Annotated in this window: 57 protein-coding genes and 1 pseudogene (1 of these 58 running past the window's edge); 30 read left to right on the forward strand and 28 right to left on the reverse strand. The window is 72.3% G+C overall.

Annotated elements, in window-relative coordinates:
• Nucleotides 1–135: 135 nt before the first annotated feature.
• The gene (locus ACFY2A_RS16085; RefSeq protein WP_387172308.1) at nucleotides 136–972 is read right to left on the reverse strand and encodes an undecaprenyl-diphosphate phosphatase; all 837 of its coding nucleotides are present in this window, start codon (nucleotides 970–972) and stop codon (nucleotides 136–138) included.
• Nucleotides 969–2,021 carry an LLM class F420-dependent oxidoreductase gene (locus ACFY2A_RS16090; protein WP_387172310.1) on the reverse strand — a complete coding sequence of 351 codons (1,053 nt, stop codon included), beginning with the start codon at nucleotides 2,019–2,021 and terminating at the stop codon, nucleotides 969–971. The genes ACFY2A_RS16085 and ACFY2A_RS16090 overlap by 4 nt, the downstream gene beginning before the upstream one ends.
• Nucleotides 2,022–2,160: 139 nt before the next feature.
• Here ACFY2A_RS16090 and ACFY2A_RS16095 point away from each other — a divergent pair, with 139 nt between their 5' ends.
• Nucleotides 2,161–3,132 (forward strand): aldo/keto reductase, encoded by a 972-nt coding sequence (locus ACFY2A_RS16095; protein WP_363925720.1) that lies wholly within the window; start codon nucleotides 2,161–2,163, stop codon nucleotides 3,130–3,132.
• Between the two features lie 55 nt (nucleotides 3,133–3,187).
• Nucleotides 3,188–3,379, forward strand: coding sequence for a DUF5703 family protein (locus tag ACFY2A_RS16100; RefSeq protein WP_053655860.1), 192 nt, complete (start codon nucleotides 3,188–3,190; stop codon nucleotides 3,377–3,379).
• Nucleotides 3,380–3,616: 237 nt separating this feature from the next.
• Here ACFY2A_RS16100 and ACFY2A_RS16105 read toward each other — a convergent pair whose 3' ends face one another.
• Nucleotides 3,617–4,270 carry a hypothetical protein gene (locus tag ACFY2A_RS16105; RefSeq protein WP_363925719.1) on the reverse strand — a complete coding sequence of 218 codons (654 nt, stop codon included), beginning with the start codon at nucleotides 4,268–4,270 and terminating at the stop codon, nucleotides 3,617–3,619.
• A gap of 34 nt (nucleotides 4,271–4,304) precedes the next feature.
• Nucleotides 4,305–5,633 carry a M20/M25/M40 family metallo-hydrolase gene (locus ACFY2A_RS16110; protein WP_387172313.1) on the reverse strand — a complete coding sequence of 443 codons (1,329 nt, stop codon included), beginning with the start codon at nucleotides 5,631–5,633 and terminating at the stop codon, nucleotides 4,305–4,307.
• A 114-nt stretch (nucleotides 5,634–5,747) separates the two neighbouring features.
• Here ACFY2A_RS16110 and ACFY2A_RS16115 point away from each other — a divergent pair, with 114 nt between their 5' ends.
• The 3 genes from ACFY2A_RS16115 to ACFY2A_RS16125 all read left to right on the forward strand — a co-directional run bounded on the left by ACFY2A_RS16115 (nucleotide 5,748) and on the right by ACFY2A_RS16125 (nucleotide 7,679).
• Nucleotides 5,748–6,347 (forward strand): hemerythrin domain-containing protein, encoded by a 600-nt coding sequence (locus tag ACFY2A_RS16115; protein ID WP_387172315.1) that lies wholly within the window; start codon nucleotides 5,748–5,750, stop codon nucleotides 6,345–6,347.
• Nucleotides 6,348–6,424: 77 nt separating this feature from the next.
• Nucleotides 6,425–7,423, forward strand: a complete 999-nt coding sequence (locus ACFY2A_RS16120) for a LysR family transcriptional regulator (RefSeq protein WP_363919504.1) — start codon at nucleotides 6,425–6,427, stop codon at nucleotides 7,421–7,423.
• Between the two features lie 19 nt (nucleotides 7,424–7,442).
• Nucleotides 7,443–7,679 carry a hypothetical protein gene (locus ACFY2A_RS16125; RefSeq protein WP_387172317.1) on the forward strand — a complete coding sequence of 79 codons (237 nt, stop codon included), beginning with the start codon at nucleotides 7,443–7,445 and terminating at the stop codon, nucleotides 7,677–7,679.
• Between the two features lie 62 nt (nucleotides 7,680–7,741).
• On the opposite strand, the gene ACFY2A_RS16130 is transcribed toward ACFY2A_RS16125, so the two are convergent.
• From ACFY2A_RS16130 to ACFY2A_RS16140, 3 genes are read right to left on the reverse strand one after another with little or no spacing between them, the layout of a single operon-like run.
• Nucleotides 7,742–8,092 (reverse strand): DUF3140 domain-containing protein, encoded by a 351-nt coding sequence (locus tag ACFY2A_RS16130; RefSeq protein ID WP_363919508.1) that lies wholly within the window; start codon nucleotides 8,090–8,092, stop codon nucleotides 7,742–7,744.
• Nucleotides 8,092–8,256 (reverse strand): hypothetical protein, encoded by a 165-nt coding sequence (locus tag ACFY2A_RS16135; protein WP_363919510.1) that lies wholly within the window; start codon nucleotides 8,254–8,256, stop codon nucleotides 8,092–8,094. The genes ACFY2A_RS16130 and ACFY2A_RS16135 overlap by 1 nt, the downstream gene beginning before the upstream one ends.
• A 14-nt stretch (nucleotides 8,257–8,270) precedes the next feature.
• Complete coding sequence (locus ACFY2A_RS16140; protein ID WP_387172320.1) at nucleotides 8,271–10,823, reverse strand: ATP-dependent Clp protease ATP-binding subunit; 2,553 nt, start codon at nucleotides 10,821–10,823, stop codon at nucleotides 8,271–8,273.
• Between the two features lie 116 nt (nucleotides 10,824–10,939).
• Between ACFY2A_RS16140 and ACFY2A_RS16145 the strand changes: the two genes are divergently transcribed.
• The 5 genes from ACFY2A_RS16145 (at nucleotide 10,940) to ACFY2A_RS16165 (ending at nucleotide 16,128) form a co-directional block, all read left to right on the forward strand.
• Complete coding sequence (locus ACFY2A_RS16145; RefSeq protein WP_363919514.1) at nucleotides 10,940–11,329, forward strand: hypothetical protein; 390 nt, start codon at nucleotides 10,940–10,942, stop codon at nucleotides 11,327–11,329.
• A gap of 147 nt (nucleotides 11,330–11,476) precedes the next feature.
• Nucleotides 11,477–11,737, forward strand: a complete 261-nt coding sequence (locus tag ACFY2A_RS16150; protein WP_092379879.1) for a hypothetical protein — start codon at nucleotides 11,477–11,479, stop codon at nucleotides 11,735–11,737.
• A gap of 8 nt (nucleotides 11,738–11,745) precedes the next feature.
• On the forward strand, nucleotides 11,746–12,801 hold the full coding sequence (locus tag ACFY2A_RS16155; protein WP_387172323.1) for a hypothetical protein: 1,056 nt from the start codon (nucleotides 11,746–11,748) through the stop codon (nucleotides 12,799–12,801).
• A complete protein-coding gene (locus ACFY2A_RS16160) occupies nucleotides 12,794–15,463 on the forward strand; it encodes an FtsK/SpoIIIE domain-containing protein (protein ID WP_387172325.1) in 2,670 nt (889 codons plus the stop codon). Before ACFY2A_RS16155 ends, ACFY2A_RS16160 begins: the two co-directional genes overlap by 8 nt.
• A complete protein-coding gene (locus tag ACFY2A_RS16165; protein ID WP_363919520.1) occupies nucleotides 15,460–16,128 on the forward strand; it encodes a hypothetical protein in 669 nt (222 codons plus the stop codon). The genes ACFY2A_RS16160 and ACFY2A_RS16165 overlap by 4 nt, the downstream gene beginning before the upstream one ends.
• Nucleotides 16,129–16,228: 100 nt before the next feature.
• Here ACFY2A_RS16165 and ACFY2A_RS16170 read toward each other — a convergent pair whose 3' ends face one another.
• A complete protein-coding gene (locus tag ACFY2A_RS16170; RefSeq protein WP_387172327.1) occupies nucleotides 16,229–17,539 on the reverse strand; it encodes a cupin domain-containing protein in 1,311 nt (436 codons plus the stop codon).
• 9 nt (nucleotides 17,540–17,548) lie between these two features.
• Nucleotides 17,549–17,791: a hypothetical protein gene (locus ACFY2A_RS16175; RefSeq protein ID WP_093402782.1), complete on the reverse strand. Its 243-nt coding sequence runs from the start codon at nucleotides 17,789–17,791 to the stop codon at nucleotides 17,549–17,551.
• A gap of 200 nt (nucleotides 17,792–17,991) precedes the next feature.
• On the opposite strand from ACFY2A_RS16175, the gene ACFY2A_RS16180 reads away from it, so the two are divergent.
• Both ACFY2A_RS16180 and ACFY2A_RS16185 read left to right on the forward strand, forming a co-directional pair.
• Nucleotides 17,992–18,729 (forward strand): PIG-L deacetylase family protein, encoded by a 738-nt coding sequence (locus tag ACFY2A_RS16180; RefSeq protein WP_387172330.1) that lies wholly within the window; start codon nucleotides 17,992–17,994, stop codon nucleotides 18,727–18,729.
• A gap of 8 nt (nucleotides 18,730–18,737) precedes the next feature.
• The gene (locus ACFY2A_RS16185; protein WP_387172332.1) at nucleotides 18,738–19,502 is read left to right on the forward strand and encodes a DUF72 domain-containing protein; all 765 of its coding nucleotides are present in this window, start codon (nucleotides 18,738–18,740) and stop codon (nucleotides 19,500–19,502) included.
• A gap of 51 nt (nucleotides 19,503–19,553) precedes the next feature.
• Here the strand turns inward: ACFY2A_RS16185 and ACFY2A_RS16190 are convergent, their stop codons facing one another.
• The 5 genes from ACFY2A_RS16190 to ACFY2A_RS16210 form a co-directional block, all read right to left on the reverse strand.
• Nucleotides 19,554–19,982 carry a DUF2267 domain-containing protein gene (locus tag ACFY2A_RS16190; protein WP_363919526.1) on the reverse strand — a complete coding sequence of 143 codons (429 nt, stop codon included), beginning with the start codon at nucleotides 19,980–19,982 and terminating at the stop codon, nucleotides 19,554–19,556.
• Nucleotides 19,983–20,378: 396 nt separating this feature from the next.
• Nucleotides 20,379–21,254: a DUF72 domain-containing protein gene (locus ACFY2A_RS16195; RefSeq protein ID WP_387172334.1), complete on the reverse strand. Its 876-nt coding sequence runs from the start codon at nucleotides 21,252–21,254 to the stop codon at nucleotides 20,379–20,381.
• A 45-nt stretch (nucleotides 21,255–21,299) separates the two neighbouring features.
• The gene (locus ACFY2A_RS16200) at nucleotides 21,300–21,698 is read right to left on the reverse strand and encodes a TraR/DksA C4-type zinc finger protein (RefSeq protein ID WP_363919530.1); all 399 of its coding nucleotides are present in this window, start codon (nucleotides 21,696–21,698) and stop codon (nucleotides 21,300–21,302) included.
• Between the two features lie 122 nt (nucleotides 21,699–21,820).
• The gene (locus tag ACFY2A_RS16205; protein ID WP_387172336.1) at nucleotides 21,821–22,462 is read right to left on the reverse strand and encodes a uridine kinase; all 642 of its coding nucleotides are present in this window, start codon (nucleotides 22,460–22,462) and stop codon (nucleotides 21,821–21,823) included.
• Nucleotides 22,463–22,589: 127 nt separating this feature from the next.
• Nucleotides 22,590–23,201, reverse strand: a complete 612-nt coding sequence (locus ACFY2A_RS16210) for a winged helix-turn-helix domain-containing protein (RefSeq protein ID WP_363919534.1) — start codon at nucleotides 23,199–23,201, stop codon at nucleotides 22,590–22,592.
• A gap of 370 nt (nucleotides 23,202–23,571) precedes the next feature.
• Here ACFY2A_RS16210 and ACFY2A_RS16215 point away from each other — a divergent pair, with 370 nt between their 5' ends.
• Nucleotides 23,572–23,964, forward strand: a complete 393-nt coding sequence (locus ACFY2A_RS16215) for an ankyrin repeat domain-containing protein (protein ID WP_363919536.1) — start codon at nucleotides 23,572–23,574, stop codon at nucleotides 23,962–23,964.
• 28 nt (nucleotides 23,965–23,992) lie between these two features.
• On the opposite strand, the gene ACFY2A_RS16220 is transcribed toward ACFY2A_RS16215, so the two are convergent.
• The 4 genes from ACFY2A_RS16220 to secA2 form a co-directional block, all read right to left on the reverse strand.
• Nucleotides 23,993–24,748: a class I SAM-dependent methyltransferase gene (locus ACFY2A_RS16220; protein WP_387172339.1), complete on the reverse strand. Its 756-nt coding sequence runs from the start codon at nucleotides 24,746–24,748 to the stop codon at nucleotides 23,993–23,995.
• Between the two features lie 114 nt (nucleotides 24,749–24,862).
• Nucleotides 24,863–25,363 carry a DUF2231 domain-containing protein gene (locus tag ACFY2A_RS16225; protein WP_387172341.1) on the reverse strand — a complete coding sequence of 167 codons (501 nt, stop codon included), beginning with the start codon at nucleotides 25,361–25,363 and terminating at the stop codon, nucleotides 24,863–24,865.
• 78 nt (nucleotides 25,364–25,441) lie between these two features.
• A complete protein-coding gene (locus tag ACFY2A_RS16230) occupies nucleotides 25,442–26,182 on the reverse strand; it encodes a GAF and ANTAR domain-containing protein (RefSeq protein WP_387172343.1) in 741 nt (246 codons plus the stop codon).
• Nucleotides 26,183–26,371: 189 nt separating this feature from the next.
• Nucleotides 26,372–28,666, reverse strand: a complete 2,295-nt coding sequence (gene secA2 / locus ACFY2A_RS16235; protein WP_387172345.1) for an accessory Sec system translocase SecA2 — start codon at nucleotides 28,664–28,666, stop codon at nucleotides 26,372–26,374.
• Nucleotides 28,667–28,985: 319 nt separating this feature from the next.
• Here secA2 and ACFY2A_RS16240 point away from each other — a divergent pair, with 319 nt between their 5' ends.
• The 3 genes from ACFY2A_RS16240 to ctaD all read left to right on the forward strand — a co-directional run bounded on the left by ACFY2A_RS16240 (nucleotide 28,986) and on the right by ctaD (nucleotide 32,875).
• The gene (locus ACFY2A_RS16240) at nucleotides 28,986–29,969 is read left to right on the forward strand and encodes a glucosyl-3-phosphoglycerate synthase (RefSeq protein ID WP_363920221.1); all 984 of its coding nucleotides are present in this window, start codon (nucleotides 28,986–28,988) and stop codon (nucleotides 29,967–29,969) included.
• Between the two features lie 85 nt (nucleotides 29,970–30,054).
• A complete protein-coding gene (locus tag ACFY2A_RS16245) occupies nucleotides 30,055–30,783 on the forward strand; it encodes an ATP-binding protein (protein ID WP_387172347.1) in 729 nt (242 codons plus the stop codon).
• 88 nt (nucleotides 30,784–30,871) lie between these two features.
• Complete coding sequence (ctaD, locus tag ACFY2A_RS16250; RefSeq protein WP_387172349.1) at nucleotides 30,872–32,875, forward strand: cytochrome c oxidase subunit I; 2,004 nt, start codon at nucleotides 30,872–30,874, stop codon at nucleotides 32,873–32,875.
• 64 nt (nucleotides 32,876–32,939) lie between these two features.
• Here ctaD and ACFY2A_RS16255 read toward each other — a convergent pair whose 3' ends face one another.
• The 4 genes from ACFY2A_RS16255 to ACFY2A_RS16270 all read right to left on the reverse strand — a co-directional run bounded on the left by ACFY2A_RS16255 (nucleotide 32,940) and on the right by ACFY2A_RS16270 (nucleotide 37,967).
• On the reverse strand, nucleotides 32,940–33,815 hold the full coding sequence (locus ACFY2A_RS16255; protein WP_363919549.1) for a SigB/SigF/SigG family RNA polymerase sigma factor: 876 nt from the start codon (nucleotides 33,813–33,815) through the stop codon (nucleotides 32,940–32,942).
• Nucleotides 33,816–34,034: 219 nt separating this feature from the next.
• Complete coding sequence (locus ACFY2A_RS16260; RefSeq protein WP_387172756.1) at nucleotides 34,035–35,405, reverse strand: hypothetical protein; 1,371 nt, start codon at nucleotides 35,403–35,405, stop codon at nucleotides 34,035–34,037.
• A 302-nt stretch (nucleotides 35,406–35,707) separates the two neighbouring features.
• Entirely contained in the window at nucleotides 35,708–36,856 is a 1,149-nt protein-coding gene (locus ACFY2A_RS16265; protein ID WP_387172352.1) for a thiamine pyrophosphate-binding protein, read from the reverse strand.
• Nucleotides 36,849–37,967 carry a Vms1/Ankzf1 family peptidyl-tRNA hydrolase gene (locus ACFY2A_RS16270; protein WP_387172353.1) on the reverse strand — a complete coding sequence of 373 codons (1,119 nt, stop codon included), beginning with the start codon at nucleotides 37,965–37,967 and terminating at the stop codon, nucleotides 36,849–36,851. Before ACFY2A_RS16270 ends, ACFY2A_RS16265 begins: the two co-directional genes overlap by 8 nt.
• A gap of 147 nt (nucleotides 37,968–38,114) precedes the next feature.
• Between ACFY2A_RS16270 and ACFY2A_RS16275 the strand changes: the two genes are divergently transcribed.
• Entirely contained in the window at nucleotides 38,115–38,654 is a 540-nt protein-coding gene (locus ACFY2A_RS16275; protein ID WP_363919555.1) for a hypothetical protein, read from the forward strand.
• A gap of 77 nt (nucleotides 38,655–38,731) precedes the next feature.
• Here the strand turns inward: ACFY2A_RS16275 and ACFY2A_RS16280 are convergent, their stop codons facing one another.
• Entirely contained in the window at nucleotides 38,732–39,076 is a 345-nt protein-coding gene (locus ACFY2A_RS16280) for a DUF3817 domain-containing protein (RefSeq protein ID WP_387172355.1), read from the reverse strand.
• An 87-nt stretch (nucleotides 39,077–39,163) separates the two neighbouring features.
• Between ACFY2A_RS16280 and ACFY2A_RS16285 the strand changes: the two genes are divergently transcribed.
• Both ACFY2A_RS16285 and ACFY2A_RS16290 read left to right on the forward strand, forming a co-directional pair.
• Nucleotides 39,164–40,642 (forward strand): glutamate--cysteine ligase, encoded by a 1,479-nt coding sequence (locus ACFY2A_RS16285; protein WP_387172357.1) that lies wholly within the window; start codon nucleotides 39,164–39,166, stop codon nucleotides 40,640–40,642.
• Nucleotides 40,643–40,727: 85 nt separating this feature from the next.
• A complete protein-coding gene (locus ACFY2A_RS16290; protein WP_387172359.1) occupies nucleotides 40,728–41,861 on the forward strand; it encodes a hypothetical protein in 1,134 nt (377 codons plus the stop codon).
• A 142-nt stretch (nucleotides 41,862–42,003) separates the two neighbouring features.
• Here ACFY2A_RS16290 and bla read toward each other — a convergent pair whose 3' ends face one another.
• Nucleotides 42,004–42,918: a class A beta-lactamase gene (gene bla / locus ACFY2A_RS16295; RefSeq protein WP_387172361.1), complete on the reverse strand. Its 915-nt coding sequence runs from the start codon at nucleotides 42,916–42,918 to the stop codon at nucleotides 42,004–42,006.
• Nucleotides 42,919–43,052: 134 nt separating this feature from the next.
• On the opposite strand from bla, the gene ACFY2A_RS16300 reads away from it, so the two are divergent.
• The 5 genes from ACFY2A_RS16300 (at nucleotide 43,053) to ACFY2A_RS16320 (ending at nucleotide 46,592) form a co-directional block, all read left to right on the forward strand.
• On the forward strand, nucleotides 43,053–43,934 hold the full coding sequence (locus ACFY2A_RS16300) for a LysR family transcriptional regulator (RefSeq protein ID WP_363919565.1): 882 nt from the start codon (nucleotides 43,053–43,055) through the stop codon (nucleotides 43,932–43,934).
• Nucleotides 43,931–44,836: a serine hydrolase gene (locus ACFY2A_RS16305; protein ID WP_387172363.1), complete on the forward strand. Its 906-nt coding sequence runs from the start codon at nucleotides 43,931–43,933 to the stop codon at nucleotides 44,834–44,836. Before ACFY2A_RS16300 ends, ACFY2A_RS16305 begins: the two co-directional genes overlap by 4 nt.
• A 120-nt stretch (nucleotides 44,837–44,956) precedes the next feature.
• Entirely contained in the window at nucleotides 44,957–45,385 is a 429-nt protein-coding gene (locus tag ACFY2A_RS16310; RefSeq protein WP_363919569.1) for a hypothetical protein, read from the forward strand.
• Entirely contained in the window at nucleotides 45,379–45,603 is a 225-nt protein-coding gene (locus ACFY2A_RS16315; RefSeq protein WP_387172365.1) for a helix-turn-helix transcriptional regulator, read from the forward strand. Before ACFY2A_RS16310 ends, ACFY2A_RS16315 begins: the two co-directional genes overlap by 7 nt.
• Nucleotides 45,600–46,592 (forward strand): NAD(P)-dependent alcohol dehydrogenase, encoded by a 993-nt coding sequence (locus tag ACFY2A_RS16320; protein WP_387172367.1) that lies wholly within the window; start codon nucleotides 45,600–45,602, stop codon nucleotides 46,590–46,592. Before ACFY2A_RS16315 ends, ACFY2A_RS16320 begins: the two co-directional genes overlap by 4 nt.
• Before the next feature lie 26 nt (nucleotides 46,593–46,618).
• Here ACFY2A_RS16320 and ACFY2A_RS16325 read toward each other — a convergent pair whose 3' ends face one another.
• The 3 genes and pseudogenes from ACFY2A_RS16325 to argG all read right to left on the reverse strand — a co-directional run bounded on the left by ACFY2A_RS16325 (nucleotide 46,619) and on the right by argG (nucleotide 48,981).
• Complete coding sequence (locus tag ACFY2A_RS16325; RefSeq protein WP_387172369.1) at nucleotides 46,619–46,993, reverse strand: hypothetical protein; 375 nt, start codon at nucleotides 46,991–46,993, stop codon at nucleotides 46,619–46,621.
• 49 nt (nucleotides 46,994–47,042) lie between these two features.
• Nucleotides 47,043–47,267, reverse strand: a pseudogene (locus ACFY2A_RS16330) (hypothetical protein); the annotation flags it as partial.
• Between the two features lie 265 nt (nucleotides 47,268–47,532).
• Nucleotides 47,533–48,981 carry an argininosuccinate synthase gene (argG, locus tag ACFY2A_RS16335; protein ID WP_363919575.1) on the reverse strand — a complete coding sequence of 483 codons (1,449 nt, stop codon included), beginning with the start codon at nucleotides 48,979–48,981 and terminating at the stop codon, nucleotides 47,533–47,535.
• Nucleotides 48,982–49,247: 266 nt separating this feature from the next.
• Between argG and ACFY2A_RS16340 the strand changes: the two genes are divergently transcribed.
• From ACFY2A_RS16340 to ACFY2A_RS16360, 5 genes are all read left to right on the forward strand, one after another.
• Nucleotides 49,248–50,246, forward strand: a complete 999-nt coding sequence (locus ACFY2A_RS16340) for a hypothetical protein (protein WP_387172371.1) — start codon at nucleotides 49,248–49,250, stop codon at nucleotides 50,244–50,246.
• The gene (locus ACFY2A_RS16345; RefSeq protein WP_363919579.1) at nucleotides 50,243–50,437 is read left to right on the forward strand and encodes a hypothetical protein; all 195 of its coding nucleotides are present in this window, start codon (nucleotides 50,243–50,245) and stop codon (nucleotides 50,435–50,437) included. The genes ACFY2A_RS16340 and ACFY2A_RS16345 overlap by 4 nt, the downstream gene beginning before the upstream one ends.
• A 109-nt stretch (nucleotides 50,438–50,546) precedes the next feature.
• On the forward strand, nucleotides 50,547–51,035 hold the full coding sequence (locus ACFY2A_RS16350) for a nitroreductase/quinone reductase family protein (protein ID WP_363919581.1): 489 nt from the start codon (nucleotides 50,547–50,549) through the stop codon (nucleotides 51,033–51,035).
• Between the two features lie 109 nt (nucleotides 51,036–51,144).
• Complete coding sequence (locus ACFY2A_RS16355) at nucleotides 51,145–51,759, forward strand: GNAT family N-acetyltransferase (protein ID WP_363919583.1); 615 nt, start codon at nucleotides 51,145–51,147, stop codon at nucleotides 51,757–51,759.
• 213 nt (nucleotides 51,760–51,972) lie between these two features.
• On the forward strand, nucleotides 51,973–52,509 hold the full coding sequence (locus ACFY2A_RS16360) for a hypothetical protein (protein WP_387172375.1): 537 nt from the start codon (nucleotides 51,973–51,975) through the stop codon (nucleotides 52,507–52,509).
• Nucleotides 52,510–52,520: 11 nt separating this feature from the next.
• On the opposite strand, the gene ACFY2A_RS16365 is transcribed toward ACFY2A_RS16360, so the two are convergent.
• Complete coding sequence (locus tag ACFY2A_RS16365) at nucleotides 52,521–53,429, reverse strand: LysR family transcriptional regulator (RefSeq protein ID WP_363919587.1); 909 nt, start codon at nucleotides 53,427–53,429, stop codon at nucleotides 52,521–52,523.
• A gap of 81 nt (nucleotides 53,430–53,510) precedes the next feature.
• On the opposite strand from ACFY2A_RS16365, the gene ACFY2A_RS16370 reads away from it, so the two are divergent.
• Nucleotides 53,511–54,305: the 5' portion of a DMT family transporter gene (locus ACFY2A_RS16370; protein WP_387172378.1), read on the forward strand. 192 nt of this gene lie beyond the right edge of the window; only the first 795 of its 987 coding nucleotides appear in the window; the start codon lies at nucleotides 53,511–53,513; its stop codon lies off the right edge, out of view.

The following is a 54,305-nucleotide window of genomic DNA, read 5'->3' on the forward strand; positions in this document are numbered from 1 at the left end:
GGCCCGCCTCGGCGGGGGGGGGGGCCCGCGGCCGGGGGGGGGGCAACACCCCCCCCCCCCCCCCCCGGCCCCCGCCCCCCCCCAGCCCGAACCGCAACCACCCAGCAAGCCAACCCGCCCCGGAACAACCAGGACTCAGGTGGCGCTGATGGTGCCGGTGAGCAGCAGGGCCAGGACGAGCGTGCCGATCGCGACCCGGTAGAGCACGAAGATGTACAGGGTGTGATGCGCGACGTAGCGCAGCAGCCAGGCGATGGCCGCGTAGCCGACACCGAACGCGATGAGCGTGGCGACGACCATCTGCGCGACGGTGGGCACCGAGGTGCCGGGTGCCGCCGGTTCGAAGACGTCCCCCAGGCTGAAGATCCCGGACATCACCACCGCCGGGATGGCCAGCAGGAACGAGTAGCGGGCCGCGGTCTCCCGGGTCAGGCTCAGGAAGAGACCGAAGGTGAGCGTCGCGCCGGAGCGTGACACACCGGGGATGAGCGCCAGCGCCTGGGCGAAGCCCATCACCACGCCGTCCCGCATCCGGAAGTCCCGCAGGGTACGGGTCTGCCGTCCCCAGTACTCGGCGAACGCGAGCACGAAGGCGAACACGATCAGGGTGGTGGCCACCACCCACAGGTTGCGGGCGGTCTCGCGGATCTGGTCCTTGAACAGGAAGCCGAAGAGGCCGATCGGGATGGAACCGACGATCACGTACCAGCCCATGCGGTAGTCCAGGCTGGAACGGACGGACTTGTCCCAGATGCCGACCACCCAGGTTCGGCCGATGCGCCAGATGTCCTTGGCGAAGTACAGCAGCACCGCCGCCTCGGTGCCCAGCTGGGTGACCGCGGTGAAGGACGCTCCGGCGTCCTGTTCGAAGAAGATCGCCGAGGTGATCCGCAGGTGCCCCGACGAGCTGACCGGAAGGAACTCGGTCAGGCCCTGGACGATGCCCAGGACGATGGCTTCGATCCAGGTCACTCCCCGGCTCCCGAGAGGTCCAGCGCCTCGGCCACGGTCCGCAGGGTCTGCACACCGGTGTCGCGGTCGGCGACGAAGAGGGTCACCGACAGGGTGGTGACGCCGGCCTCGGCGTACTCGCGCATCCGCTCGGCGATGCGTTCCTTCGGCCCGAGCAGCGAGGTCCGGTCGATGAACTCCATCGGCACGGCGGCCGCAGCGTCACGCTGCCGCTTGGCCAGGTAGAGCTCCTGCACCTCGCGGGCGGCGTCGCCGTAGCCCATCCGGGTGGCCAGTTGGTTGTAGAAGTTCTGCTGGCGGCTGCCCATGCCACCGACGTACAGCGCCGCGTACCAGCGGACCAGCTCGGCGCAGGAGTTCAGATCGTCGCCGACCACGACCGGCACGGACGGCACCACGTCGAAGCCGGCCAGCTCCTTGCCGGCCTTGGCCCGACCGGCGCGCACCGCCGCGAGCTGCTCCTGCGCGAACTCGGGCGCGTAGAAGACGGCCAACCAGCCGTCGGCGATCTCGCCGGCCAGTTCCAGGTTCTTCGGCCCCACCGCGGCCAGGTAGATCGGGATGTGCTCGCGCGGCGGGTGGAAGCCCAGCCGCAGCGCCTTGCCGGGGCCGTCGGGCAGCGGCAGCGTGTAGAACTCGCCGTCGTAGGCGACCTCCTTACGGCCCACCGCCAGCTTGACGATGTCCACGTACTCGCGGGTGCGGGCCAGCGGCTTGCCGAACCGTACGCCGTGCCAGCCCTCGGAGACCTGCGGGCCGGACACCCCCAGGCCGAGCCGGAACCGCCCCCCGGAGAGCGAGTCGATCGTGGCTGCGGTCATCGCGGTCATCGCCGGCGTCCGCGCGGGAATCTGCATCACCGCGCTGCCGATGTCGATTCGCTCGGTCTGCCCGGCCATCCAGGCCAGCATGCTCGGCGAATCGGAGCCGTATGCCTCGGCCGCCCACACCACCGAGTAGCCGAGCCGGTCCGCCTCCTGAGCCAGGGCCAGGTGATCGGCCGGCGTGCTCCACGCTGTCTGGTATCCGAGGCTTAGCCCGAGTCGCACAGAGTCCTCCCCCATCCGCAGTCGCATCAGGTTACGCGGTGTGGGTGGCCGGGACGATCACCGGCTCACCCCGATTCGCGGGCAGACTCGACGGGAGCGAGGATATCCGTCCGGCCCCGGTTCGAAATAAGGTTCACCCATGCAGCAGCGACCGCTCGGCCGCAGCGGGCTGGCGGTTTCCCGGCTCGCGCTCGGCACCATGACCTGGGGCCGGGACACCGACGCCGACGACGCGGCCGCGCAGTTGAAGAGTTTCCTCGACGCCGGTGGCAACCTGATCGACACCGCCGACGTGTACGGCGACGGCGACGCCGAGTCGGTAATCGGCTCGCTGCTGGGCAGCCTGGTGCCCCGCGAGGAGTTGTTGATCGCGACGAAGGCGGGGCTTCGGCCGGGCGGCGGCCGGCGCCGGGACGGCTCCCGTGGGCACCTGCTGCGCACGCTGGACGCTTCGCTGCGACGGCTCGGCACCGACCATGTCGACCTGTTCCAGGTGCACGGCTACGATCCGCAGACCCCGCTGGAGGAGACCCTCGCGGCACTTGATCACGCGGTGGCCAGCGGCCGGGTGCGCTACGTGGGCGTGTCGAACTTCTCCGGCTGGCAGACCGCCCGGGCGGCAGCCTGGCAGGCGGCCTGGCCCGGGCGGGCCCCGGTGGTGGCCGCCCAGGTGGAGTACTCCCTGCTGGAGCGGGGGGTGGAGCGGGAGGTGCTGCCCGCCTGCGAGGCGCTCGGGTTGGGAGTGCTGCCCTGGTCCCCGCTTGGTCGTGGCGTGCTGACCGGCAAGTACCGACACGGCCGGCCGGCGGACTCCCGGGCAGTGTCGCCGCATTTCGAGCGGTTTGTCGCCACCTACCTGGAACCGCGCTGCTCCAGCATCGTGGAGGCGGTGGCCACGGCCGCGAGTGGCCTCGGCGTCTCCCCGCTGGAGGTGGCGCTCGCCTGGATCCGGGATCGGCCGGGCGTCACCGCCCCGATCCTCGGCGCGCGTACCTCGGGGCAGTTGCTCGGGGCGCTTCAGGTGGAACGGATGACCCTGCCCGACGAGATCACCACGGCGCTGGACGACGTTTCGGCGCTGGAGGTCGGCTATCCGGAGCGCGATGGTTGAGCATCACCCGGTGAAGGGTGGCGCGCCAGGGGTCGGGCTGGGCAGCATAGGCCCCATGGACTACGAGTACGCGCCGCTGCGGTTACCGCCGAACGTCGACCGGTTGACCGCCGCGGCGCAGCTGGCGATTCAAGCGGAGTTCTCCGGCTGGGAGCTGGCCCGGGTGCGGCTGTTCCGCGACGGTACGCGGCAGGTGGTGCTGCGCCGCCGACGGGTCAACCAGCCGCAGCCGGGCCTGTCGTACTGACCGTCGGCGGCGCGCCGGGCAGCCGGCCGCCCCATAGGTGGCCCGCCCGGAGACGGGCGCCGGCCCGGGACACCATGTCTCCCTCGCGCGCTGTCGAGCTGAGTCGTCTCGCTCTCATCCCGACCGATCCGGCCGCGCCTGACCGATCCGGCCGCGCCGTCAGGTCGACAGCACGCAGACGGCGATCACCGGGCCGACCGTTGCGGCCGGCCCGGTGACCGATGGGCGCCTAAGCTGTCAGTGCACGTGGTCGTGCTCGTCGTCCAGTTCCAGGAACGGGTGCTCGTCGAGGCGGCCGACCAGACGGTCGTCGGCGCCGGGCTGGAACGGACCGACCGGGTCGTCGTCGGCGAACGACTCCAGGTCGACCGGGGTACCGACCTCGCTGACCATCACCACACCGTCGAGTGGCTCCAACTCCGGCACGTCGAGCGCGCCGAGTGAGCCGTCGCCGCTCTGCAGCAGTTCCAGCACCGCCTCGCCGACGCCCTCCACCGGCGGCACCTCCTCGTCGCCGGGTACACCCTCCCGGCGGGCCGCCTCGGCAATCCGGATCAGCGCGGAGACGCTCGGCACCCGGTAGTCGCGCCGCTGGCGTACGGAGATCACCTGCGGGTGCGGGTCGGTCGACTCGACGCCCTCGCCGCCGGCGAAACGCTGATCGGCCTCGTCCGGGTCGATGGACTCGACGTCCCACGGGGTGACCTCGCCGAAGGCGTCCATGAGTTGCTCGTCGTAGGCGAACGACGCATTGTTCAGCGCGACGTACGCCTGCCAGACGTCGTCGTCGTCGATCCGGCCCTGCGCGGCCCGGACGGCGGCCAGATGGTGGCGGGCCGCTTCGATCACGCGCTCGAGAGCGGCGTCCAGCTCACCGTGCTGGTCGGTCATGTGAGGCGTCCCCTTCACGAAGAATCCAGGATGTCTAACAGGTACGCAGGAACCGGTCGAGAACCCGCACGCCGAACTGTAGTCCGTCCACCGGTACCCGCTCGTCGATGCCGTGGAACAGCGCCGAGAAGTTCAGGTCGGCCGGCAGCCGCAGCGGCGCGAAACCGAAGCAGCGGATGCCCAGCTGCGAGAAGGCCTTGGCGTCGGTGCCGCCGGAGAGCATGTACGGCACGGGCCGCGCCCCCGGATCCTCGGCCCGCAGCGCGGCGCCCATGGCCGCGACCAGCTCGCCGTCGAAGGTGGTCTCCAGCGCCGGCTGCCGTTGGACGTACTCGATGGCGATGTCCGGGCCGACCAGCTCGCGCAACTGGCGCTCCAGCAGCTCCGACTGGCCGGGCAGGCTGCGGCAGTCGATGGTGGCGCTGGCCCGGCCGGGGATGACGTTGTCCTTGTAACCGGCAGCGAGCCGGGTCGGATTCGCGGTGTTGCGGATGGTGGCGCCGACGATGTTGGCGATCGGGCCTAGCTTGGCGATGGCGGCCTCCGGGTCGTCCGGGTCCAGCTCGATTCCGAGGACCTCGGAGACCTCCTCCAGGAAGGCGCGTACGGTTTCGGTGACCACCACCGGGAAGCGGTGCCGGCCGATCCGGGCCACCGCCTCGGCCAGCGCGGTGACCGCGTTGTCGTCGTGCAGCATCGAGCCGTGCCCGGGCCGGCCCTTGGCGTGCAGCCGCAGCCAGTCGATGCCCTTCTGGGCGGTCTCGATAAGGTAGAGCCGCCGCGACGGGTCCACCGTGTACGAGAAGCCGCCGACCTCACCGATGCCCTCGGTGCAGCCGTCGAAGAGCTCGCGGTGCCGGGTGGTCAGAAAGTGCGCTCCGTACTCGCTGCCCGCCTCCTCGTCGGCGGTGAACGCGAGCACGACGTCCCGTGGTGGTCGCACCCCGGTACGCTGCCAGTGCCGCACCACCGCCAGGACCATCGCGTCGAAGTCCTTCATGTCGATGGCGCCGCGACCCCACAGGTAGCCGTCGCGCAGCTCGCCCGATAACGGGTGCACCGACCATTCGTCGGCGTCGGCCGGCACGACGTCCAGGTGCCCGTGCACGAGCAACGCGCCGCGGCTGGGATCGGTGCCGGGTATCCGGGCGACCACGTTTGCCCGGCCGGGCGCGGACTCGTGGATGACCGGGGTGATGCCGACGTCGGCGAGCTTTTCCGCGACGTACTCGGCCGCGCCTCGTTCGCCGATGCTGGTGGCGTTGTCGCCGGTGTTCGTGGTGTCGATGCGCAGCAGGTCCCGGCACAGCTCGACGACCTCGTCGGTCGGCGCGGGAGGGGCGGCGTGGGCGTCGCTCGTCATCGTGCCTTCATATCAGCCTAGAGTTTCGGTTCGGGCGGCTGCGGGTACTGCCGCGCCTGCCCGATGCCCGCCGAAGCCACCTCGTCGCTCCGCCCGCCCGCCCAGGAGGCGACCATGTCCGTCCACCTGCCGCCCCTGCCACCCACTCCCGGGGACGACTACCAGCCCACCGGGCGCAGCATCGCCGACCTGGTCGCCGAGGAGCACCGGCAGCTGCTGCAGTTGACCCGGCGGCTGATCGAGCCCGGTCCGGACCCGGAGCACGGCCGCGACGTCCTGGTCGCCGCCCTGTCGCGGCATCTCTCCGGGGAGGAGCAGTACCTGCTGCCCGCCGTCCGGCACGCCGTCGAGGGCGCGAACCCGCTTGTCGACGAGGTGTTGACCGGCGACGTCGAGCTGCTGCGGGCCCTGCAGGGGCTGACCGACGACGGCCTGCCCGACGTGGCCGCCCGGGTCGAGGCACACGCCCGTGCGGTCGATCCGTTGATGCAGCGCCTCTGCGCCGCCGCCACCGAGGAGGAGCTGATCCGGCTCGGCAACCGGTTGGAGATCGCCGAGGAGGCGGCACCGACCCGCCCGCATCCGGCGGTGCCGCACAACCCACCGTGGAACCGGATCGTCGAGCCGGCGGTCGGGGTGGTCGACAAGGTTCGGGACGTCCTCGCCGGCCGGCACACCCAGTTGGGTGAGCTGACCGAGCCGCCACCTCGGTGAGAGACCCACGACACGTTCATGGTCGTTGATCCGTCCAGGCACTACCGCCAGCTCCGCCGTGGCCCTACCGTCACGCTATGAATCTGGAGTTGCGCCACCTGCGGGTGGTCTGCGCCATCGCGGAGACGGGGAGCGTGACCAAGGCGGCCTCGACGCTCGGCCTGGCCCAGCCGGCGCTGACCGCCCAGCTCCAGCGGATCGAACGTACCCTCGGCGGGCCGCTGTTCGAACGGGACCGGCGCGGCGCGCGGCCCACCGCCCTCGGCGAGCTGGTTCTCGCCCGGGCCCGGGTGCTGCTGCCGGCGATGAAGGGTCTGCAGGACGAGGCGGCCCGGTTGGCCGGCGCGGGCGACGCCCCCCGCCGGTACCGGTTCGGCGGGGTGAACAGCCCGATCCTGGGTCGGCTGGTGCACCGGCTGGCGGCCGAGCAGCCGCAGGCGCAGATCAGCACGCACGCCTCCTGGTCGGTCGACGAGCTGGCCCAGCTGGTCGCCGGCGGACGGCTGGACTACGCGCTGACCGGGGTGTGCGGTGACTCGACACCGTCGGCGGACTACGGGCTGAGTTGGCGGGAGGTCGCCGTCGACCCGGTCATGGTGTTGCTGCCGGAGACCCACCCGCTGGCCGGGCGCGACGAGGTGGACCTGGCCGACCTGCGGCACGAGCAGTGGGTGGCGGCACCGGGGGACGGCTGCTTCGGCGACTGCTTCGCCGCCGCCTGCGCCCGGGCCGGGTTCACCCCCCGCAAGGTGTACGAGGCCGACGTACGCAGCTGCATCGACCTGGTGGACGCCGGTGAGGCGGTGGCGCTGTGCCAGGCCACGTTCCGGCCGGTCGCCGGTCTGGTGACCCGCCGGCTGGTCGACACGCCGCTGCGCTGGCGGCTGATGCTGGGCTGGCACCCGGAGTCCGCCGCCGCCCGCACGGCCGACCTGGTGCTGGAGACCGCCCTGGTCGCGTACACCGACGCCCTCGCGCCACATCCGGCGTACCTGGCCTGGCTGCTGCGCAACCCGGCGTTCGGCGTCCGGCGACCGGCACCGGTGGTGGCGGCTCACCGGGTGCGAACCGCCTGAGCGCGGGTAAGGGGCGGGTATGACCGACCTCTATCCCGCCGCCGACGACCGCGAACTGCTTCGTCGGGCGGCCGCCGCGCACACCGCCGCCGTCCGCGAGTGCGAAGCGTTCCTGCGCCGGTTGCCGGAGGTGCCCGACCCGGCCGACCTGGCCGAGTACGCCAATCTGCTGACCCGCGAGGAGCAGACCCGCGCCGAACGGCAGGCCGCCGCCGACACCGCCGGGCTGGCCATCGCCAGCCTCGAAGCCGAGTAGCCGGGTCGGACGTACGGTCGTCCCCGGCGCGATGCGGCGGCGCCGGGGAGGACCGTGGCGGGTCAGCGTTCGACGAGCACGTCGTGACCCAGGTCGAGCAGGCTGTGCCGCCACTCGTCGTCGGCGTTGCCCCGGCCGGGCTTGGCGGCGGTAAGCGATCGGATCCGCTCGACGGCGTCGCGCATCACGTCGATGTCCTCCGGCGTCAGGTCGACCTTGCGTTTACGCAGCACGGCGAGGATCTGCCGGCCCGGCTCCGGCAGGTTCAGGTCCGGGTCGGGGCCGAACGCGCTCTCGCCGGAGCCGCGGGTCAGCAGCCACTGTCGCAGTTGCTCGGACGGCACGTTGACCTCGGCGTGGAAGTCCTCCCAGAGCACTTCCACCTCTGGGTCGAGTCGCTGTTCGCGTACCATCAGCCCTCCTCTGCCGGCGGCGACCCGGACTCCTCCGGGTGCCCCTCGTCGGTCTGCCCGCCCGGCCCTTCCGGCGGCACCTGCACCCGGGCGGGGTTGGCCGTCGGTGGTGCCAGGATCACCTCGGTCCGCTCGTCTTCGCGGGCCTCGTCCGGTTCGGTCATCAGTGCCCTTCCGGTCAGCGGGGATGCGAGGTCGTCGCCCTGGCGTGGCCCCGGCCAGCCGACACGTCGAAGGCCAGCCGGTCGTCCCGGGCGTCGACGGTGACCCGCTGACCGGGTGAGATCTGCTGCTCCAGCAGCATCCGGGACAGGTGGTTGTCGACCTCCCGCTGGATCACCCGGCGCAGTGGCCGGGCACCGAACTCCGGCTGGTAGCCGTGCTCGGCGAGCCAGTCGATGCCGGCGGTGGTGAAGTCCACCTCGATGTCCTGGGCGTGCAGCCGGCGACGGGTCTCCTCCAGCAGCAGTTCCGTGATCTGACGCAGCTGCTCGGCCTCCAGCCGACGGAAGATGATCACCTCGTCGATCCGGTTGAGGAACTCGGGGCGGAAGTTCTCCTGCAACCGGCGCATCAGCCGCTCCCGCAGCTCGTCGCTCTCCTGGGCGCTGCCCGGCTCGCCGGCGCCGAAGCCGACCGCCCGCTGCGCGCCGGTGATCAGTTCGGAGCCGATGTTGCTCGTCATGATCAGCACGGTGTTCTTGAAGTTGACGGTGCGGCCCTGGCTGTCGGTCAGCCGCCCGTCGTCGAGCACCTGCAACAGGACGTTGAACACGTCCGCGTGGGCCTTCTCGATCTCGTCGAGCAGCACCACCGCGTACGGGCGGCGGCGGACCGCCTCGGTGAGCTGGCCGGCCTCCTCGTACCCGACGTAGCCGGGCGGAGCACCGACCAGTCGACTGACCGTGTGCCGTTCCTGGAACTCGCTCATGTCGACCCGGACCATCCGGTCCGCCTCACCGAACAGCGCCTCGGCCAACGCACGCGCCAGTTCGGTCTTGCCGACGCCGGTGGGGCCGAGGAACAGGAAGCTGCCCATCGGCCGGTTCGGGTCGGCCAGGCCGGTACGGGAGCGACGGACCGCCTCGGCGACCGCGGTGACCGCGTCGTCCTGCCCGACGACCTTCTCGTGCAGCTGGCCCTCCAGCCGCAGCAGCCGGTCGCGTTCCTCCTCGGTGAGCTGGCTGGCCGGGATGCCGGTGGCCCGGGACACCACCTCGGCGATCTCCTCCGGCCCGACCTCCGGCACCTGGCTGCCGCTGCCGTCGTCGCCCCGGGCCCGGTTCACCTGGCTCTCCAGTTCGGCGACCCGGTCGCGCAGCGCGGAGGCGCGCTCGTACTGTTCGTCGGCGACGGCCTGCTCCTTGTCCCGCCGTACCTCCTCAAGCTCCTGTTCCAGGTCACGCACGTCGGCGTCCGGGGTCCGGGTGCGCAGCCGAACCCGGGCACCGGCCTGGTCGATCAGATCGATTGCCTTGTCGGGGAGGAAGCGGTCGGTGATGTAGCGGTCGGACAGGTCGACGGCGGTGACCAACGCCTCGTCGGTGAAGCGGACCTGGTGGTGTGCCTCGTAGCGGTCCCGCAGCCCACGCAGGATGGCCACGGTGTCCTCGGCGGTGGGTTCGGGTACGAACACCGGCTGGAAACGCCGGGCCAGCGCGGCGTCCTTCTCGATGGTGCGCCGGTACTCGTCGAGGGTCGTCGCGCCGATCACCCGTAGTTCGCCGCGAGCCAGCGCCGGCTTGAGCATGTTGGACGCGTCCATGCCGCCCTCGCTGCCCGCGCCGCCCGCCCCCACCAGGGTGTGGATCTCGTCCAGGAAGATGATCAGCTCCTCCCGGTGGGCCCGGATCTCGTCGATCACCTTCTTCAGTCGTTCCTCGAAGTCGCCCCGGTACCGGGTGCCGGCGACCAGGCCGGCCAGGTCGAGCTGGATCACCCGCTTGCCGAGCAGCGTCTGCGGCACGTCGCCGTCGCAGATCTTCTCCGCCAGGCCCTCCACGATCGCGGTCTTGCCGACGCCGGCCTCGCCGATGAGCACCGGGTTGTTCTTGGTACGCCGAGAAAGGATCTCCACCGCCTGTTCGATCTCGTCGGCGCGCCCGATCACCGGGTCGATCTGGTCGTTGCGGGCCAGGTCGGTGAGGTCCTGGCCGTACTGGTCGAGCGTGGGCGTGCCCCGGTCCGGTCGGGGGCCGCCGGCCGGGCCGCGTTCGGCGTTGGCGGCCTGCAACGACTCCGGCTGGATGCGTCCGGCGGCGAGCATCCGGCCGGCGGGCGACTCGGGGTTCAGCGGCAGGGCCATCAGGATGTGTTCGGGCCCGATGTAGTTGGCGCCCATCGCCCGGGACAACTGGTGTGCGTCGAGCAGCGCCCGCTTGGCCGCCGGGGTCAGCGACAGGTTCGGCGGCACCTCGCCGTGCGGGGCACCGTCGCCGCGCCCGCCCAGGGCGTTGACCAGGGTGTCCGGGTCCGCCCCCGCCCGCCGGACCAGGTCGCGCAGCGGCTCGCGTTGCAACGCCGCCCAGAGCAGGTGGTCGGTGTCCAGGTCGTTGCTCTGTTTCTGCGCGGCTCGACGCGCCGCGTCGGCCAGCATCTCCCGCGCGTCCGCGGTCATCAGTCGGGTGATGTCGACCCGATGCGCCGGACGTCGCCCGCCCTCGCCCCGACCGAAGTACCGCGCCAGGAACTCGTCCCACGGGTCGGAGCCGAAGTCACCGGGTCCAATCATGTCTGTCCTCCGCGGTCGGGCGCGAGACGGTCGGCACGGGCTACCCAGGCACCGGCCGGACAAACGCCACGAAGGGTCAACCAGCCGTTGCCGCCGCCGGATGGCAGGCTGAGCGGATGGAACCGACACCGCTGCTGATCGTGGACGCGGCTAACGTGGTCGGCTCGCGCCCGAACGGCTGGTGGCGCGACCGGGCCGGCGCCACCGCCCGACTACGGGACACGCTCGTTTCGCTGGGTGGGCGGGGTCTGCCACCGGACCTGCCACCACCCGTCGAGGTGGTGCTGGTGGTGGAGGGTGCGGCCCGGGACGTGCCGGGCGTCGACGGGGTACGCGTGGTGTCCGCCGCCGGTTCCGGCGACGATGCCGTGGTCGACCTGGTGGCGCACGCCGGGCAGCGGCGACGGGTGGTGGTGACGGCCGACCGGGAGCTGCGGGAGCGGGTCATCGCGTACGGCGCCGAGGTGCGCGGGCCACGTTGGCTGACCGGCGGTGGCGGTGGGTGAGCGGCCGCCCACCGGTCCCACGAATCGGACCCGGGGTGTCTGTGGTCGACAACCGGTCAGCGGGGCAGGAACACTGACAGGGCACTTGTTCTGTCCCCTACCGGAATAGGCTCTAATGGAGTCCTCCCCGCCCCCAGGAGGTTCCGCGTGGCGAGCGTCGCCGAGCTCAAGGCAGCCATCGATGTCGCACTCCAGCAGATCGGTGACGGTCAGAGCGCCGTGCAGGCCGCCGGCGAGAAACTGGCCGAGGCGCAGCAGACCCTCGCCGGAGCGTTGGAGGGCAGCGGTCACACCACGGTGGAGGCGGCGCAGGCGTCGCTGACCCAGGCCAGCCAGGAGCTGGAGGAGTGCCTCGCCGCGACACTCGTCGCGGTCGAGCAGGCCCAGCAGTACGTCTCGACGCTGTAGGGGCGGGCGTGTCCATCGTCGAGGAGGTCGGCGCACAGGTCCGCGCCGCCGCCGAGGAGTTGCCGCTGGGCCTGCTCGGGCAGGCGCTGGAGAAGTTCGGGCTGGCCAGTGAGCGGCTGCGCTGGGTGCGCCAGGAGTCGGCCAACCCGATGGGGGTGCCGGAACTGTCCGCCGCCACCGAGCACGCGGAGACCGCCGGCTACGCGTTGCGGCTGGCCCAGGAGCAACTGACCGCGTACCTCGCCGCGATCGGGCTGGCACCCGACGGCGCGCCACCGGCTGCCGGGCAGTCGCCGCAGCGGCGGCCGGTGCACGACGCGCCGGGAGCGGCCGAACCGGTGGTCGCCGCACCCGAGCCGGCCGGCGAGGTGCGGCTGCGCCGCTGGTGGTCGGTGCGGGTGGCCGAGCTGACCGGCGGGCGGGAGGGCTCCGCGGAACAGCCTGACGAACGCATCGCCGACTCCCGGGAGCTGCTGCACCGGGTGGTACGCGGTGTCCGGGCCGGCGACCGTGACCGCCTGCACCGCGACCTGCGCGGTGCCCACGCCGACGTCGGTCTCGGGCTGGCCGCCGTGGCTCCGCCGCTGCTGCGCGACCTCGCCAGCGAACTGCTCGGTCATCCGCCGCGCGGCGACGACCTCGCCCGGCTGCACCGCGAACTGGACGGTCGGGTCCGCGACCTGCTCCCCGGCCTGCCGGCCCCGGTACTCGACACCCTGCTCAGCCGGGTCTGCCGGATGCCTCCGCCGCGCCGGGGCGAGGGCGAGCAGCCACACGCCGTCGACCCGGCGGTAACCGCCGGGGTGCTCACCGGCGTCCTGCTCGACCGCCTCGGCCGCGACCTGTCGCCCGAGGCCGGCAGCACCGGCAACGATCGGCCCTCGACCGGCGGGACGGCCGGGCGGGGTGGCGGGCCGGGTCTCGGCAGGCGACCGGAGCCCGATCGGACATCCGGGCCGACCAGCTCCGGGGGTGGGCGCACGACACCGTGGTCCGGGGCACCGTCACGGCCCACCTCCAGCCACGGACCCGTCGGCCGGCCGAGGCGCGGGATCGATGGCTGACCGGCGCAACCAGCTGGTCACCCGCGTCCGGGAACTGCTCGCCGAGGCACTCGGCGCGTCCCGGGAACGGTCGACCGCGGCACAGATCACGCTCTCCGCCGCCCGCGAGCGGGCGGTGCGGGTGCGGCGGGCCGCCGCCGCCGTACCGGAGCGCGTCGGTGCCGAACGCGACCGCCGCCTCGCCGAGATCGACTCCCGGCACGCGGCACGGTTGACGGCGCTGGCCCGGGAGGCGGCCGAGGCCGCGGCCCGGGAGGCGCCCGGCGCGGGTTCGGCGGACTGGCCGGGGTGGCGTCCCACCCCGGCCGAGCGGGCCGAACCACCGGGTGCGACCCGGATCGGCACAGTCCGGCTGGCCGGCACCGAGCCGGTTCCGGCACTGGTGCCGCTGCTCGATTCGGGGCACGTGACGCTGGACGGGGACGCCGACGCCTGCGCGGCCCTGGTCGCCGCGCTGCTGCTCCGCAGCCTGGGTCGGGCCGCACCGGGCAACGTACGGCTGGTCGGCTACGACCCGGACCGGCTCGGCGGCGGGCTGGCCGGATTCGCCCCGCTGGGTCCGGCGGGGCTGCTCACCTTCGTCGGCCCGGGTGGTCTGGGCCGGCTCCTGGACGACCTGGTGGAACAGATCCGCCGGATCAACGAGACCGTCCTGGCGGGCGAGCACGCGTCGCTGCGTGACCTGGCCGCCGCGACGGGACGCCGCCCGGAGCCGTGGCGGGTCGCGGTGCTGCTCGGGGGCGATGAACTGTCCCGGCACGAGCGCGGCCAACTCGACCGGGTGGTACGCGCCGGCGCGGCCTGCGGCGTACACCTGATCGTGCGGGGTGTGCCGGTGCCCGACCAACCGGCGGTGACCCGGGTGACGGTGACCGCCGACGGCGCCCGGATCGGCAGCCTGCCGGTCCGGCTCGACCCGCCCCCGCCGGCCACCCTGGTCACCGAGACCTGCCGGGACATCGCCTCCGTGGTCAGCGCCGGACCGGCACCCACCCCGTTCACCGACCTGCTGCCGCCGGCCGACCAGATGTGGCGGGAGGATTCGGCGATCGGGCTGACCGCGCCGATCGGTGAGGGACCGCAGGGCCGGCCGGTGCTGCTCACCCTCGGCGACTATCCACCGCACGCGTTGATCGGCGGCCCCTCCGGCACCGGCAAGACGAACCTGATCTTCGCCTGGATCGGGGCCCTGGCCGCCCGCTACTCCCCCGCCGAGTTGGAGTTCTACCTGCTGGACTTCAAGGAAGGGGTGTCCTTCGCCCGGTTCGCCCAGGGCCGGCGGGACCCGAGCTGGCTGCCGCACATGCGGCTGGTCGGCATCAACGTCAACACCGACCGGGAGTTCGGCCTGGCACTGCTGCGCTTCCTGGCCGAGGAGCTGCGCCGACGGGCGGACGCGGCCAAGAAGCACGAGGTCACCAAGCTGGCCGAGCTGCGCGCGGTGGACCCGACCGGGCACTGGCCCCGCATCGTCGCGGTGGTAGACGAGTTCCAGATGTTGCTGGCCGGCCGGGACGCGGTCGCCCGCGAGGCGGCCGACCTGCTGGAGGACCTGGCCCGCCGGGGCCGCTCCCAGGGCATCCACCTGGTGCTGGCCTCGCAGGACGTACGCGGCATCGAGGCGCTGTGGGGCCGGCCCGCGCTGGTGGCCCAGTTCACCCTGCGGATCGCGCTGCCGAAGGCGCTGCGCATCCTCGCCGAACGCAACGACGCCGCCCAGTCGCTGCCGAAGTTCCACGCGGTGGTCAACGCCGAGTCGGGCCTGACCGAGGGCAACCAGGTGGCCCGGATCCCGTCGGCCAGCGACTGGGAGACGTGGAGCGACCTGCAACACCGGCTGTGGCGGATGCGTCCGGCGGAGGCTTCGCCCGCCCGCCTCTTCGACGGCGACGCCGTCCCCCGGCTGGCCGACGCGCCGGACTTCCGGGCGCTGCGGGCACCGGAGGTCGGTACGCCCCGAGGGCCCGTCGCGCTGCTCGGCGAGATCATCGACGTGCAGGCCCGCTCGGCGGTACTGCGCCTGCCCCGGGCGCCGGGCCGTAACCTGGCCGTCCTGGGCACCCGGGTCGACGAGGCGTGCGCGGTGCTGGACGCGGCGGCCCGCTCGCTGGCTCGGCAGCACCGCCCCGGCAGCGCCCGCTTCTCGATCGCCTGCCTGGATCCGGACGCCGACCCGGCGGCCCGGGCCCTGTACGAGGATCTCGCCGACGACGCCGCCTGGTACGACGAGGAGACCGTGGCCGAGCTGATGGCCGAGACGGCCGACGCCCTGGGTGCCCCCGGCGCCACCGGGGCACCCCACTATCTGCTGTTGTTCGCCGTCGACGCGGCCGCCGGGACGCTCGCCGCACCCACCGGGCGGGCCACCGGGCTGGAGAACCTGCGCCGGATCCTGCACGACGGCCCCGAGCGGCGTACGCACGTGCTGGCCTGGTGGCGCGGGGTGGCCCGGATGCGCGCCGACCTGGGTGGCACCGGCGCGCGTACCGACCAGATCGGTGCCTGGGTGGCGCTGGACGCCCACGGCGGGGAGCTGGGCCCGTCGTTGTACCCGGGCAGTGGTGGGCCGGACTGGTATCCCCGCCCGTGGCGTGGGCTCTTCTTCGACCGGGCGGTGCACCGCACCGGGCAGACCATCATCCCCTACGGGCCGGCACGATGAACGAACCGGTCACCAGCCAGACCTACACCGCCCAGCTGCGACGGCTCGCCGAACTGGCCGCCCGGGTGCGCGAGCAGCGCGAGGAGGCGCGGGACTGGTACGAACAGCAGTGCGCGGCGGCGGACCGGGCGGTGGCCGAGTCCGCCGACGAGGTGAACCGGGCCGAACGGGAGCTGGCAGCCGCGCGCGAGGCACAGGAGCGGGTGGATGCCGAGGTGGCGGTGCTGTGGCAGGAGCTGAACAGCCGGCTGGGCGGCGGCGGGCGACGTGCCGGGGCACCGCCGGCCCCCGCGTCGGAGGCCACCGGCGACCCGGTCGCACTGCTGGAGGGGGTACGCGATCTGCTGCGCCGTACCCGTCAGCCTGGCGAGCTACCGGGCAACGTCAACCCGCTGCTGGCGCTGAGCGGTGTCGCCGCTGCGGTGCTGGCGTACGCGCTGGGCGCCGTCGCCCGTGCCCTGGGTGCGCGCAACGACGGTGACCTGGCCGTCGGCCTGCCGGTGCTGGCCCTGGTGGTGACGCTGCTCGGCCCGGTGCTGGGCCTGATCCCGGCGCGCCTGATCGCCGACCGTCGCCACGCCGTGCTGAGCCCCCGCCCCGTCCTCATCGTGGTCGTCGCCGGCCTCACCACCACCCTCCTCCTACTAACCCTCCCCCTCCCCTGACTCCACCGCACTAACCCACCAAGCGGTTGATCATGAAGTTGTTGCCCAGGTAACCGCTTCCCGCGACAACAACTTCATGATCAACCAATGCTGGGGCGGGTTAGGCGGGGGCGAGGGCGGCTTCGCGGAGGAGGCGGCGGGTGAGGGTGAGGCGGTCGGCGTCGGTGTCCAGGCCGGGCAGGTCGCCGATGCGGATTGCCGGGCCGGCGAGCAGGGCACGCACGGCGGGCCCGCACTGCGGGGGCAGGGTGATCGTACGGTCGAACAGGCGCAGCGCCACCCGCTCGCCCTCGGTGGCCAACTGCCAGCGCAGACCCAAACGGGCGGTGACCCGGCTGTCGGCGGTCAGCGCGGTGATCGCGGCGGCCTGAGCCAACGGCCGGATCGGTGCCGGACGCGACGCCGACCAGGCCCGCTGCCGCAGCCGGCCGGCCACGGCGGCCGGGTCAGCGCGCAGCAACCACTGCCGCAGGGCCTCGACCGTCTCGGTCAGCTCCGGTTCGATGGCGTCCGGGTCGGCCACGTCGGTGCCGAACGGCAGGGTCGCCCGCAGGCGCTGATCCTCGGCGGCGAGCGCGAGCAACTCCTCGACCAGCGCGTACCGGGTCAACGCCCGGACGCCGACGGTCAGGTGCAGCGAGTTGGACTCCTGCGCCTGGGCGCTGTGCAGCCATCCCCGGGGCAGGTAGAGCGCGTCACCCGGTTCCAGGACCACGTCCAGCGCGGCGGGACCCTGCGCGGTCGCCGCGACCTCGTCGGCGCGGCCGCCCCACGGTTGCCGCTCCAGCGGGTCGGGCAGCACCGGCGGATGGATCCGCCAGTGCTTGCGACCGTCGACCTGGAGCACGAAGACGTCGTGGGTGTCGTAGTGGGTGGCGAAACCCTGGCTGTCCGGCGGGGTCAGGTACGCGTTGACCTGCAACGGTTGGCCCACGGCCAGGCTCAGGTCCCGGGTGAATTCGATCAACGCCGGCCAGGTGCGGTGCAGACCCTGCAGGACCAGGGTGGCGCCGTCGGCGTACAACTGGAGGATCTTCTCGTCGAGGACCTGGTCGTCGATCTCGGCGCCGGCACCGCCACCGCCGGTGTACCGCGCCGCCGGCAGCACCTGGCCGTCCTTGGCCACCCGCAGGAAAGGGGTACGCAGCCCACGCCGGCTGAGCAGTTCGTCGGCGTCGGCGAGGCTGAGCAGATCGGCGAAGCCGGCCGGATTGGGCAACTCGGCGGCGCGGGACAACAACGGAGTACGCCCCCAGTGGGCGGCGGCGAACTTCGCCGCCTCCACGCTGACGCAGCGGGCCAACGCGGCTGCGGCCGAGGTCTCGGTGGGCTCGTCGGGGCCGGACGGCCCGGTGGCCGGAGACGGAGCCGCCGGGCGGCCGTGGCCGCCCGGCGGGTCGAGATGCGTCATGGCGATCCGTTACCGGGCCGCGCCGTCGGCGCCGCCGTCCTGCTGGCCCGGAGTGGCACCGCCGTCGGCCGGGCCTTCGGCACTACCGTCCGCGCCGCCGTCGTGCTGACCCGGGGTCGCACCGCCGTCGGCCGGGCCTTCGGCACTACCGTCCGCGCCGCCGTCGTGCTGACCCGGAGTGGCACCGCCGTCGGCCGGGCCTTCCGCCCCGCCGCCGCTTGTGGTCTGCATGTCATCGTCGTTGAGTGGCATCGTGCTCCCTCGGATTGACCCGCCCCCGCCGCCGTTGGTCGGGTGCGTCCTGCCGCGGGTGGTACCCCGCTCCCGATCTTCTCTAACCACACCTTGTTCCACCGTAATCTCCCGAACCGTCCGGCATGACCAGTTCACCGCTGCGGGCAGGCCGGCGCCCCGGATGGCAGGATGGGCCGAACACACCGACGGAGGTGCCGATGACCGAACCACTGGAGCCGGTGACCGAGGACTGGCAGCGCGCCCTGGCGATCGTGGCCCACCCCGACGATCTGGAGTTCGGTGCCGCCGCCGCCATCGCGCGCTGGACCGGGCAGGGCAAGCAGGTGGTCTACTGCCTGGTCACCAGCGGCGAGGCGGGCATCGACGGGATGCCGCCGCCGCAGGCCCGGGAGGTACGCGAGCAGGAGCAGCGGGAGTCGGCGGCCCTGGTGGGCGTGGACACGGTCGAGTTCCTGGGTCTGCCCGACGGGGTGCTGGAGTACGGCGTACCGCTGCGCCGGGAGCTGGCCGCGGTGGTCCGTCAGCACCGCCCGGAGATCGTCATCACCAACAACTTCCGGGCCACCTGGGACGGCGCGGACGTGCTCAACCAGGCCGACCACATCGCGGTGGGCCGGGCCACCCTGGACGCGGTGCGCGACGCCGGCAACCGGTGGATCTTCCCGGAGCAGTTGACCGACGGCGTCGAGCCGTGGGGCCGGGTACGGCAGGTGTGGGCGGCATCGTCGCCGCGTTCCCGGCACGGCGTGGACACCACCGACACGTTCGACCGGGGGGTCGCGTCGCTGCTGGCCCACGAGGCGTACCTGACCGGCCTGGGCGACGGCAGCTTCGACGCCGAGGAGTTCCTGGAGGGCGGCGCGCGGCCGGTCGGCGCCCGGCTGGGCGTGCGCTACGGCGCCTCGTTCGAGGTGTTCCACTTCGACCTCTGGTAGGCCCGGCGATGATCCTGGTCGGCACCTCCGGCTGGCAGTACCGCGACTGGCGGGACCGCTTCTATCCCGCCGGGCTGCCGCAGCGGGCCTGGCTGGAGCATTACGCCGGCCGGTTCGCCACGGTCGAGGTGAACAACGCGTTCTACCGGCTGCCGGAACGGGAGACCTTCGCCGCCTGGCGCGCGCGTACTCCCGGTGACTTCTGCGTGGCGGTCAAGATGAGCCGCTACCTCACCCACATCAAGCGGTTGCGGGAGCCGGCCGAGCCGGTGGCCCGCTTCCTGGAACGGGCCACCGCGCTGGGTGACCGGCTCGGCCCGGTGCTGCTGCAACTGCCACCTAACCTGCGCGCCGACCCATCGGCACTGGCCGCGACGTTGCGGCTGTTCCCGCCGCAGGTGCGGGTGGCGGTGGAACCGCGACACGTCTCCTGGTGGACCGACGCCACCCGGGGGGTACTGGAACGGCATCGCGCCGCACTGGTCTGGGCCGACCGGCACGGCCGGCCGATCGCCCCGCTCTGGCGTACGGCGGAGTTCGGGTACCTGCGCCTGCACGAGGGCCGGGCCCGCCCCTGGCCGCACTACGGACGCATCGCCCTGGCCTCCTGGGCGCGCCGGCTGGCCGAGGCGTTCGGTGACGACGAGACGGCGTACGTCTACTTCAACAACGACCCCGGTGGCGCGGCGGTGGCCAACGCGGCCACCTTCGCCGCGCTGGCGGTCCGGGCCGGCCGCCGGGTCAGCCGGGTGCCCGGGCCGGGTGCCCGGTGAACCGGATGCGTCGACCCGCCCCTCGACGGGGCGGGTCGCGGCGGGCCCGGGTCAGGGCATGATCCGGGCGAGGTCGGCGGGCATGGTGTCCTTGACGTCTTCCCACTCGCCCTGGGTGATGTGCCGGCGCAGGGTGTCCAGCACCACCTGGACCACCCGCTCCGGGCCGCCCGCCACGTCGTACGGGAAGCCCTGGCGGACCTCGTAGAGGAAGTCGTCCCGGTTGAGCTTGATCGGCACGTTCTGCGGCTGCCAGCCGTCGAAGTAGATTCCCCGCACCACGACCGGCAGTTGGGCGGAGAACTCCACGCTCTCCTGCACCGGCATCCGGTCGCGCAGCAGGTGCAGCACCGTACGCAAGGCGGCGTACGACTGGTTGCGCTGCTCCTTCGGCCATCCGTACGCCTGCTCGATGTCCTTCAGAATCAGGTTGGTCTTGTCCATCGAGGACTCGATCGCGGACTGGAACTGCTCAGCCATCTGTCCACCCCCGTAGGTCGGTTTCCCACCTTCGGTCGTCCTGACGTCGCGGCGGCCCCACCGGGCCACGCCGGTACCGGATCGGGCTGTCGCGCCCCGCACGCGCGGCCCGCCGCGGCTGCTCAGCCGCTCCGACAATCCGCAGGACGCCGTTTCGCCGCCGGTGTGGTACCACCTGAACGGTCATCGCCACCTCCGTGGTGTCGCTTCCGCGCGAACGATCGCCACAGCGCCGCCCGCCGACACCATCCTCCGCACGGGCCAGGTGAGTCGTCCTCACCCCGTCCGGGTGAGAACCCGTCCTCTCACCCGCTCGTCACCGCCGAACGAACGCCGGCCCGGGCCGGGAGTCCGCCTGCCCCGACGCTGAGCCGCCGGGGCAGGCCGAGCGGCGGGTCAGGCGGACTCGGTGAGCAGCGCCTGGAGTTGCTGAGCGTTCGTCTGGGCGTAGTCCCGATAGCAGTTGTTCAGGAGAACGTGGGTCTGTTCGGTCTCGCCGGCCAGCTCGCGGAGTTTGGGGGCCCAGTCCCGCAGTTCCCGTTCGGAGTAGTGGTAGCCGAACTTCTCGTGGATGTCCTTGCTGGTCCACTTGTCGCTGTGCCCGTGGAAGCGCACCACCGCGAGGTCCGAGGTGGCGGCCAGCACCGGCGGAATCGACGAGCGGTACCCCTGCGGCATGTCCACGCTGACGTACGCGAGCCGGTGCTCACGCAGGAAGTCGAGGGTCTCGGTGGCGTTCTCGCCGTCGAACCAGGAGGCGTGCCGGAACTCGAAGACCGGCCGCAGCGGCGCGCAGCGCCGCGTCACCTCCAGCAGGTACTGCTTGTTGTCACGCCGGATGGTGAACCAGGGCGGGAACTGGAACAGCAGCGCGCCGAGTTTGCCCGTCTCGACCAGGGGGTCGAGGGCGCTGAGGAAACGCGTCCAGACCTCCTCGTACGCCTGCGGCGGCAGGTCGTCGGGGTAGAGGTTGCGTTTGCCGGTGTCCGGTCGCAGATCCTTGTAGATCGCGCTGACCCGGGTGGGGTGACCGGTGAGCAGGCTGAACGCCTTCACGTTGAAGGTGAAACCGGCCGGGGTCCGCTCGGCCCACAGCTTCGCCGTGCGCTCCGCGGGCGGCGAGTAGTAGGTGGCGTCGACCTCGACCAGCGGGAACTGGCGCGCGTAGTAGGCCAGCCGTTTCTCCGGAGTGTCCGCCGTCTGGGGATACCAGCCGGAGTCCAGCAGGGTCCGGTCGGTCCAGGACGCGGTGCCCACCATGATCTCGCCCATGGGTGGAGTCCACCGTGTCCCGGACCGACCGGCAACCGTTGCGGGTCAGGCCGCCCGACGCTCGCGCGTCTGCTTGCAGGTGACGCAGGTGGTGGCCGACGGGAAGATCTCCAGCCGTTCGACCGGGATCGGCGCGGTGCAGCCCTCACAGAAGCCGTAGGTGCCCTCCGCGAGCCGCGCGAGGGCGTGTTCGTACTGGGCGCGACGGTCCAGGATGGTCCGCAGCAGCGACTGCGCAGTGTCCCGCTCGGCCGTCTTGGTGCCGCTGTCGGCCTGGTCGTCGCCGGCGGTGTCGCCGACCTCGACGAGCCGCAGCACCTGGCTCTGCTGCACCGCCTGCTGGTACTCCTCGGTCAGCTCGTCGTGGCGGGCCTGCAGGGAGAGCCGGATCTGGTCGATCTCCGCCTGGGATCGGCCCGTGCCGACCGTGTCGTGGACGAGCATCGCTGCCTGCCTTTCCTGGGCCTTATCGTCTCCCCGGGCGGGTCGGTCCGCACCCGGTCATACCGCCCAAGTCATCGCACCCGGGCGCTGTGAGCCCCGCGTTTACCCTCGTTGTCGACGACTCAAACCGGGCCGTCGGCGGATTCCACCAACGCCGGGTGACGCGGGTCGTCGACCCGGACCACCACGTCGGCGAAGCTGGCGGGGGCCACCTCGGCGGCGTACCGGTCGAACGCGGGCAGGGTCCAGGCCAGTTCGGAGTCGGTCCGCCGACGCAACGCGGCGGCCGTCATCTCCAGGTGTACGACGACGTCGAACGCCAGCCCGCCGCCGAGCAGGAACGCGCCGCTGACCAGTACCACCCCGCCGGGTGGCAGGTCGACGTAGCCGGCCCGGCTGGCCCGGTCCGCCCGGGCGTCCCAGAGCGAGGGCAGCACCCTTCCGTGCCCGTCCGGCCCCGCCGGGTCCAGTACCTCCCGCCGCAGGCCGGCCTCGTCGACCCAGCCCTCGTAGTACGAATCCGGGTTGGTTCGGCCCCGTTCCAGGCGCAGCGAGGCGGGGCGCAGGAAGTCGTCGGCCCGCACGTGCAGCACCGGGTGACCGAGGGCGCGCAGTGGATCGACCAGGGCGTCGGCCAACTGGTCGGGGCGGGCGGCCGGAGCACCGTCCACCGCCACCCGCAGCCGTCCGGTCGACACCGCGCCGGCCAGCCGCTCGGACAGCTCGCTGACCAGGAGCGGCGGTGAAATGGGACGCACACGCATCCGACCATGGTGCCCGCCGGTCGGCGCCGCCATGCCCGCCCCGGCCGCGCTGACCCGCAACCGCGCACCGGTCCCCGCGTCCGACGAGGCCCGCCGACCGTGCCCGGGCCAGGACGGCGCAGTGCAGTCAGCCGGCGCGGTCGAGGGTGACCCGAGCGTCGTCGGCCAACCGGTAGCCGACGCCGTAGACGGTGGTGACCAGCGGAACGTCCACGCCGACCTTGCCGCGTAGCCGACGCACGTGCACGTCGACCGTGCGTACGCCAGCGTGCTCGTAACCCCAGACGGCGTTGAGCAGCTGGAGCCGGGTGAAGACCCGCCGGGGATTCGCGACCAGGTGCAGCAGCAGATCGAACTCCAGCCGGGTCAGCGGCAACGGCTCGCCGTCGCGCAGCACCGAACGAGAGGACGCCAGGATGTGCAGGGCGGGAATGGCGGGCGCGAGCTGTCGCGAGGGTGTACGACCCGCCGGCACGGTCTCGCCGCGGCGTTCCGGTACGACCGGGCCGACGGTGGTGATGGTGCCCTCGCCCCGCTCCAGCATCTCCCGTGCCGCGTCGAGCAGCCGGCGCGCGGCCGGCGTCAGCGACTCCTCGCACGCCAGGGGAATGGAGAGGGTGACCGTCAGCACGGGAGCGGCGGTGTTGGCGGGACGACGCTGACCGCCGGGGGGTCGACCGGGCACCGCGGGTTGGGACGTATGCCATCCGGCGCGCGACGAAGCGGGGCTGACCGACATGGTCCTCCTTGGCTGGTCCGGGTATTCCCCACGGCCCCGGGACGCCGCTCTATCGATGCTTCCCGGCGCCCGTGCGAGGGTCAAGGGGCGGCTGCGTTGCATGAATGTGACAATTGACCGACACATCGGAGCCGTCCGCTCGCTCTGCGTACGAGGCCAGATGATTACAGCAGAGTCGCCAAGTTGACCTGATACGGGGGGTGGTCCACGCCGTTCGCGGCCTTCGGGGCGGGATGTCCGTACCCGGCGTGACGTCGGCTGTTCGCGCTCCCACGCCACGACCGTCACGCCAACGGGACAGCGGCCGGCGAAGATCAGCTGGTCGGCTGGCGGTCGCGAGCGGTGGGGCGGCGCCGACTAACCTGGACCGGTGAGCGACGAACTCGACGCCGAGACCCTGGAATTCGCGCACCGGATGTTCGACCTGGCGCGCGACGGCGCGACCACGGAACTCGCCGGGTACGTCGACGCGGGGCTACCGGTCAACCTGACCAACCAGAAGGGTGACAGCCTGCTGATCCTGGCGGCGTATCACGCCCACCCGGAGACGGTTCGCGCGCTGCTCGACCGGGGAGCCGACCACTCCCGCGCCAACGACCGGGGCCAGACGGCGCTGGCCGCGGCGGTGTTCCGCAGCAACGCCGAGGCGGTACGCGCGTTGCTCGACGCGGGTGCCGACCCCGACGGCGGCAATCCGTCCGCGGTGGCCACGGCCGAGTTCTTCGACCTGCCCGAGATGCTCACACTCCTGCGCTCCAGCTAGTGCGGTTTTTGGACACCGCACTAGGTGCCTACGCTCTGGCCTCGATGAGAAAGCGGCGGGCGTGGGCGACGAAGGTGCCCTCGGCGCGGATCCGATCGTGCAGGCGCCGCAGCGCGGGTCGGTGCGCCGCCACGGTGAAGCCGGGCACCGTCCAGATCACCTTCCGGAGGAACCAGACCACCGCGCCGATGTCGTGGAAGACCGTCCGCAGCGTCGCCTCGCGCAGGTCCACCACGGTCAGGCCGGCTGCCTGAGCGGCGGCCACCGCGTGCTCCGGATGGCGATGCGCCGGCGGTGGCAGCGGGCCGAGGATCGCCTCGCTGAGTTCGCGTACGGTCCCGGGGCCGATCTGCTGGGACAGGAACGTACCGCCCGGGCGCAGCACCCGCGCCACCTCGGGCCAGTCGGTGCGCACCGGATGCCGGCTGACCACCAGATCGAAGGCGGCGGCGCGGAACGGAAGTGGGGCGTCCCCCTTCACCGCCACAACGCTCGCCCCGAGCGGAGCCAGGTTGGCCCGCGCCACCAGCACGTTCGGCGGCCACGCCTCGGTGGCGACCAGCAGCGGGGGTGGGTGGGGTGCCTCGGCCAGCACCTCTCCCCCGCCGGTGTCGATGTCCAACGCCGCGTCGACGCCCGCCATCCGCGCCGCCACCAGCCGCGCGTAACCCCAGGGTGGGCGTTCCTCGGTGGCCCGCCCGGCGAGCCAGTCGAACGCCCACCCCTCGACCGGGGCGGCGGCCCCCTCGGCGATCAGATCCTCGAAGCTCGTCTCTCGCGGCACGGGTGTCAGCGTGTCCGGCCGAGCCCGCTCCGGCAACGCCTTATCCGACGCCGTCCCGCCGGAGCGTCGGCCGCCGACGCCGTCGGGCCCGCAGCCCGGGGAATCGGGCCGTGCCTACGGACGGGGCCGTACGACCTCGACGGTGGGGGCGTCCACGCCGCGTACGAGCTCGACGCTGGTCGCCTCGGGCCGGGTGGCGTCGAAGTGACGCATCAGCCGCGCGCCGAGACGTACGCCCACCCCACCGACGGCGAGGGCGAGCACTTCGACGGCCAGCAGCGCCGGTGAGGCCCCGCGGTTCGTCGCGTCCGCCCGGACCAGGCAGGAGAGCAGGAACAGCCCGGCCATGCCGGCGTTGACGACGTTGAAGCTGATCGCGGTGTGCCGGGTCCGGTCGGGCGGCACGTCCCACAGGTCGACCATCCCGGCCACCGCGGTCAACGCGGCGGTCACCAGGGCGGCCACCGCCGTCCAGTAACCGACCTCGCCGAGGAAGACCGGGCCGCCGACCACGTCGGCGGAGTCGAAGATGACGGCACAGACGAAGAGCCCGTACGGAAAAGTCACAAGCATCGGTTGGACGGGGTGTCCCTGCACCCGCAGCCGGCTCTGCATCGTGTCCCCCTGGATAGGTTCAGTCCATCAGTCCAGGGTGCTACCCGGGCGCCACCCGGGCGAAACGACACGCCCCGGTCAGTTGTCCCGGGGCCGGGAGACCGTGCTGACGAGTCGCTCCGCCACCTCCCGTAGCGGGATCGACAGCGACGACGCCGCGCTGCGCAGCACGTCGAGGGCGTCCTCGGCCGGGCAGCCGCGCTGGGTCATGATGACGCCGACGGCCTGGCCGATCACGCCGTCATTGAGCAGCGCGTTGTCCTGCTGCCCGGTCAGCGCGGCGCGCTTCTCCCGGTCGCGGACCGCCGCCAGCAGCAGGCCGGCGTGTTCGGCCAGCAGCATCGCGGTCAACTGGTGGCCGGGGGTCAGCGCGTCGGGTTCGGCGGCGTACAGGTTCACCGCGCCGATCACCTGGTCGTCGATGTCGACGGGCGCCGAGATGACCCCGCGTACGCCCAGTTCGCGGGCCCGGGGCGTCCAGTCCGGCCAGCGTGGTTCTGCGCTCAGTTCCTCCGCGCCGACCATCTCCCGGCGGCGGATCGCGTCCATCGCCGGGGTGTCCGGTCCGTACCGCAGGTCGTCCAGCCCGCTCAGCCGCGAGTCGGCGGCGGCCACGCCGGCCGGCTCACCGGCCCGCAGGGCGGTGAAGCCGCACCAGGCGACCCCCGCCAGGGCGTCCCGGGTGATCCGGGCCAGCGCGGACAGTGCCACGTCGAAGTCGTCCACGGCGATCAGCCCGGCGGTCAACTCCCGCAGCAGGGCAGCCGTCTCCAACACGCCGAGGGTCTCCGCCAGCGGCGTACGCGTCTCCAGGTTCACCGGCTCGCGACTCCCGTACGCCCGGTCAGCGTCGTCACCCGTCTCCTCCTCGGCTGGGCCCCCACGCTGGAGCCGCCCCTCGACATCACGATCGCCCTACTACCCGCGCCAACAATGGTCGAAACGGCGCAAACCGGGGCCCCTCCAGGGTACGGGTGCCGCCGGGAGGGGTGGGCCGGACCAAACGACTCAGCGTGAGCCGGCCCCGCTGAGCCGCCGGCCGACCGAGGCGATCAGCCGGTCCAGCTCGGAGCCGAACGGGTTGTCGTGCACGAGGTACGTCCAGGTGGCGCTCGGGCGGACCAGTTCCGCCGCGTCGGGCTCCCAGTCCTCGTCGAACTCGGTCTCGGCGAAGGTGGCGAGGGTACGCGCCTCGATCGCCGGTACCAGGTCGGTGAACGCCGGCACCGCGGCCCGGTGGAACTCGTCGAGCGGATCGAGCCGCCCCAGGGCCCGCAGGTGCACGCCCTCGCGGACCTCCGACAGCTCGGCCAGGTGCGACGCCCACAGCCGGTCGAGGTGGTAGAGGGCGATCGACCGGGCCACCTGGGCCAGCAGGTCCTCGTCCATCTCGCCAGCCTTCTCCGGCATCTTGTCCAGCAGCATCAGGGCCGCGACGTCGCTGGTGAGCAGCCGCTCCCGCCGCTCGGCGAGGGCCTTGCGCTGCTGCTCGACGACCACGCTGTAGCGCCAGGTGTTGCGGTGGATCTCGTGGTTGACCCCTTCCGCGACCCGCTGGGCGTGCTCGACGGCGTAGTCCACCTGCGGGTCGGTGACCAGGCCGTCGGCGTTCATCCGAGGCGACGGCGGCACCGTGTCACCGGCGTGACGGACGACCAGGTCGTCCTCCAGGCTGACGTAGAAGACCGAGCCACCGGGGTCGCCCTGGCGACCGGCCCGGCCACGCAGCTGGTCGTCCACGCGACGGCTGTCGTGCCGACCGCTGCCGATCACGTAGAGGCCGCCGAGTTCGGCCACCCGCTCCCGGTCGACCTGGTCGCTGCCACCGAGACGGATGTCCACGCCCCGGCCGGCCATCTGGGTGGAGACGGTGACCGCGCCGTACGCGCCGGCCTCGGCGATGATCGCCGCTTCCTCGTCGTCGTTTTTCGCGTTGAGCACCACGCACGGCACCCCGGCGGCGTTGAGCCCGGCCGCCAACTGCTCGGACTCCTTGACGTCAAGCGTGCCGACCAGCACCGGGCGCCCGTCGGCGTGGCAGCGCCGGATCTCGTCGATCAGCGCCTCCTCCTTCTCCGCCCGGGTGGCGTAGATGCGGTCCGGCTCGTCGACCCGCACACACGGGGTGTTCGGCGGGATCACCGCGACCTCCAGGCCGAAGAACTCCCGCAACTGGTCGCCGACGAGCACCGCGGTGGCGGTCATGCCGCAGACCACCGGGTAGAGCCCGACGTACGCCTGCACGGCGATGGTGCCCAGCACCTCGCCCTCGGCCGTGGCGTCCAGCCCCTCCTTGGCCTCGACCGCCGCCTGGAGCCCGTCGGGCCAGCGGCGGCGCTGGGCCACCCGGCCCCGCATCTCGTCGATCAGCTCGACCGTGCCGTCCCGGACGATGTAGTCCACGTCCCGGTGCAGCAGGGCGTGCGCGTGCAGCGCCACGTTGACCGCGGAGAGCTGCTCGACGTTCTCCTCGTCGTACAGGTCGATGCCGAGCTTGGCCTCGACGGCGGCCAGACCGGCGGAGGTGAAGGCCACACTGCGGCCGTCCTCGGCCACCGTGTAGTGCTTGCCCTTGCGCAGGCCGCGTACCAGCCCGGCAGCGGCGTGGACCGGGTCCTGCTCGCCGGGCACCGAGCCGGCGAGGACCATCGGCACCCGGGCCTCGTCGATCAGGATCGAGTCGGCCTCGTCGACGATCGCGGTACGCAGCGGCCGCTGCACCCGGTCCTCGATGTCGGTGACGAGCTGGTCGCGGAGGAAGTCGAAGCCGGCCTCGCTCACCGAGACGTAGGTGACGTCGCAGGCGTACGCGGCACGCCGTTCGACCGGGGTGGACGCCTCGTTGACCCAGCCGACCTTGAGCCCGAGCAGGGTGTAGATCGGCTCCATCCACTGGGCGTCGCGGCGGGCCAGGTAGTCGTTGACGGTCAGCACGTGCACCGGCCCGTTGCCGAGCCGGACGTGGCCGTAGGCGGCGATCGCCGCGGTGAGCGTCTTGCCCTCACCGGTGGCCATCTCGGCGACCTTGCCGGAGAGCAGCGACATGGCACCCAGCAGCTGGACATCGTACGGACGCTGGTCGATGCCGCGGCGGGCCGCCTCGCGGCCGAGCGCACAGATCTCCTCGTAGCTCGACGCCGCAGCCGCCGCCTCGGTGAGTTCGGCGTCGTCGAACGCCGAGATCTCCTCCTCGCGGGCCTCGATGACCGGCAGCAGCTTCTCCAGCGGAGCCAGATCGACGGTCGTCCCCGGGCGCTGGAGGAACCGGCGGAACCTGGTCTTCAACCGTTGCGACACACCCATGAGCCGCAACGGTACGCGACCTAACCGATCTTGAACGTCCCGCCCGCCCTCCCGAGTTCGCGCGATCTTGCACTTTCTGTCTGGACATAAGGGATGTCCGGCGCATAAGGGCGACCAGAAGTGCAAGATCGCGGAAATTGGGATGACCGGCGAGGCGCAATCAAAGGTTCATCAGCTGGGAACGTGGCCGGAGCACAGTGGTGATCAAGCTGGGGGACCGATCCGATTAGCGTGCGGGGTGCTGGGAAATCCATCTTCCGGTCTTCCCGCCGACGAGGGGGTGCCTGTGCGCAACAACGAATCTCTGGTCTCGCCGGTGGTGGAGGCCTGGGCCACCTATCGGACCACCTCGGCGGCCGACTGGCCGACCCGACGACTCCTTCGGGCCAAGGGAGACAGCCGGGTCAGCGTGGTGCTGCCGGCGCGCAACGAGCAAGCCACCGTCGGGGCGATCGTGGCGACCATCCGCGAGCACCTGATGGACCGGGTGTCGCTGGTCGACGAGCTGATCGTGGTCGACTCGCGGTCCACCGACGGCACCGCCGCGGTGGCCCGGGCCGCCGGCGCCGAGGTGGTCAGCCAGGACGCGATGACCCGCGGGCTGCCCCGGTTGACCGGCAAGGGCGACGCGCTCTGGGCCGGCCTGGCCGCGGCGGAGGGCGACGTGGTGGCCTTCGTCGACGCCGACCTGCGCGAGTTTCGGCCGCACTTCGTCACCGGGCTGCTCGGCCCGCTGCTGACCGACCCGTCGGTCGATTTCGTCAAGGGCTTCTACCACCGGCCCCTGGTCAGCACCAGCGGGGTGGAGGCCGACGGTGGCGGCCGGGTGACCGAGCTGATGGCCCGGCCGATGCTGAACCTGTTCTGGCCGGAACTGGCCGGTTTCGTGCAGCCCCTCGCCGGTGAGTACGCCGGCCGCCGGGAGGTGCTGGCCCGGGTGCCGTTCGTCTCCGGCTACGGCGTCGAGACCGCCATGCTGATCGACCTGCTCGAACTCGTCGGGTTGGACGCGCTGGCCCAGGTGGATCTCGGCGAGCGTAAGCACCGGCACCAGGACACCGCCGCGCTGGGCCGGATGTCCGCCCAGATCATGCTCACCGCCTGGTCCCGGTTGCAACGACGGGGCTGGGCGAATTCGGAGGTGCTGCCCACCGCCCTGCTGACCCAGTTCCGCCGGGGCGGCTCGGACGCGCTGCCGAACCTGGACCGGGAGATCGTGGTCAGCGACGTCGCCGTGGAGGAGCGACCCCCGCTGGCGGAGTTGCAGCACCGACTGCCGCGACGGCAGGTCGCCGCGGCGTGACGTGTCCGGCCCCACCGTGGCGTTTCAGCCGGTGGGGGGCCGGGTACCTGCCAGTCTCTGCGACATCGCCGAGACGAGGGTGGAGATGGCCAGCCGGATCAGCTGCCAGGTGCACGACGGAGCACACGTCACCGTCGTACGCCTCGCCGGCACCCTCGACATGATCTCGATGCGTCAGGTGTACGCGTTCCTGGAAGAATGTCTGGCCCGACAGCCCGACGCGCTGGTGGTGGACCTGACCGAGCTGGACGTGCGGGAACAGCTGGCGGTGTCGGTCTTCGCCGCCGTGGCGCGCCGTGCCGCGGGTTGGCCGGCCGTGCCGCTGGTGCTCTGCGCGCCGCCCCCGGACGCCGCCGCGCTGCTGGCCGGGTCGACGGCCTGCCGGGTGGTGCCGGTGCGGGACAACTGCGACGAGGCGAGCCAGGTGGCCGACGCGTCGGCGGTGACCCGACTGCGGCTGCGCCTGGACCCGGTCGCGGCGGCCTGCCGGCGGGCCCGGGAACTGGTGGTCGACGCCTGTGCCCGGTGGAACCTGCCCGAGGCGGTCGGCCCGGCCTCGGTGGTGCTCAGCGAGCTGGTCGGCAACGTGGTTCGGCACGCGGGCACCCCGATGCAGGTCACGGTGACCCTACGGCGGCCCTGGCTGCACCTGGCCGTGGTCGACGGCAGCAGTGCGGCGGCCCGGCCCGGCGCAGCCGGGCAGCGCGACGAGGGTGGTCGGGGGCTGCTGCTGGTACGCGAGCTGGCCGACCGCTGGGGCAGTGCCCCGGCCGGCGACGGAAAGGCCGTCTGGGCCACGCTACCGGCGAATTGACCGAAATTACCGCTCTCGCCTGGTTACATGGTCGACGGGGTGGGTAGCCACACCCGTCCTTATCCGTCGTCAACGCAGGTGAGCGCTCATGCCGAAACGGGTAACCACCGAACCCGGACAGGACCGGGGCCCGGCGATCCTCGCCCCGGCCCGGTTCGGCGGCTATCCCGGACCGCTGCGCAGGCCGCTTCCGGGCGGAAAGCTGGTCAGGTTCCTGGCCACCACCGACCACAAGCAGATCGGCCTGCTCTACCTGCTGACCTCGTTCGGCTTCTTCGTGCTGGCCGGGATCGAGGCCATGGTCATCCGCGCCGAGTTGGCCCGGCCCGGTCTGCAGTTCCTCGCCCCGGAGCAGTACAACCAGCTCTTCACCTCGCACGGCGCAGTGATGCTGCTGCTGTTCGCCACCCCGGCGGCGTTCGGCTTCGCCAACTACATCGTACCGATCCAGATCGGCGCCCCGGACGTGTCGTTCCCCCGACTCAACGCGCTGGCCTACTGGCTCTACCTCTTCGGCGGGCTGATGGTGGTCGGCGGGTTCCTGACCCCGGGCGGCTCGGCCGACTTCGGCTGGACCGCGTACACGCCACTGAGCACCGTCGAGCACTCCCCCGGCGTCGGCGCGAACATGTGGGTGATCGGCCTGGTGGTGTCCGGCCTGGGTACCATCCTCGGCGCGGTCAACCTGATCACCACGATCCTGACCCTGCGCGCGCCGGGCATGACCATGTTCCGGATGCCGATCTTCACCTGGAACATGCTCTTCACAAGCGTGCTGGTGATCCTGGTCTTCCCGCTGCTGGCCGCCGCGCTGCTGGCGCTGAGCGCCGACCGACTGCTCGACGCGCAGGTGTTCAACCCCGACACCGCCGGGCCGATGCTGTGGCAGCACCTGTTCTGGTTCTTCGGTCACCCCGAGGTCTACATCATCGCGCTGCCCTTCTTCGGCATCATCACCGAGGTCATCCCGGTCTTCTCCCGCAAGCCGATCTTCGGCTACACCGGGCTGGTGCTGGCCACCATCGCGATCACCGTGCTGTCGATGACGGTCTGGGCGCACCACATGTTCGCCACCGGCCAGGTGCTGCTGCCGTTCTTCAGCATCCTGAGCTACCTGATCGCGGTGCCCACCGGGGTGAAGTTCTTCAACTGGATCGGCACCATGTGGAAGGGACAGCTCACCTTCGAGACGCCGATGCTGTTCGCCATCGGCTTCCTGGTGACCTTCCTGCTCGGCGGGTTGACCGGCGTGCTGCTGGCCAGCCCGCCGGCCGACTGGCACACCCACGACAGCTACTTCGTGGTCGCCCACTTCCACTACGTCGTCTTCGGCACGGTGGTCTTCGCGCTCTTCGCCGGCTTCTACTTCTGGTGGCCGAAGATGACCGGGCGCCTGCTCGACGAGCGGCTCGGCAAGCTGCATTTCTGGACCATGTTCATCGGCTTCCACGGCACCTTCCTGGTGCACCACTGGCTCGGCAACGAGGGCATGCCCCGGCGGTACGCCGACTATCTGCCCACCGACGGGTTCACCACGCTGAACACCATCTCCAGCATCTTCGCGTTCGTACTCGGCGCGTCCACCCTGTTCTTCATGTGGAACGCCTGGAAGTCCTGGCGCTACGGCGCGGAGGTGACCGTGGACGATCCCTGGGGCTTCGGCAACTCCCTGGAGTGGGCCACCACCTGCCCGCCACCGCTGCGCAACTTCGACCGGATGCCCCGGATCCGCTCGGAACGGCCCGCGTTCGACGCCAAGTACGGCGAGCTCGTCTCCGACCTGGGCCGCGACCTTCCACAGCGCACCACGAAACCGCCGCAGGAGTTCCGCGACGAGTTCCACCGGGAGGTGCACATGCCGGAATCACCGAGTGCCGAGGGGGCGCACGGCGCGCGGGAGGCGGTCGCGTACCAGCCCGCGCCGCAGTCCGGTGCCCGGCCGGTCGACGTGCCGGAGCCGGAGGAGGTACGCCGGCCGAGCTTCGAGGAGACCGACGAGCCGGAGGACAACCCGCTGGGCGCGCAGCGCGACGCGCAGCCCAACGACCGGTGGCGACATCCGCGCGGGCACGGTGACACCCCGCAGAACTGACCCACGCGTACCGTCGGGGCGGCACCACTCGGTGCCGCCCCCGACGACGTTCCCTGATGGTCGGTCAGCGCCCGCGTACCGGAGCCGCGGCGCGCGCCTGGTTGGCCGCCTCGGACTCGGCGGGACCGTTCTGCCACGGCGGTGGCGCGTCGGCGAGCATCGCCTGGCGCAGCCAGGTCAGCGCCCTGGACAGCAGCCGGGACACGTGCATCTGGGAGATGCCGAAGCGGGCCGCGATCTCGGCCTGGGTCTGGTTGCCGTAGAACCGCATGGCCAGGATCCGCCGCTCCCGCCAGGGCAGCCGGTGCAGCAGGCCGCTGACGGTCACCCGGTCGTCGACCGACTCCAGCGCGATGTCCGACTCGCCGACCAGGTCGCCGAACTCCGCCGAACTCTCCCCGCCGACCGGCGCGTTGAGCGACGCCGGGCTGTAGCCGGCCGCCGACTCCAGCGCGGCGAGGATCTCCGCCTCCGGCGTCTCCAGCCGTTTCGACAGCTCGGCCACGGTAGGCGCCCGAGACAGTTCACTGGTCAGTGCCGCCGTCGCCTGTCCGACCTCCAGGATCAGGTCGCGCAGCCGGCGGGGCACATGCACGCCCCAGGTGCGGTCCCGGAAATGGCGTTTGATCTCACCCACGATGGTGATTGCCGCGTACGCGGTGAAGGAACCCCGTTCCGGGTCGTACCGGTCGACGGCGTTGACCAGCCCCAGACGGGCCACCTGCTCCAGATCCTCAAGCGGTTCCCCGCGTCCCCGGTAGCGGCGGGCCAACCGGCCCGCGAACGGCAACGCGAACCGGACCAGGTCGTCGCGGGCCTCCTGGCGACGCTCCGGCGGTAGCCCTTCGATCCGCGCCGCGTACGCCAGCGCCGCGGCGTCGAGGTCCTCCAACCCCCGATCGGTGGGTGGTGGTGTGGTTGTGGTGGTCTGTCCGAACATCCGCGCCTCCCTCGGGAAGGACCCCGCCCGGATTCACCGACACCGGGCACGCGCGTAGGCACGCACGGGCCTGTGACTGGGTTACGTGACTGGGATGCCAGCGGGCGACGGCGCCGCGCCACGCAAGGTGATCAGCCTGTCGCAGCCGGCGGTGTTCCCGCTCCGTAGGTACTCAATCACGGGATCGCGGGTTCGCGAGGATGTTTCGTCAGCCCGGTCTCAACAGATCAGCAGGCCGTGGCGGCCGCCGCCGTCGCGCAGCGCGGCCAGGGCCTCGCCGGTCGCCAGCGGCGCCGGGTTGGGCAGGTCGTACGGCTGGGCGCGGAGCACCTCGGTGGCCCTGCGGGTGGGCACCGAGGTGACCGGGTAGCCGCGCGCCGAGGTGCGGTCAAGGGCCCGCCGCCGCCGGCCGAAACCGGCGACCGCCAGCCACTGCGGCAACCCGGCCAGCGCCGGTGAGCGTACGCCGGGTGGCTCCGGCAGCACGTCGATCGAGGTGAACGACTCACTTCCGGCCAGCCACCACTCCACCTGCTCGACGCTGCGCCGGGTGGCGTTCTCGCACCAGTACGGCACCAGCCCGGCCCGGAGCACCTGCCAGGGGTCGAGCAGTCGCCCGCACTCGACCACCAGCCGGTCACCGGTCTTGCCGGCGGCCCGCAGCCAACGTCGGTACAGGTCCGCGGTGGCCGCGCTGAGCGCCTCCGGCGTGGGCACCAGGATCTGGTGCAACGGATGATTGTGCCGAGCGGTCCAGTCGCGTACGCCCCGGTCGAAACCGGACTCCACGCCGTGTTCGGCGGCGGCGGGCGGGGCGGAGATCTCCGGTGGTTCCCAGTGCGCGCTGTCACCGCCGGCCGAGCGCAGCACCTGCCGCAGGGCGTGGCTGTCGGGATGGAAGTCCACCGGGTTCAGGCCGCTGGCCGGGCAGCCGAGTTGGAAGCTGTGTCCGTCGGCGGCGTCGACCACCGGCCAGGTCCGGGTGTCCCGCAGCACCAGCACCGGCGCGCCGGGTGCCAGCCGGTCGGTCAGGAAGCTGCGGTACGCCGCCGGCAGCGTCCGCCAGCGGCCGGTCAGCGCCACCGTCGCCCCGGCCAGCGCACCTCGGCTGGCCGGGCAGTGCACCTGCCGTACATGTAGGTCGGGGTTGCCGGCGAGCACCCGTCCGGCGAGCGCCGCGCCGTGGTCCAGGGCGGCACGGGGCCGGTCCACCGCGCCCTGCGGCCAGTGCGCGACCATCTCGAACCCGGCGGGCAGCCAGGGCATGCCCAGCGCCACCGCCAGATGCGCGACGCCGCCGTGCGGGGAACCCAGCAACACCCCGGGATACCGGCGACGCGGGTACTGGTCGACGAACCATCGGGCGACCCGCTCCGCGTCGACCTCGGCGGCCTGCCCGGCGGTGAGGGCGATCCGGCCGGCGGAGCGGATCGCCGCCGCCCGCCGCACCGGGTCGGGAGTACCGGCGAAACGGGACACCGGCCCGGCGTGTCCGAGGTCGGCGCAGTCGCTGCCGCGCATGGCGCGGGCGGTGGCCGCGACCAGGATCCGGGCAGTGCTGCCGACCGCGACGACGCGGTCGCCGGCCATGCCGGCCCCGGCCGCCGTCAGTCCCGGGCGCACCTTGCGCACCGGCCCCACCTTGCCTCGATCGCTCACCACGCGGCCCGGCTTCCCGCCACGATGCGGGTTAAACAGGGCATCTCCCCACCGGGCGGCATCAATCAGGGGATCTTGCCCCTTCCCCCCCCCGACACCGACCACCCGCCATCGCCGGTGCACCAGCACCGGCCTGCAACATCGGGGATTTTGCTGTATCGCCGTCGCTCGTCGCCTGAGGCAGCAACATCCCCGATGTTGTCGCATTTCCCGACGTGTCGGGGAATGCGAGGTCAGGTGGGGTAAGGGGCCGCGAGGGGGCATTGTGCGTCAACCTCGACCGTCGGGGCGGTGAGACGATTCCACGAGCCGCGGGTCAGCGCGTCCGTCACCACCTCCAGCACGCACGGCCGGTCGGCGTTCAGCGCCTCGTCCCAGGCCGCGCCGACCAGCTCCGGCCGGTCGACGCGCACCCCGTGCAGGCCGAGCAACCGGGCCCAGCCGGCGTAGGGGACGTCGTCGGTGACCGGCCGGGCCGGATCCAGGTGCCGGGCATGACCGGACCGGGTGTTGCACACCAGCACCACCAGGCGCGGATCGGGCCACGCCGGTCGGCGCCGGGCGATGTTGACCAGCTCGGCCAGCCCGTGCGCGCGCATCCCGTCGTCGGCGACCAGGGCGACCACCGGCTGGTCGGGGGCGGCCAGCTTCACGGCGACGGCGTACGGCAACGCACCGCCGGACAACCCGGTCGGACCCACGACGCCGCCGCCGGACAACCCGGTCGGACCCACGCCGACGTCGCCGGGTGCGCCCGGGAGGTGCGCGAGGCCGGTCATCGGCAGGGTGCCGTCGACGACCACCGTCGCGGTCGGCGGCAACCGGGTGGACAGCTCGTCGAGCACCAGCCGCGCGGCGAACCCGGTGGCCGGGGACGCGGCCCGCCTCCGGTCGTCCGCCGGCCGGTACGGCAGCACGAGGCCCACCGGGCCGCCACCGCGCGACGCGGCGCGCAGCGCCTCGTCCACCAGCTCCGGCACCCGCACCGGGTCGGCGGCGTACCGGACGCCGTGGCACACCTCGGCGAGCAGTCGCGTCGTGACACCCACCTCGTCGTCCGGGACCGGACCGGGCTCGGCGACGACGGCGAGCACCGGCAGCCCGGCGCGGCGGGCGGCGTCGAGCCCGGCGAGCAGGCCAGCGGCGGCCACTGCGCCGGCCGCCAGGCAGACGCCCGGCCCGCCGGCGAACCGGGCGTGGCCGGCGGCCATGACAGCGGCGCTGACCGCGTCGCGGGCAGGCACGAACTCCGGGTCGCCACCGGTCGCGTCGAGCGCCTCGACCAGTGCCGCGACCGCCTCCTCCGGGTGGCCGAAGACCCGCGGAATCCGCCAGGCCAGCAGCCGGCCGACCACCGCGTCAGCGACGCTCGGGTCAGGCACCGCCCCGTCCCGGGGTGACCTGGTCGACGTAGCGCAGCACCGCGCCCACTCCGTCCACCAGCTCCGGTGCCTCGTCCGGTCCGAGCACGGTCAGCTCGGCGTCGGTGCCCACCAGAGCACGCACCAGCGCCGCGTCGGCCCGGACCCGCTCCGGTTCGGCGACCGTGGCCAGCTGATCCGGCTCGGTGGCGATGTCGGTGGCCGCCGGGCCGATCCAGAGCTGGCCGTCGGCCGACGGGTCGTCGACGATCAGCATCGTGTCGACCTGGTTGCGCTGCAACGCGGCCACCACGGCGTCGAGTCCGGCGCCGACGTCCTCCTGCGTGCCGAAGCGGTCCAGCGCCGCGTTCACCCGCTGGTCGGCCACCTCGGCGATGGTCTGCACGGTCAGGTCGTCCAGCAGGGTCTGGTCGGCGCCGCCGGCCCGCGAACCGGCGTCAGTGCGTACCACCAGGTCCTGCCAGCGGTCCGGCATCTGGGCGGCGATCATGCCGGTGGCGCGGACGTCGCCGGCCACCACCACCACCTCGGCGCCCACCCGCTCGGCCAGCTCGACGGTCGCGGCGGTGACGTCACCGGCGTTGTGATGCCAGGCCTCCATCGCGGCCCGCTGGTAGCGCGACTGGGACCAGCCGCCGGGCTTGACCCGGCGTAGCTGATAGCTTTCCCGGCCGGCGACGTGCGCCCGCCGGGGCACTCCGCCGGCGCTTACCGACATGGCGTCGGCACCGGTGCGGTCGGCCAGCACCCGCACCCACGCCACCTGCTCGCCGCGCTGCGCCAGCAGCGGCATCACATGCGGCAGCGGGGCGTACGCGGCCAGATCCCGACGCGGCGGGGCGGACAGGTACTCGGAGAGCACCACCTGTCCCCGGGCACCGAACACCGCCAGCCCGTAGTCGCCGGGCATCGGGTCGTGTCCACGGACCACCCGGTCGATGGCGGCGATCGTCGGCTCGTCCGCCCCCTGCTCGGCCAGTTGCCGTTGCAGGCCACGCCAGCGCAGATCGAGTGCCGCGTGCGCGTCCTCGGTGTCCAGGGAGGCGTCCAGGTACACCGAGCACCACGGGCCTGGACGCTGGTACAGCGGGCGCAGGAAGGACAGCTGCATGCTCGACCCCTTTCCAGCTCGGCCCACCGCTTACCCGCGGCACGGTGCTTGTCACCTGCCGGCAACCGCGTGACCGGTTTTCATTCACGTCGTTCAACTCGGAGGATCGATACGATCTGTAGGCGTAGGCGGACTCTGGGTGGTGAAATGGACGCGACATCGTACTCCCGGCGCAGCCTGCACCCCACCGGGCGGATCCTCACCGCGCAGATCGTGCGCCTGATGGACGGCTACCCCCGGGAGGTGCGGGTGGGGCAGCCGGTGCTGGTGGTGGTGCTCGCTGCGGCCGGCGTGGCGGGCCTGCTGGCCAAGCTGGTGCGGGCCCTGCTCTCGGCCGGTTCCGGGACGGGCCGGCGCAGCTTCAAGGAGCTGAAGAAGGGCCCCGAGTACCTGGTCACCCCGGTTCGCCTGCGCGACGCCGACGGCCGGCTCTACGAGGTGGAGTTGCACGGGCACCTGCCGCAGAGTGCCCTGCATCCGGCCGACCACGTCCAGCTGACCCTGCGCGACCAGGGCGACCCCGACCTGGCACCGAAGATCGAACGGATCGTCAACCTCACCACCGGGCAGTTGCTCCGGCCACGTACGGCCACCATGTGGTCGCATCTCGGGCCCCCGCTGCTGCTTCAGGCGGTGCTGGGCGTGCTGGTCCTCACCACGGTGGCCGCCTGCACGGCGGTGACCTGAGGCGGCCGTGCGACCGTCCGGCAACGCCGACGGCGCGGGTCGACCGCGGGGTGCGGGGGGTCCGGGCCGGCTCGCTCTCAGCCGACCGGGGCGGGCTCCGGGGCCGGCTCGGTGACGTCGAGCATCCCCCGCCGCCGCGCCCAACGCTCGAAGACCACGGTGGCGAACGGCGGCACCGCGCAGGCCAGCGCCACGAACGTGGCCAGCAGGCTCCACCGGTGTACCCGGGCCACCGCCAGCACCAGCACCCCGTAGGCGACGAAGAGCGCGCCGTGGATCGGACCGAAGACCTGCACCCCCAGCTCGTTGCCGGGCGGGCCGTACTTGACCACCATCCCGGCCAGCAGGCCAGCCCAGGAGATCGCCTCCGCGATCGCCGCCATCACGAACAGTCGGGTCACCTTGTCACGCACGACGGCCATGCTACGGACCACCCGACCGGTCCCGACTTCCGCAGGTGGCATGGACGTGCGACGTTCGGGGTACCAGCGGTGACAGGGTGGTGACCTATGGGCGAGGAAGTCGGCGTACAGACCTTCAGCCGCCAGGATCGGGCTCGCTACCGGGACAAGGTGCGCCGCTGTCTCGACGTCTTCGCCGAGATGCTGCGCGAGTCCCGGTTCGACGTCGACCGGCCGATGACCGGGTTGGAGATCGAACTCAACCTGGTCGACGCCGAGTCGATGCCGGCGATGCGCAACGCCGACGTGTTGCGGGCCGTGGCCGACCCGAGCTTCCAGACCGAACTCGGCCAGTTCAACGTCGAGATCAACGTCGCGCCGCGGCGGCTGGCCGGCACCGGCACCGCCGAGTTCGAGGAGCACGTACGCGCCGCCCTGAACTCGGCCGATCAGCGGGCCCGCACGGTCGGCGCGCAGCTGGCCATGATCGGCATTCTGCCGACCGTGCTGCCGGAGCACCTGACCGCTGCCACCCTGTCGGCCAATCCCCGTTACGCGCTGCTCAACGAGCAGATCTTCGCGGCCCGGGGTGAGGATCTGCGGATCGCCATCAACGGGGTGGAACGGCTTGCGGTCACCGCCGACACGATCACGCCGGAGGCGGCGTGCACCAGCACCCAGTTCCACCTTCAGATCGGTCCCGGCCAGTTCGCCGACTACTGGAACGCCGCCCAGGCCATCGCCGGGATCCAGGTGGCGCTCGGCGCGAACTCGCCGCTGTTCTTCGGCCGTGAACTGTGGCGCGAGACCCGGATCCCACTGTTCCAGCAGGCCACCGACACCCGCCCCGAGGAGATCAAGACCCAGGGCGTACGCCCCCGGGTCTGGTTCGGTGAACGCTGGATCACCTCCGTGTTCGACCTTTTCGAGGAGAACGTGCGCTTCTTCCCGGCGCTGCTTCCGGTCTGCGATCCGGAGGACCCGTCCGAGACACTCGCCGCCGGAGGCGTACCGACACTGGCCGAGTTGCGGCTGCACAACGGCACCATCTACCGGTGGAACCGGCCGATCTACGACGTGCTGCGGGGCCGGCCGCACCTGCGGGTGGAGAACCGGGTCCTGCCGGCCGGACCGACCGTGCTGGACACCATCGCCAACGGGGCGTTCTACTTCGGACTGGTCCGGGCGCTCGCCGAGGCCGACCGGCCGCTGTGGTCGCAGATGTCGTTCAGCGCGGCCGAGGAGAACTTCAACACCTGCGCCCGGCACGGCATCGACGCCCACGTCTTCTGGCCCGGGCTGGGCTATCTGCCGGTCGCCGAGTTGGTGCTGCGTCGCCTGCTGCCCCTGGCCCACCACGGTCTGGACCGCTGGGGTGTCGAGCCGGACGAGCGGGACCGGTTGCTCGGCATCATCGAGCAACGCTGCCTCACCGGCCGCAACGGCGCCACCTGGCAGGTGGCGACGCTGCACCGGCTGGAGTCGACCGACCAGTTGGACCGCCCGGACGCGCTGCGTCAGGTGGTCCGGCACTACGTGGAGCTGATGCACAGCAACCGGCCGGTCCACGAGTGGCCGATCCCCTGACCACCTCCCGACACAACGCGTGACGGGTCCGTCACGCCCACTACCGTGGGTGGGTTTCGTCCGCCGGGTGGAGAGGACCCCGCCGATGTCGCGGTCACCACGTCACGCCATTCCCCTCACCGTCGCCCTGCTCATCGTCAGCCTCCCGCTGCCCGCCACGGCCAGTCCCGGGCTCGCCCAGTCCGCCGCCGCTCCGCGCGCCACCGCCGCCGCGCCGTCCACGTCCACGTCCACGTTCGTCGTCGCGTCCCACCGGCAGGCAGCCGGTCGCAGCACTGCCGCCACCACCCCCGGCGAGGTGCGGACCAGTTTGCGCGACAGGGCCACCGGGGCCGCCGTGCGCGGGTGTGTGTCCCTGGTCCCCGTCGACCGCGACCGGCTCACCGTGGTGTTTCTCGGCGAGGTGCAGGACGGCCGGCACGGCGGCTGCACCGGAGTCGACGGTGGCGACGTGCTCGCCAGCAACGTGCCACCCGGCCGCTATCACCTGCTCGCCGAGCCCTACGACAACGCGCAGCACGGCATGCAGTGGGTCGGTCGGTACGGCGGCACCGGCCAGCGGGAGCGCGGCGTGACCATCCACGTGCGTCCGGGCCGGACGGTCACCGCCCCGACGGTCCACTTCGATCCGCCGGGCACGGTCACCGGTCGGGTCACCCGCGCGGCGGACGGCACCCCGGTCTACTTCGGATACGTCCTGCCCCTGCCGGTGGTCCCGCATCCCAAGTACAGCGACTACGGCGTCATCACCGACGACGACGGCCGGTACACGCTCACCGGACTCGGACCGTACCGCTGGCCGTTGTACTACACCGGTTACGGACTGGCCAGCCAGTGGTCCGGCGGGGTGGCCGAGCGCAGGAAGGCCGACACCGTACGGGTCCGGTCCGGCACGACAGTCACCAGCAACCAGAAGCTCGTCGCGGGCACCGTGGTCAGCGGCACCATCGCCGTCGACGAGATGCCGAACTACTCCCAGGTGATCGCCTTCCACGCGCGTACCGGCGACGTGACGGGGGTGGTCGATGTCGGTGCCGACTACACGCTGCGGCTGCTGCCGGGGCAGCGGGTGCTGCTGCGGTGCGACTGCGCCCACGTGCCCAGCCGCTGGTTCCCCAACGCCGAGCAGGTGTCCGAGGCGCAACCCCTGCGGATCAGGCATACCCCGGTCACCGCCAACTTCGACCTGACCGGGCCCGCCACGGTCCCGACCCCCTGACGGTCGCCCGGTCCCGGCCAGCGAGCCGTCCGGCGGCGCGGCCGGAACCGGGCCTCATACGAACCCGAGCCAGCGACCGGAACCGGCCACCAGGACGACCGTCACGGTCACCTGGTGGCCGGTACACGCCCAAGGGGCCGACTCAGCTCAGCGCCTCGAGGGTGAGCTCGGCGGCCCGGGCGAGCAGGGCGTCGTCGCGCTCGGCGTCGGGCTCAGCCCGGTCGGAGAGCACGGCCAGCACGATCGGTGCCCGGTCCGGCGGCCAGATGACCGCGATGTCGTTGCGGGTGCCGTGGTCGGCCGAGCCGGTCTTGTCACCCACCGCCCAACCGTCCGGCACCCCGGCCCGGATCGTCTTGTCGCCGGTGGTGTTGCGCTTGAGCCAGTCGACCAGCACGGCCCGGTCCTCCGGGTAGAGGACGTCGTCGACCGCGTACGCCCGCAAGGTGGTGGCCAGGGCGCGGGGCGTGCTGGTGTCACGGCGCTCGCCCGGGACGTACGCGTTCAGTTCGGTCTCCCACCGCACCGGGTCGGTGACCTCGTCGCCGAGGTCGCGCAACGCCTGCTTGAAGCCAGCGGGGCCGCCGAGCTGCTTGAGCAGCAGGTTCCCGGCGGTGTTGTCGCTGTAGCGCACCGCGGCGTCGGCGACCGCGCGCAGCGACAGGCCGGTGTCGACGTGCCGCTCGGTGATCGGGGAGTAGGTGACCAGGTCGTCGCGGGAGTAGGTGACGACCTGGTCGAGTTCGTCGGTCGAGGTCGCGGCGAGCACCGCACCGGCGGCGAGCGCCTTGAAGGTCGAGGCGTACGCGAAGCGCTCGTCGGCCCGGTGCGTGACGGTGCTGCCGCTGCCGGTGTCGATCGCGTACACGCCGAGCCGGGCGTCGAACTCCCGCTCCAGCGGGGCGAAGTCGACGGCGACCGGCGCAGCGGACGCCGTCGAGGTGGACACCGTCGGCGCCGGCGCGGTCGGGCTGCCCGGTGAGCAACCGGCGAGCAGGCCGAGCGTCAGGGCGGCGGCGAGCGCGACGGCACGGGTGCGGCGGTTGGTACTGGTCACGGCTGGGTCCTTCCCTCGATCAACCGGTCTACCGGACGTCGTCCGGGCGGCCGGCACCCAGATTCGCAGCGCCGCCTCATGCTGTCGAAGACACCGGCGAGGGTACCGATGCCGAATCGGCATAGAATTCCGGCGTGGATCTCGTGGCGGCCTGCCAGGCGTTCGTGTCGGTCGGCACCCACGGCAGCTTCACCGTCGGCGCCGCCGTCGCCCGCATCCCCCAGTCGGTGGCGAGCCGACGGGTGGCCGCGCTGGAGCGGCACCTCGGTGGGCGGCTGTTCGAGCGCACCTCGCGCAGCGTCACGCTCACCCCGTTCGGGCGGGACATGCTCGCCTCGGCCCGACGGATCGTCGACTTGGCGGAGGCGATGCAGCACGACGCCGAACGAGCCCGGTTGCGCCCGTTCCGGCTGGCCGTGCCGGCGGTCTGCGCACCCCGGTCGCTGGCCCGGCTGGTGGTCGAGGCCCGCCGGCACGACCTGCACCTGGAGCTGCGCCGGGGCGAGCCGGCGGAACGGGCCCGGCTGCGGCAGGGGCACGAGGTGCGGGCCGCGCTTGTCTGCGTACCGCCGGACGAGGCCGCGTGGCGGGTGCCGCTCGGTCTCGCGGGCGGCACCGACCCGGATGTCGAGGTAGTGCGGCTGGAGACGTTGCGTGCCCCACGCGCGGACCGCCGGTCCCGTCGGCGTCGGGTCTGGATCTCGCCGGAGGACGACGTGCCGCACGTCCGTGACCCGCTGACCCGACTGCGCGACGCCGTCGGGTTGCAGCCGACCCAGGTGGCGGTCGCGGCGTCCATGGTCGACGCCGCCGCCGAGGCGCTCGCCGGCACCGATCTGGTGCTCTGCTCCCCCGCCGAGGCGCACGAACTCGGACTGCACTGGCGGCCCCTCGGCGAGCTCCGGCCGGTCCGCGGCTACCAGGTGACGGCCGGTGTCCGGGAGGACGCCGAGCGGCTGCGCGACGCGTTGGGTGCCGCCGTGGCCCGGTGTCTCGGCGTGACGGAGGCGGCGTGACCGTCGGCCGACTGCTCCGCACCGCCCGGGAGACGCTGCGCGACGCCGGGCTGCGCGGCTGTCTTCTGGTCCGCGACCTCGACTCCGGCGACGAGTTGGGTCTGGACGACGACGCGGTGCTGCCCGTCGCATCGTTGGTGAAGGTGCCGCTGGCGGTGGCCACCGTGGACCGGATCGTCCGCGGTGAACTCGACGGTGCCAGCGCGGTCACGGTGGCGCCGGGCCGGGTGCGCACGCCCGGTCCCACCGGGTTGAGCCGGTTCCGGCACCCGGCCACCGTGGCGGTCGACGACCTGCTCTACCTCAGCGTCGCGATCAGCGACGAGGTGGCCTCGGACGCACTGTTCGCGTTGACTCCGCCGACGGCGGTCGCCGACGCGCTGCGCCGCTTCGGCGTCGACGGGATCAGCATCCGGCACCACACCCGGGACCTCACCGACACTCCGGCCGAGCGGCTCGCGCCGGAGGTGCACCTCGCGCACTCCCTCGCTGCGTCCGCGGCCACCGCCGGTCAGGGTCATCCCGTCGCCCAGTTGGACGTGGGTCGGGCCAACTCCGGCTCGGCCCGGGCCTTCGTCGAGCTGCTGCACGCGCTGTGGCGTCCGTCGCGGATCCCGACCGCGGTGGCCGCCCGGGTACGCGAGTTGATGGGTGACAACCTGCTGCGTCAGCGGCTCGCCCCGGACTTCAGCTCCGACGCCTCCCGCTGGTCGTCGAAGACCGGCACGCTGCTCAACCTGCGGCACGAGGTCGGCGTGGTGGAACACGCCGACGGGCAGGCGTACGCCGTGGCCGCGCTGAGCGAGTCGACGGTGCCCGCGGCCGTGCAGCCGCAGGCCGAGGCGGCGCTGGCGCAGGTGGCTCGGGACCTGCACGACGCACTGCGCGCCGCCCGACGCTGACCCGGTGAGCAATCGTGACCACCCGGCGACCACCCGACTTGAGATGTAAAACTTTCTAGACATGATGTCAAAGACGCCTTACTCTCATGATGTCAAGGATTCTTTACATCGGGAGTCGTCATGACGCACCAGGAGAAGCGGGCCTGGATCATGCTGGTGGTCAGCGTGGTCGGCTACGCCGTCTACGTGGCCGTGGTCCTCAGTCGGGTCGACGAGGGGCGACTGACCACGACGCCGTACGCCGGCGCTCTGCTCTGGACGGTCGGCGGCGCGATCGCCGCCAGCATGCTCCTCGAGATCGGGATCGGCGTGGTGAACCCACGCGCCTCGCGGGTCAGCGACGTACGCGACCGGGAGATCGGGCGGTTGGGCGACCACGTCGGGCAGGCGTTCGTGGTGATCGGGGCGGTGTCGGCGATGCTGATGGCGCTGGCGCAGTGGCACTGGTTCTGGATCGCCAACGTGATCTACCTCTGCTTCGTGCTGTCGGCGGTGGTCGGCTCGCTGGCGAAGGTGATCGTCTACCGCAGGGGCGTGCCGCAGTGGTGAAGCCGACCCGCGTCACAAACAACATCCGGGCACTGCGGTTCGCCCGCGACGAGATGACCCAGGCCGAGCTGGCCGAACGACTCGGCGTGACCCGGCAGACCGTCATCGCCATCGAGCAGGGCCGCTACTCCCCCTCGCTGGAGATGGCCTTCCGGATCGCCAACGTTCTCGGCGTCCGGCTCGACGACGTGTTCCAGTACCCCGAGGAGGCATCGTGAAAGCCATCGTGCACGACCGCTACGGTCCGCCGTCCGCGCTCCGACTCCGCGACATCGACCGCCCCGGCATCGGCGACCGGGAGGTGCTGGTGCGGGTACACGCCGCCGGTGTCGACCCGGGAGTGTTGATCTTCCTGGCCGGGCGGCCCTACCTGGTACGACTCGCCTCCGGGCTGCGCCGACCCCGGGTGCCGGTACTCGGCCGCGACGTGGCCGGTGTGGTGGCCGAGGTCGGCACCCGGGTGACCCGCTTCCGGCCCGGCGACGAGGTGTACGGCACCTGCCTGCGCGGGTCGTACGCCGAGTTCGCGGCCACCCACGAGCGGCGGTTGGCCGACAAGCCGACCAACCTGACCTTCGCCCAGGCCGCCGCCGTACCCGTCTCCGGGATGACCGCGCTGCGCGCGGTCCGCGACACCGGCCAGGTGCGGCCAGGTCACCGCGTGCTGGTCATCGGCGCCTCCGGCGGCGTCGGTCACCAGGCCGTGCAGATCGCCAAGGCGTACGGGGCGACGGTCACCGGCGTCTGCGGCCCCACGAAAACCGATTTCGTCCGCTCCCTCGGCGCCGACGACGTGCTCGACCACACCCGCGAGGAGATCGACCGGGACGGCCCGGTCTACGACGTGGTCATCGACACCGGCGGCAACCGTCCGCTGGCGCTGCTGCGACGCGCGCTCACCCCACGCGGAACACTGGCCCTGGTCGGCGGGGACTGGACCCGGGGGCCGCTGCTCGGCGGCTACGGCCGGCAGATGTTCGGGGCGCCGCTGCTGTCGACGGTCGTCGGTCACCGGCTGCGCTCCGTCAGCGCTGGCGAGCGCACCGAGGACCTCGACCGGTTGCGTGACCTCGTCGAATCCGGCGCGCTCACTCCGCAGATCGACCGCAGCTTCCCGCTCGCCGAGACGGCGGACGCGCTGCGCCACTTCACCGACCGGCACCCGGCCGGCAAGGTGGTGGTCACCGTTTCCGACCCGGCCACATAGCCGGTCACAGTCGCCGCGCCGGAGCGTTACCGGAAGAGCGTGGCGCGCCCGGCCCGGCTGCCCACCAGGCGACCCCGGATATCCAGGTCGTTGACCGCGTCCGTGTCACCGAGCCCATGGGCGGTCAGGTCGACGGCGTGCCCGGCCCACCACAGGACGGGTCGTCGGGCACCGGCGGCGGTGTCGGCGCTGCCGAAGACCACCCCCAGGTCGTTCACGGCGGTCGCCCGACTCGTCGCGCCGCCCAGCGTGCCCAGGTCGGTCAGCATCCCGGCGCGCCAGCGGAAGGCCCGGCCGCCGTCCACGCCGACCACATGGCCGAGGTTGTTGATCGCCGTCGCCTGGTCCCCGACGGGGGTGACGACGCCGTCCCGCAGCCGGCCTGCCGACCACGTCGCCACGCTCGTTGACGTCGACGGCGCTGGACTCCACGTGCCCCGGCAGCACGCCGAGGTCGGTCATCACCCCGTTGCGCCAGACGAACGCGGGCCGGGAGCCGTCGGCCGTCAGGCTCCAGCCGACGACCGTGCCCCGGTCGTTCGTCGCGGTGGCGGCGCTGGCGGCACCGCCGAGGGTGCCCAGGTCGACGGCGCGGTAGGCGTACGCGGCCGGGGCGGCGGAGGCGGCGGCGGGCAGGACGGTCAGCGCGGACGCGACGAGCACGGACGCGGCCACGGCGGCGGACAGGCGGGTGGGATACCTCAACGGGTCCTCCTCGGGAGCGATGACGGACCGACGCCACCTTCGATCTCATGAACGTTGCGCGATCAGTCGATTACGCAAAGTAGATCGAACATCCGAGAAGGTCACCTCGGTCGATCGGTCATCGAACGGTGGCCGCGCGCTGCCCGCCACCGTTCAAGTGGCCCCAAGACCCCAGGTGCCGTCGACGGCGGACGACCGTCGACGGCGGGCGGCTAGCCGGGCCGGAGTCGGTCGGTCAGTCGACGCCGAACTCCATTGCGGCACGGTCGAGGGCCTCGTCCTCCGCCGACGGGACGCCCCGGGAGGCGATGGCCTCCGCGCCGCCCTCCGGCATCGCGCCGATCAGCCCGGTCGAGGCCGCCTGGGCCGCACCGACCACCCGCTGCGGAGCGCCGCCGACCATGCCCAGGTGCGCGTACTGCTCCAGCTTCGCCCGGGAGTCGGCGATGTCGAGGTTGCGCATGGTGAGCTGACCGATGCGGTCGGCCGGGCCGAAGGCGGAGTCCGTCGTACGCTCCATCGACAGCTTGTCCGGGTGGTAGCTGAAGGCCGGCCCGGTGGTGTCCAGGATCGAGTAGTCCTCGCCCCGACGCAGCCGCAGCGTCACCTCGCCGGTGACGGCGGTGCCGACCCAGCGTTGCAGCGACTCGCGCAGCATCAGCGCCTGCGGGTCCAGCCACCGGCCCTCGTACATCAGCCGGCCCAGTCGGCGACCCTCGTTGTGGTAGTTGGCCAGGGTGTCCTCGTTGTGGATGGCGTTGACCAGCCGCTCGTACGCGGCGTGCAGCAGCGCCATGCCGGGCGCCTCGTAGATGCCCCGGCTCTTGGCCTCGATGATCCGGTTCTCGATCTGGTCGGACATGCCCAGCCCGTGCCGGCCGCCGATGGCGTTGGCCTCCAACACCAGGTCGACCGCGCTGCCGAACTCCTTGCCGTTGATGGTCACCGGCCGGCCCTGGTCGAAGCCGATCGTGACGTCCTCGGTGGGGATCTCCACCGTCGGATCCCAGAACCGGACGCCCATGATCGGGTTGACCGTCTCGATGCCGGTGTCGAGGTGTTCGAGGGTCTTGGCCTCGTGGGTGGCACCCCAGATGTTCGCGTCGGTCGAGTACGCCTTCTCGGTGCTGTCCCGGTACGGCAGGCCCCGGGCCAGCAGCCACTCCGACATCTCCTTGCGGCCACCGAGGTCACTGACGAAGTCGGTGTCGAGCCACGGCTTGTAGATGCGCAGCTGCGGGTTGGCCAGCAGGCCGTAGCGGTAGAACCGCTCGATGTCGTTGCCCTTGAAGGTCGAGCCGTCGCCCCAGATCTGCACGTCGTCGGAGATCATCGCCCGCACCAGCAGCGTGCCGGTGACCGCGCGGCCCAGCGGCGTGGTGTTGAAGTACGCCCGCCCGCCCGTGCGGATGTGGAAGGCACCGCAGGTCAGCGCGGCCAGCCCCTCCTCCACCAGGGCCGCCCGGCAGTCGACAAGTCGGGCCACCTCGGCGCCGTAACTGAGCGCCCGGTCTGGCACCGAGGCGATGTCGGGCTCGTCGTACTGGCCGATGTCGGCGGTGTAGGCGCACGGGATGGCGCCCTTGTCGCGCATCCACGCGACCGCGACGGAGGTGTCGAGGCCGCCGGAGAAGGCGATGCCGACACGTTCACCGGTGGGCAGGGAGGTCAGGACCTTGGACACGAGGAAAAGTATGCACTACGACGCATGGTCATGCAAACGCATCCTCGGGATTTTCCGACGACATCAACCCGTACGCGCCGACCTGGGCGACATCACCGTGGGGCACGCCCACCTACAGCGACCACCGGGCCGCGCATCGCAGCCCGATGCACCTCGAAGCGGGCAAGAGAACGAACACACCTTCGGCCTTGCCGACTAATTGGCCCCGACATCGGTCCATCCACCATCATCGGAATTCACCCTCCGTGATGATGAGGAGCGTTTCCGTGACAAGAACCGATCGGCGCACAAGTCATCCCACCGCCGCTGACGAGATCCGGCTGCCGTCCGAGCCCCGCGCCACCTCCCTGTTCGTCCCCGGGCAGACCCCAGGCCGACGCTGGCTGATCATCCTGCTCAGCGTGCTGGGAGGCTTCCTGCTCACCGTCGTCTGGTCGGCGGAGTTCGTCGACCAGACCATCGGCGACAACATCGCCAACACCATGCTGGGCCACGACGCCAAGGAGACTCCGCTGAGCGGGGTCGTCGCGGGCGTGATCTTCGCGTTCGTCTCCGGCGTCGCTGGCACCTTCACCGCCTGCAACGTCGCCGCCTTCGGCGCGCTCGCCCCCTTGGCCGGCACCTCCGGCGGCCGGCTGACCCGTTTCCTGGCACCGCTGCGCCCCCTGGGTTGGATGGCCGTCGGCATGATCGCCGTCTCCGCCGCGTACGGCGCGGTCGTCGGGCTTGTCGGAACGTCGATGCCCCAGTTCTCCACCGTCCCCAACACGCCCGGATCGCTGTCGCCGCGCAGCATCCAGTCCATGGTGGTCTTCGGCCTCATCGGGCTGATCATGATCTACCTGGGACTGGCCGCGCTGCGGGTGCTGCCGGATCCGTTCGCCCGGATCTCCCGCCGGTATCCCCACGCTCCCCTGGTCTTCATGGGCGCGCTCATCGCCGGCTTCCTGATCGGACGGCCCTTCGCCCTGTTCCGCCAGATGTTCCGTGACGCCGCGGAGAGCGGGAACCCGCTGTACGGCGCCGCGGCGTTCACTCTCCAGTCGATCGGCAACATCGTCATCATCGCGGTGCTCTTCCTCCTGATGGCCTGGTTCGCCGGCAGCAGGCTCCAGAGCTGGTTCGCCGCCCGCCCGTCCCGGCTGGCGGCCACCATCGCGGTGGCGTTCCTCGTCGCGGGCGCCTTCACCTTCCTCTACTGGGACGTCCGGCTGCTCGCCCGCCGCGAGATCATCCCCTGGTACCCCACCGCACCCTGGTCGTGACCGACGAGATGTCCGCGCGACTGCTCACGCGGCTCGGCGCTCCGGCCCTTGTCGAACTGACCGCGTTCGTCGCGGCAGCGAACCTCGCCGCGCGGATGAACGTCGCGCTCGGCGTCGAATCACAGGAGTTCTCCGCCGCGTGCGGCCTGCCGCCCCTGGCGCAGCCAGCCGGTGCGCACTCGCGGACCTGAACCAGACGGCGCGTACGCCGGGCCACACTCGGGACTTCCGCCCCTTCGAGTGCGGCCACCAGCGTCGTAGCGTCGAGCCGAGGGAGGCCAGACACGGGGAGGACCGACCATGGAGCAGATCAGCGACCGCCGGCTCCACCGGATGAAGCGGTGGATGTACCGGGGCGGCCGGCCCAACTGGTTGGCGCGGATCATGAACCGCGTCTCCGCCTGGCAGTTCTCGGCGGGCTTCCTCGCACCCGGCAACTGGGTCACCCTGGAGGTGACGGGTCGGCACAGTGGCCGAACGGTGTCGTTTCCGCTGGTCGCCGTCGACCACGACGGCCGGCGGTACCTGGTGTCGATGCTCGGCGAGCGGGCTAACTGGGTACGCAACGTACGGGCCGCCGCCGGGCGGGCGGTGCTGCGGCACGGTCGAAACCGACCGGTGCTGCTGGTGGAGGTGCCCGTCGCGCAACGGGCACCGATCCTGCGGCGCTACCTGGACAAGGCCCCAGGGGCGCGGCCGCACGTGCCGGTCCACCGGGGAGCGCCGCTCGCGGAGTTCGCCCGGATCGCCGCCGACCATCCGGTGTTCCAGATACTGCCCCGATCGTAGGGTCGAGGCGCCGACCGGCACACCGGCTGCGCCGCGAGGTGCTCACGCCGGAGTCGACCCCGACGGCAATCAGGTCGCCAACCGGGGACGGGCATGCGATCGTTTCCCGATGCCCCAACCGGTCCTGCGTACCGATCGTCTGCTGCTGGTGCCGCTCGCCGATCGGCACCTCGATCTGGAGGTCCACCTGGACTCCGACCCGGAGGTGCTGCGCTACCTCCACGGCCGGGCCCGCACCAGGGACGAGGTGGTCGGGTCACACGCGAACCGGATGGCCCTGGCCGAGAAGGTGGACGGCCTCGGCTACTGGATGGCGTTCGGCACCGACGGCGGGGCACGCGGCTCGATACTCCCGGCGACCGAGGACGACGGCGAGTTCGTCGGGCTGATGATGCTTCCGCCGACGCACGGCCCCGACCAGCCGGACGACCCCGCCGTCGCCGAGCTGGGTTACCGCCTCCTGCGCCGGCACTGGCGCAAGGGCCTGGCCAGCGAGGCTTCCCGGGAACTGCTGCGGCACGCGTTCGACACGGTCGGCCAGCACCGGGTGATCGCACAGACCATGGCCGTGAACACCGCCTCCCGCCGGGTCATGGAGTCCGTCGGCCTGCGTCACGTCCGCACCTTCTTCCCCACGTGGGACGATCCGCTGCCCGGAACCGAGCACGGTGAGGTCGAGTACGCGATGACCCGCGACGAGTGGCGGGCCGCCCGACCCAGGTGAGCGGCCCGACCGGAGCCCGGACAGCGAGGGGCCAGGGCACGACCCGTGCGGACGGACCGAGGGTGGTGCTCGTGGCACCCGTGAGCCGACCGCCCGAGCAGGGCGCATCCGCCCCGGCGGACCGCGTACCCGCCGACTGGAAGCGGCAGTTGCACCGCTAGTGCGGTGACGGCGGCGAGACTCGGTCGGGCCGGCCCGACGATGATGGTCGGCATGCGGGAGACCGTCGCCATCGCGCTGATCACGTCACTGTCCACGCTGACCGCCGCCGGCCTCACCGGGCTGGTCACCGCGCTCACCGTGCGTCGGCAGGTCACCGGCCAACTCACCGCCGCCCGGGAGGAGCGCGACGCGCAGCGTACGCTCCGCAGGAACCAGGCACGGCGGGACACGTACGTCGGTTTCCTGGCCGCCTGCGACCGGGCCTACCGGGCGTTGGACACCGGGTGGGTCGGACCGGAGACCGCACCCGGCGAGGACGCCCCGTACCGGATGCTGCGCGCGCTCGACGAGGCGTACAACCTGGTGTTGCTGGCCGGCCCGGGCCCGGTTGCGGAGGCCGCCGGGCTGACCGTCCGCAGCGTCAACGAGGAGTACGCCCGGCAGCGCCAGCTATCACGGGAGCAGACCGAGGAAGCCACCCCGGTGGCCGTCCAGCACCGTGCCGAGCACCTCGCCGCGCTGCGCTGCCGGACCGAGCGCCGCGACGCGTTCGTCGCTGTCGCGCGCGGGACGCTGGATCCGACCTGACCCGCCGACCGTCATGCGGTGGTTGGGGTGGGGGCGGAGTGGGCGGCGTCCCGTAGCGCGGCTACCGCCATCCGGGCGGCCGGGGTGTGCTCGACCGCGTCGTGCACCACCACGTGGATGGACCGGGTCGGCGTCGGGCGGAGCAGCCGGATGCAGGTCACGCCGTCCGGCAGGTGTGCCGCGCCGAGCGCGGGCAGCACCGTGAGGCCGATGCCGGCGGCGACGAAGGCGAGTGCCGTCCGGTAGTCGTGCGCCTCGACCCGGAAGGCCGGGCGGAAACCGGCGGCGGTGCAGGCTTCGAGGAGGTGGGCGCGGCACCAGCCCCGGGCGAAGTCGTTGTCCACCCAGCGCTCGTCGGCGAGGTCGGCCAGGTCCGTCTCCTGCCGGTCGGCGAGGCGGTGCCCGGCCGGAACCACGGCGACGTACGGGTCGTCGAGGAGGTGGTGGGCGGTGAAGCCCGAACCGGGGTCGAAGCCGGTGCCCGCCACGACCACCTGCACGTCGGCGCGCTCCTCCCGGCTGTCCGGGATGTGTTCGCGTAGTTGCAGGTCGAGCCGTACGCCGGGGAGTTCGGTGAGGATGCCCCGCACCACGTGCGGCATCCACGCCGCGCCCACCGACGCGAAGTACGCGATGGACAGGGCGCCGGTGCGGCCGGTGCGCAGGTCCGCGATGAGCGATTCGGCCGCACCGACCCTGGCCAGCACCCGATCGGCTTCGGCGGCGAGGGCGTGCCCGGCGGCCGTGGGCCGCAGCCCTCGTCCGGCTCGGGCGAGCAGGGTGAGGCCGGTCTCACGTTGCAGTGCGGTGAGGTGCTGACTGACGGCGGAGGGGGTGTAGCCGAGGTTGGTGGCGGCGGCCTGGACCGACCCGGACGCCACGACGGAACGGAAGACCCGGAGGCGGTGAACGTCAAGCACCACCCAACGATAAAGCGCGACTAAACTGTTGTGAAGAAAGAGTCGCTGGTGCTGAATCTTCGGGCGGCCGAGAATCACCTCATGAGCAGCCCGTCGATGACCGAGCCCGCCGCCCCGATCCGGGCCGTCCCCGAGCAGACCGACACCGGGTACGCCCGGCGCGCGGAGCAGCCCCGGTCCTGGCCGATCGTCGCCGCCGCCGGCACCACGGTGCTGCTGTGGGCCTCGGCGTTCGTGGGCATCCGCTTCGCCGGGCACGACTACTCCCCCGGTGCCATGGCGCTGGGCCGCATGGTGGCAGCCTCCGCCGCGCTGAGCGTGTTCGTCGCGTTCACCGCCCGGCTACGGCGCGCCCGAGCGCCGCACGCCGCGACCCGTCGGGACGCCCTGCCCCGTGGTGGGACGTTGGGACTCGTCGCGCTCTGGGGCGTGGCCTGGTTCGGCGGGTACAACGTGGCGCTCAACGCCGCCGAGCGGCTGGTCGACGCCGGCACGGCGGCCCTGCTCGTGGCGGTCGCACCCATCCTGGTCGCGGTGGCAGCGGTGCTCGTCCTGGGCGAGCGGCTCACCGGCCGGCTCGGCGTCGGGGTGGCGGTCGCCTTCGTGGGCGTGGCCCTGATCGCGGCCAGTGGCTTCACCGGGCACGCCGACAAGATCGGCGTCGCGCTGGCGGTGCTCTCCGCCCTGTTGTACGCCTTCGGCGTACTGCTCCAGAAGCGCCTCCTGGCGCGGATGGCCGCGCCGACGATGACCTGGCTCGGCGCGCTGGCCGGGACGGCGGCCCTGCTGCCGTTCGCACCCACCCTGCTGGCAGAACTCGCCGCGGCCCCGGTACCGGCCACCATCGGCGTGCTGTTCCTGGGCGTGTTCCCGACC

The organism is Micromonospora sp. NPDC000442 (assembly GCF_042898635.1).
Classification (GTDB): domain Bacteria; phylum Actinomycetota; class Actinomycetes; order Mycobacteriales; family Micromonosporaceae; genus Micromonospora.

What these genes read in the sequence shown, in the direction of transcription:
- ACFY2A_RS16095 (WP_363925720.1), top strand. Translation starts at nt 2,161, where the DNA reads ATGCAGCAGCGACCGCTCGGCCGCAGCGGGCTGGCGGTTTCCCGGCTC.
- ACFY2A_RS16100 (WP_053655860.1), top strand. Translation starts at nt 3,188, where the DNA reads ATGGACTACGAGTACGCGCCGCTGCGGTTACCGCCGAACGTCGACCGG.
- ACFY2A_RS16105 (WP_363925719.1), bottom strand. Translation starts at nt 4,270, where the DNA reads ATGACCGACCAGCACGGTGAGCTGGACGCCGCTCTCGAGCGCGTGATC.
- ACFY2A_RS16110 (WP_387172313.1), bottom strand. Translation starts at nt 5,633, where the DNA reads ATGACGAGCGACGCCCACGCCGCCCCTCCCGCGCCGACCGACGAGGTC.
- ACFY2A_RS16115 (WP_387172315.1), top strand. Translation starts at nt 5,748, where the DNA reads ATGTCCGTCCACCTGCCGCCCCTGCCACCCACTCCCGGGGACGACTAC.
- ACFY2A_RS16120 (WP_363919504.1), top strand. Translation starts at nt 6,425, where the DNA reads ATGAATCTGGAGTTGCGCCACCTGCGGGTGGTCTGCGCCATCGCGGAG.
- ACFY2A_RS16125 (WP_387172317.1), top strand. Translation starts at nt 7,443, where the DNA reads ATGACCGACCTCTATCCCGCCGCCGACGACCGCGAACTGCTTCGTCGG.
- ACFY2A_RS16130 (WP_363919508.1), bottom strand. Translation starts at nt 8,092, where the DNA reads ATGGTACGCGAACAGCGACTCGACCCAGAGGTGGAAGTGCTCTGGGAG.
- ACFY2A_RS16135 (WP_363919510.1), bottom strand. Translation starts at nt 8,256, where the DNA reads ATGACCGAACCGGACGAGGCCCGCGAAGACGAGCGGACCGAGGTGATC.
- ACFY2A_RS16140 (WP_387172320.1), bottom strand. Translation starts at nt 10,823, where the DNA reads ATGATTGGACCCGGTGACTTCGGCTCCGACCCGTGGGACGAGTTCCTG.
- ACFY2A_RS16145 (WP_363919514.1), top strand. Translation starts at nt 10,940, where the DNA reads ATGGAACCGACACCGCTGCTGATCGTGGACGCGGCTAACGTGGTCGGC.
- ACFY2A_RS16160 (WP_387172325.1), top strand. Translation starts at nt 12,794, where the DNA reads ATGGCTGACCGGCGCAACCAGCTGGTCACCCGCGTCCGGGAACTGCTC.
- ACFY2A_RS16165 (WP_363919520.1), top strand. Translation starts at nt 15,460, where the DNA reads ATGAACGAACCGGTCACCAGCCAGACCTACACCGCCCAGCTGCGACGG.
- ACFY2A_RS16170 (WP_387172327.1), bottom strand. Translation starts at nt 17,539, where the DNA reads ATGACGCATCTCGACCCGCCGGGCGGCCACGGCCGCCCGGCGGCTCCG.
- ACFY2A_RS16175 (WP_093402782.1), bottom strand. Translation starts at nt 17,791, where the DNA reads ATGCCACTCAACGACGATGACATGCAGACCACAAGCGGCGGCGGGGCG.
- ACFY2A_RS16180 (WP_387172330.1), top strand. Translation starts at nt 17,992, where the DNA reads ATGACCGAACCACTGGAGCCGGTGACCGAGGACTGGCAGCGCGCCCTG.
- ACFY2A_RS16185 (WP_387172332.1), top strand. Translation starts at nt 18,738, where the DNA reads ATGATCCTGGTCGGCACCTCCGGCTGGCAGTACCGCGACTGGCGGGAC.
- ACFY2A_RS16190 (WP_363919526.1), bottom strand. Translation starts at nt 19,982, where the DNA reads ATGGCTGAGCAGTTCCAGTCCGCGATCGAGTCCTCGATGGACAAGACC.
- ACFY2A_RS16195 (WP_387172334.1), bottom strand. Translation starts at nt 21,254, where the DNA reads ATGGGCGAGATCATGGTGGGCACCGCGTCCTGGACCGACCGGACCCTG.
- ACFY2A_RS16200 (WP_363919530.1), bottom strand. Translation starts at nt 21,698, where the DNA reads ATGCTCGTCCACGACACGGTCGGCACGGGCCGATCCCAGGCGGAGATC.
- ACFY2A_RS16205 (WP_387172336.1), bottom strand. Translation starts at nt 22,462, where the DNA reads ATGCGTGTGCGTCCCATTTCACCGCCGCTCCTGGTCAGCGAGCTGTCC.
- ACFY2A_RS16210 (WP_363919534.1), bottom strand. Translation starts at nt 23,201, where the DNA reads ATGTCGGTCAGCCCCGCTTCGTCGCGCGCCGGATGGCATACGTCCCAA.
- ACFY2A_RS16225 (WP_387172341.1), bottom strand. Translation starts at nt 25,363, where the DNA reads ATGCAGAGCCGGCTGCGGGTGCAGGGACACCCCGTCCAACCGATGCTT.
- secA2 (WP_387172345.1), bottom strand. Translation starts at nt 28,666, where the DNA reads ATGGGTGTGTCGCAACGGTTGAAGACCAGGTTCCGCCGGTTCCTCCAG.
- ACFY2A_RS16245 (WP_387172347.1), top strand. Translation starts at nt 30,055, where the DNA reads ATGGCCAGCCGGATCAGCTGCCAGGTGCACGACGGAGCACACGTCACC.
- ctaD (WP_387172349.1), top strand. Translation starts at nt 30,872, where the DNA reads ATGCCGAAACGGGTAACCACCGAACCCGGACAGGACCGGGGCCCGGCG.
- ACFY2A_RS16255 (WP_363919549.1), bottom strand. Translation starts at nt 33,815, where the DNA reads ATGTTCGGACAGACCACCACAACCACACCACCACCCACCGATCGGGGG.
- ACFY2A_RS16260 (WP_387172756.1), bottom strand. Translation starts at nt 35,405, where the DNA reads ATGGCCGGCGACCGCGTCGTCGCGGTCGGCAGCACTGCCCGGATCCTG.
- ACFY2A_RS16270 (WP_387172353.1), bottom strand. Translation starts at nt 37,967, where the DNA reads ATGCAGCTGTCCTTCCTGCGCCCGCTGTACCAGCGTCCAGGCCCGTGG.
- ACFY2A_RS16275 (WP_363919555.1), top strand. Translation starts at nt 38,115, where the DNA reads ATGGACGCGACATCGTACTCCCGGCGCAGCCTGCACCCCACCGGGCGG.
- ACFY2A_RS16280 (WP_387172355.1), bottom strand. Translation starts at nt 39,076, where the DNA reads ATGGCCGTCGTGCGTGACAAGGTGACCCGACTGTTCGTGATGGCGGCG.
- ACFY2A_RS16285 (WP_387172357.1), top strand. Translation starts at nt 39,164, where the DNA reads ATGGGCGAGGAAGTCGGCGTACAGACCTTCAGCCGCCAGGATCGGGCT.
- ACFY2A_RS16290 (WP_387172359.1), top strand. Translation starts at nt 40,728, where the DNA reads ATGTCGCGGTCACCACGTCACGCCATTCCCCTCACCGTCGCCCTGCTC.
- ACFY2A_RS16310 (WP_363919569.1), top strand. Translation starts at nt 44,957, where the DNA reads ATGACGCACCAGGAGAAGCGGGCCTGGATCATGCTGGTGGTCAGCGTG.
- ACFY2A_RS16350 (WP_363919581.1), top strand. Translation starts at nt 50,547, where the DNA reads ATGGAGCAGATCAGCGACCGCCGGCTCCACCGGATGAAGCGGTGGATG.
- ACFY2A_RS16355 (WP_363919583.1), top strand. Translation starts at nt 51,145, where the DNA reads ATGCCCCAACCGGTCCTGCGTACCGATCGTCTGCTGCTGGTGCCGCTC.
- ACFY2A_RS16360 (WP_387172375.1), top strand. Translation starts at nt 51,973, where the DNA reads ATGCGGGAGACCGTCGCCATCGCGCTGATCACGTCACTGTCCACGCTG.